Below are 57477 nucleotides of genomic sequence, written 5' to 3'. Positions count from 1 at the left end.
TTGGCGCGCATAGCTTTGGTGGTCGAGCAGGTACGCACCGCGGGCGGCACCGACACGCTGGCCACCGCACTGGTCGACTGGCAGCGCCGCCTCAACGCGCGAGGCCTCGCGATGCTGGCCGCCTCCGCGCAGCTCGACGGCTACCTGAGCAAGCTCCGCCCCGGGGTCCACGACGTGGGACGCTTAGGCTGATCTCATGCGCACAGCTCTGGTCGGCTACGGACTAGGTGGGGCCGCCTTCCACGCCCCGTTCATCGAGGCGACCCCCGGCCTCGAACTCTCCGCCGTGGTCACCGCCAACCCGGCCCGCCAGGCCGAGGTCGCCCAGCGCTACCCCGCAGCCCGCCTGCTGTCCTCTCTGGACGAAGTCTGGTCCGGAGGGTTCGACCTCGTGGTGATCACCACCCCGAACCGCTTCCACGCGACCCACGCCCGCCAGGTCCTCGAACACGGCCTGAACGTGGTGGTGGACAAGCCCTTCGCGGGCTCAGCGGCGGAAGCGCGCGCCCTGGCCTCGATCGCCGCGGCCAGAGACCTGATGCTGGTGCCGTTCCACAACCGCCGCTGGGACGGCGACTTCCTGACCGTCCAAAAGCTCCTGTCCACCAACGCCCTGGGCCCGGTCCACCGCTTCGAGTCCCGTTTCGAGCGCTACCGCCCGGAAATCAAGTCCTCCTGGAAGGAATCCGGCGACCCCGCCGATCTGGGCAGCATCCTCTTCGACCTGGGCACGCACCTCGTCGACCAGTCCGTGGCCCTCTTCGGCCGCCCGCTGTCCGTCCACGCCGAAATCGCCACCGTCCGCCCTGGCGCCCGAGCCGACGACGACGTGTTCCTCTCCCTGACCCACGAGGGCGGCGTCCGCTCCCACCTGTGGATGAGCGCGCTGGCCGCCGACCTGGGCCCGCGCTTCCGCGTGCTCGGCCACGACGCCGCCTACGTGAAGTACGGCATGGACCCGCAGGAGGAACGCCTCAAGGCTGGTGAGACGCCGGCCGGTCCCGGATGGGGCGAGGAGCCCGAGTCGAACTGGGGCATGGTCCGCGGCAAGCCCCACCGCACCGAGCCCGGCGCCTACCAGGACTTCTACGCCTCCGTCGCCGCCGGTGTGGCGCCGGTGTCGCCGCAGGACGCCGTCACGGGCCTGGAAGTGATCGAGGCAGCCAAGCAGTCGGCGGTCACGGGAGACTCGGTCCGCCTCTGATCACCGGCCCGGCAGTCTGAAGTAGAGCACGCCACCTTCGTTCTCGACGCGGACCCCGAGGCCGGCCAGGAACTCCTCGGCGGCGGGGGCCTGCCCCGGCACGGGTACCACGTACGCTCTACCGCCCTCGTCCTCGCAACACGACCTGGTGGCGCAGACCGCCCACAAGCCCGTCACGATCTCGGCAAGCCCTTGGTCGACACAGGCCTCCTTGCCATGGGCCCGCACATGGATCTGACGGTGCCGCACGGCCACGAGGCCGCCACTGAACTGCTTGCACGTGTCACACAACGGATAGGGGCCGAGGACCACGTCGTCGGGCGCGGCCTGTTCCTCCACCTGCCGCGTCCAAGCGGCCAGGCCCAGCTCGCGGTTGTGCCGGGAATCCGCGAGGGCGGTCTCGTGCTGACCGGGTGCGTCCTCGACCAGCCGCTCGCGGATCCGGATGGCCTCCTCGGTGACGTGCAGTCCCTCCTCGAACCGCTCCGCCTTCATCAGGAAAGAACCGAGGTTGTGCAGCCAGCGGGCGAGATCGGGGAGACGTTCGTCGGGTGAGTCGACAGCCAGGCGCCGCTCGATCCGCACGGCGTGCTCGACCACCGGTACCGCCTCCTCGAGGCGGTCGCAGTCGGACAGGCAGAAGCCGAGCTGACCGAGCGCATTGGCGTACAACGGCTCGAACCAGCCGGGGTTGCGAGGCAGGAGCCGCTGGTAGAGCGCGACCGCTTGTTCCGCGGCCAACAGCGCGTGCTCCCGCTGTTCCACCTCCGCGTGCAACAACGACTGCCGGTGCAGCACTTCGGCGAGGTTGGGTCCGAACCGGGCGGGCTCCGCCGCGGCACGGCGACGGCAGATCTCCGCGGCCTCGGCGAGAGTGGCCAGCGCGTCGTGTCGTCGGTCCGCCTCGGCCTGCCGCACCGCAAGCCGGATCAGGACCGTCGTGAGGTCGCGCTCGAATCGCGGGGACCGCGCAGCCATTCGGCGCACATGGGCCGCCACCTCCTCGGCACCGGCCAGATCCCGCATCGCCCAGCGGGTGAGCTTGTCCATCCATCGACGAGCCACGGTGCCCTCCCCCGCCCGAGCCAGGTGCTCAGGATACGGAAGTGGCCGGGTGCGCCTCAGCCGCGAACGAGCGGCGGATGCAACGCGGTCGCGGGGCCGCGCCGGAACAAGGCCGCCGGCCGTCCGCCGTCGCGAGTGGTCGTCTCGCCGGTCGCCTCCAACAACCCGTCCACTCCGGTCACCTTCCGGTGGAAGTTCCGCGGGTCCAGCGAAACCCCCCAGACGATCTCGTAGACCCGCCGCAACTCGGCGACCGTGAACTCGGCACCGCAGAACTCGGTCCCGAGCGGCGTGTACTCCAGCTTGGCCCGAGCCCTCTCGACCCCGTCGCTCAAGATCCGCGCGTGATCGAACGCCAACGTCGACACCTCCGACACGGGCACCCAGGAGGCAGCCGCGGCATCCGTCCCTGCCACCGGCACCGGCAGGTCCGGCGCCAGCGCCAGGTAGGCCACCGACACCACCCTCATCCGCGGATCCCGCCGGGGTTCCCCGTAGGTGGCCAGCTGCTCCAGGTGCAGCCCGGAAACCCCGGTCTCCTCGACGAGCTCCCGCGCAGCCGCGGCGTCAACCGACTCGGACACCCGCACGAACCCACCCGGCAACGCCCACCGCCCCCGGAACGGCGCCTCTCCTCGCCGAACCAACAGCGCACACAGCGCGTCGGACCGCACGGTCAGCACCACCAGGTCGACCGTGACAGCGAAGGGAGGGAAATCACTTGGCGTGTACACACCACCCAGTATAGGGTTATCGTCAGATTGACGACAAGGAGAGCCGACGATGGCCGACATCAGTACCTACCCAGGACTCCGTCACCTCAGAGGAGCCCCGACGGTCCACATCAGACACATCCGCAAGGGCAGGGTCGTCCACGAGGGCACCGGCCTGAGCTTCTGGTTCCGCCCGAGAACCGCGGTGCTGAGCGAGGTCCCGGTGGACGACCGCGAGCTTCCGATGCTGTTCCACGCCCGCACCCAGGACTACCAGGACGTGACGGTCCAGCTGACGATCACGTACCGGTGCACCGACCCGGGGACGGCCACGGCACGCATCGACTTCTCGATCGACCCCGACACCGGCACCTGGCGGCAGGACCCGTTGAGCCAGATCGCCAACACGCTCACCGAGAGCACCCAGCAGCACGCCCTCAAGATCCTCGCCACCCTGGACCTCGAAACCGCCATCAGGACCGGCGTCGAGAAGGTCAAGCAGTCGGTCTCGACCGGCCTGACCGCGGCCCACATCGGCATGGAGATCATCGACGTCAGGGTGGTGGCCATCCGCCCGGACGCCGACATGGAGAAGGCCCTCCAGACCACCATCCGCGAGAGGGTCCAGCAGGACGCCGACAAGGCCACCTACGAGCGCCGTGCCATGGCCGTGGAACGCGAGCGGGCGATCAGCGAGAACGAGCTCCAGAACCAGATCGAGCTGGCCAAGCGCGAGGAGCTCCTGGTCGTGCAACGAGGTGCGAACGCGCTGAAGAAGGCGGAGGACCACGCCAGGGCCAGCAGGATCGCCGACGACGCCAAGGCCGACGGCATCCGCAAGCTCGCCGAAGCCGAGGCCGCCGGCGAGAAGGCGAGACTGGACGCCTACAAGGAGATCCCCCAGAACGTCCTCCTGGCGCTGGCGGCCAAGGAGCTCGCGGGCAACCTGCCGGAGATCGGCAGCATCACCCTCACGCCGGACCTGATCCAGCCGATCCTGCAGAGACTTGCCCGATGAGCCTCGCCCCGAGAATTGTGCTGGTGCACCGGCGCACCGAGCTGACAGAGTTGCTGGCACGGCATGGCACACGCGGCCAGGTCGAGTTCTTCCTGAAGTCCCGCAACAGAACCCTGGACGAGGTGGTGGACCGTGACCAGCAGGCCCGCAAGGCGCTGGGAGTTGTCAGCGCCGCGATCCCGCTCGACTGGCGCCGCGGCGTGGTCGAGAGGGAAGACCTGTCGCGGTTCCTGTTCGCGCCCGAGGACGTAGTCGTCATCGTCGGGCAGGACGGGCTGGTCGCCAACGTCGCCAAGTACCTCGACGGCCAGCCCGTGATCGGCATCAACCCGGAGCGGGGCGTGCTCGCGAAGCACGCCCCGCAGGACGCCGCGGAGCTCCTCCACAACACCGGTGACACCGAGGACCGCACGATGGTCGAGGCGCGGTCGGACGACGGCCAGACCCTGTGCGCGCTCAACGAGATCTACGTCGGCCATCCGAGCCACCAGACCAGCCGGTACCGCATCGGGAACGAACGCCAGGCCTCGTCCGGCATCCTCGTCGGCAGCGGCACCGGTGCGACGGGCTGGTGCTCGAGTGCCCACCGGGAAAGGAAAAGCGCGATCGCCCTCCCGGATCCGACCGAGCGCAGGCTCGTGTGGTTCGTCAGGGAGGCGTGGCCGTCGCCGAGCACCGGCATCGAACACACCGAGGGCGAGCTCACCGACAGGCCGCTCGACATCGACGTGGAGTCCGACGGGCTGGTGGCGTTCGGCGACGGCATCGAAAGCGACGCGCTACGCCTCGGCTGGGGTCAGCGGCTGAGCGTCGGACTCGCCTCCCGCCGGCTCCGCCTCGTGCGCTGAGCCGATCACCAGCAGGCACACACCGGACAGCACCGCGCCGGCGATCAGGTAGAGCGCGACGGCCCAGGTTCCGTAGGCCAGCAACGAGGTCGCGACGAAGGGCGCCAGGCCACCGCCGAGCACAGCGCCGAGCTGGTAGCTCACCGCCACACCGCTGTACCGCACGCGCGTGCGGAACAGTTCGGCGAAGTAGGCGGCCATCGGCCCGAACAACGCGCCTGAGCCGACGAAGCCGAGCACGATCGCCGCGGTGAACCACCGCACGTCCATCAACCAGAACATCGGAAACGCGAACGCCGCCTGGAACACCGCTCCGCCGAACATCACGGGCAGCCGCCCGATCCGGTCCGACAGCCAGGCGAACACGGGCACGGCGACCACCTGTGCGAGCCCGCCGAGCACCTGCGCCACCAGGAGATCGTCCGGAGACATCCGCAGCGCCGTGCGGCCGTAGTTGATGGTGAACACCGACAACACGAAGATGAAGATCTGGAAGCCGAGGTTCACGCCCGCGCCGAGCAGCAGCACCTGCCACCGGGTGCGCACGACCTCCACGAGCGGCATCCGGGACTTCTCGGCGCGGGCGAAGCGCGGGCTCTCGGACACCCGCAGCCTGATGTAGAGACCGATACCGACCAGCACGATCGAGAACAGGAACGGCAAACGCCAGCCCCACGACAGGAAGTCGGGGCCCGTCGCCCGCGACGACAGGTACATCGCGAGGTTCGCCAGCACGAGACCGACCGGCGAGCCGATGAACACCCAGCTGCCGTACCAACCCCAACGGCCCGGTGGCGCGTGTTCGACGGCCATCAGCGACGCGCCGCCCTGTTCGCCGCCCATGAAGAAGCCCTGCACGATCCGCAGCAGCACCAGCAGTACCGGTGCCGCGATGCCGATCGAGGCGTAGGACGGCAGCAGGCCGATCAACGCCGTGGCGAGCCCCGTCGCCGACAGCGTGATCACGAGCATCGCGCGGCGCCCGAACCGGTCGCCGAGATGGCCGATCACCGCGCCGCCGAGCGGACGGGCCACGAAACCCGCTCCGAACGTGGCGAACGCCAGCAGCACGCCGACGCGACTGTCGAACTGCGGAAAGAAGATCTTGTTGAACACGAGCGCCGAGGCCGTGCCGTAGAGCAGGAAGTCGTACAGCTCGATCGTGTTACCGACCGCGGATGCCACAGCTACTTTGCGTACCCCCGTCATCGTTCCAGCCTGGTCGAGGGATTGACACTGCGCAATGGTCCGGTCACCCTTCGTCCTACGTTCCTACTCTTCAGTAACGAGGTAGCAATGACGCGCCGAGTGACTGTTGTATCCCTGCTCACGGCCCTGATAGCAGCGATTGTGGTCCCGACCGCCAGCGCGGCTCCGCAGTACCGGAACTACGTCTCACTCGGGGATTCGTTCGTCTCCGGACCGTTCATCCCCCTGCAGCGGCTCGACCCGCTGAGTTGCTTCAAGTCGACGCAGAACTACCCGTCCGTCCTCGCCCGCAAGCTCGGCATCACCAACTTCACCGACATCTCCTGCGGTGGCGCCCAGACCAAGGACATGGCCGGCGTGCAGACCGGCTTCCCCGGTCAGTCCGTGCCGCAGCTGTCCGCCCTGAAGCCCGACACGGACCTCGTCACCGTCTCCATCGGAGGCAACGACATCGGGTTCAGCGAGATCATCACGACCTGCGCGAGCCGCGGCCTGACCGACCCGCACGGCGCGCCCTGCAAGGCGTTGTACGGCGACGAACTGGCCCAGCGCATCAACGCCACCGCGCCCAAGGTCGCGGACGTCCTCAAGGGAATCAAGCAGCGTTCGCCGAACGCCAGGGTCGTGGTCGTCGGCTACCTGCGGATCCTGCCGCCGTCGCAGGGCTGCTGGCCTCTCGTGCCCATCGCGAGCGGCGACGTGCCGTACCTCGACGACATGCAGAAGCTGCTCAACGGCATGCTCGCCGCACAGGCCAAGGCCGCGGGTGCGGGCTGGGTCAACCCGTACGACATCAGCCTCGGCCGCGACGTGTGCGCGGCGCCGTGGGACAAGTGGGTCGAGGGCCTCGTCCCGACGAGGCTCGCGTTCCCGGTTCACCCGAATGCCAGCGGCATGGCTGCGGTGGGTAAGCAGGTCGCCGCCGCCCTCGCCGGGACGGAGCTCGCGGGCGTCTAGTTGCACAGAGTTGCAGCGGTCTACACGATCTGGTGTTACCGCTGAGTTGATTGGAGATCCGGGTCCCTGCCGCGCCACTCTGTTGGCATGGCAAGGACCCGACTTCTGTTCGCCTGCCTCGCGCTGGCCGCTCCGATCGTCCCCGCGACGGCCCAGGCGGTACCGCTCCCCGCATCCGGCCTGGTGCTGTCGGTGCGGCCGGAGATGGGCACGCTCAGCACCACGGTGCTCACCTGCGAACCCGCGGGCGGACCGCACAAGAACGCCAAGCAGGCTTGCGCCGACCTCATCCCCGTCGACGGCGACTTCACCAGGATGGAGCCGGCGGCCGACGCCGCGTGCACCATGGAGCTCAACACGACCAAGGCCAAGCTGAGGGGCAAGTGGCGCGGCAAGAAGGTCGTGTTCGAGCAGGTGTACTCCAACCCGTGCGTGATGCGCGTCCATACGGGCAAGGTGTTCGACTTCTAGACCGCGTCCGCCGGTGCCCCGCCGCACCGCCGTCGCGGCGGGGCACCGGCGACGCCCTATCCGGGCAGACCCCACGACGGTGCCGGAGCACCGATCACCGGGCCGACCTTCAGGTCGGGCCTGTCACCGTTGCGGTGGATGACAGCTTCCTCGCCGCGCCGCAGCTCGATGCGCAGATCTCCGTTGGGCAGCACCGAAAAGCGCTTCGGCCGGCCCCGGTGGTCACGCACGACCGGATCCTTGATGTCCGTCCGGACGACACAGGGCGCGCCGGCCTCACTGCGCAGCTTGATCCACCGCGTGGCTCCCTTCTGCCGTGACGCGCTGAGCAGGAACGCGCCCTGCGTCCGGAAGTTGTCGAGCGAGATCTCCGGCCACGGCACTGCGGGGAAGACGCGGATCACGCCACCCCAGCTCTGGCACAGCATGTCGTACATCGACTGCACCGCGCTCAAAGGCGTTTCGATCACCGGCCCGGACTCCTGGTACATCGTGTTCGGCTTGATGTACCGGCGCATCAGCTCGCCGAGGTAGAAGTCCGCCTTGTCCCCGCGCAGCATCTGCGCGCTGATCGACGCGGCACCCGTGAACGTGTAGCCCTGCAGCGCGCCTTCGAAGCTGATCCAGTGGTTCAGCGAGGTCTCGATCAGCCGGCGTTTCGAGACGTCCTCCCACGTCACCTCGTACAGCGGATAGATCTGCAGCAGGTGCGAATAGTGCCGGTGCGACTTCGCGAACGGCACCCCGGCGCCGATCATGTACCCGTTGGCGTCCACCGGGTACGGCGTGAGGTTCGCGAGCGTGTCCTGCCACTTCGGGATCAGCGGATCGTTGACGCGCAACGACTTCGCGGACTCCAGCAGGGTCTGGCAGCCCCACCGGATCAGCGCGAGGTCGTAGTTGCAGTCCGGTGCGTTGACGCCGTACTCCGGCGAGAAGGTGAACGGCAGGTGCCACTTCCCGTCCGAGCCCTTGGTGAGGAAGTGGAAGTAGTAGTTGATGGCCCTGCGCAGCAACGGGAACAGCACGTTGCGCAGGACCCGGTCGTCCATGGTGTGCCGGTAGGTGAGCCAGACGTTGTGCAGCGTCCAGGTCAGGTTGCCGACTTCGGGCGTGGGCACTTCCTTGCCGGGAATCCCCACGCCGTAACCGGAGTTGCCGATGCCGGCACCGTTGTTGAGCACGGTGTCGGTGGTGCGCGGGATGCCCGCGCTGTCGTGCCGGTACTCGGCGGGTACCTGCTCGACGAGCACGTCGCGGTACCTGTCGACCGAGTACGTGACGGCGTCGAAGTCGACGTGGTTGGAGCCGTGGATCAGCCAGTACTCAAGCTGCACGTTGAGGTTCCACCACGTGTTCGGCCATGGCGTGTTCTCGAGCCACGGGCCGCAGGTCGCGATCGCGGGGGCCTCCTTGCGGGCCGCGGACGCGAACTTGTAGAGCTGGATCCAGTAGAACGCCTGCAGCCGCTTGTCCGGAATGGACAGGAAGCTCCTGCGGTAGAAGTCGTGCCACCACAACCGGTGGTCGACGGCGAGGCCCTCGATCGAACCGCACCGGACGTTGCCGATCGCCCTGCGCACAGCGGTCTTCCGCGGGTGCGACCACGCGACGCTGGTGAAGAGCGTCCGCCGGGTGCCGCGGGTGACCTCGCGCCACGCCGTCACGTGCTCGCCGCCCGCGTTCAGCGGCTGCACCGCGAGCTGCACGTCACCGCTGCCGGTGAGCTGCACGGGCGGGTTGTCGGTGAAGCCGGCGGGCGCGGGGCGGTTCCACTTCGGGTCGGTGCGCGGGCTGATCGCCTTGAGCGGGTGGAAGACCCACTTGAACGCGCGCTCGCCCTCGCTGGCCTGGACGTCGATGGCGTAGAGGTCGCGGTTGGTGTGGATGAACGCGCGCAGCCGCAGACTTCCCGCGGCCGTGGTGATCGTGCCGGTCAGCTCGGCGTTCCAGAGGTCGAGCCGCCAGTCGACGCCGGTGATCGCGCCGACGGGTTCGAGCGTGAAGTAGCCGATGGGCAGCCGGGCGAGGCCGAAGAGGGCCCCGAACTCCGGCCGGTGGTCCTGCACCTGGGAGTGCTGGACGTTGAATCTGATGGCGTTGGCGTTCGGTTCGGCGTAGATGCCGGAGCCCAGGAACCCGTTGCCGAGGTACGGCCCCTCGAACCAGGTCGCGGGCATCTTCTTCCAGATGAGATCCGATGACCCGATGAAGTCTCTCCAGTTGAAGCCATCACCCGCTGACGCGCCGGAAGGCAGCAGCGCACTGCCCGCTACCCCGGCCAACGCGCCTCCGATCAGCGTGCGCCGGTTGAGTTCGACCACGTTCTGGCACCTCACTTCGATGTGCGGTCAGGTCCACGCGGGCGGCGATTCATCGGATCTTTCGTGAGGAGTCAGCCGGAGTCAAGACCCGTGTCTAGGCTTCGATCATGGGGGACTTCCTCGTCTACACGATCGGCTTCCCGATCACGTTCCTGCTGCTGGTCATGGGCATGGCACTCGCGGCCCGGCGCATCCTGGGCCTGCGCATCGGCCTGATCCGCACCGCGCTGGCCTGCCTGCTCGCCATGTCGGTCGCGTCGAGCGCTTTCGGGGAGACCACGGTCGAGCCGACCGCCGGGCTGGTGACCCTCCAGCTCGGGCTGTCGATCCTCACGGTGATCGGGCTGCTGGCGTTCGCGGAGATCATCGTGCCGACCGGCTCGATCCCGCCGCCGACGGAGTGGTGGGGCATGCTGCGGCGCCGCATCGCCCGCACGCGCAGGTACTCGCGGATCACCGCGATCGCGTTCCGGCACGGCCTCGGGCCCTACCTGCGCGGCCGCGAACGGTCGTCCGCCGGGCTGGCGAGGTCGTTGCGACTCGCGTTGCAGGACGCCGGAGTGACGTTCGTGAAGCTCGGGCAGGTGTTGTCGACGCGTGCCGACCTCCTGTCCGAGGAGTTCGTCGAGGAGCTCAGCCTGTTGCAGGACAAGGTTCCACCGGCGAAGTGGGCGGACGTCCGCGCGGTGCTCGACGCCGAGGTCGGGCTGGACGCGTTCGCGTCGGTCGACGAGACGCCGCTGGCCGCCGCCTCGATCGCGCAGGTGCACAGGGCCGTGCTGAAGTCGGGCGCGGAGGTCGTGGTGAAGGTGCAGCGACCTGGCGTGCGAGCGGTGGCCGAGGGCGACCTGGACATCGTCTCCCGGCTGGCTGAGACGTTGCAGCGCACGCGGTGGGGCTCGGCGCTGGGCGTGCGGGACCTGGCGGCGGGGTTCGCTGCGGCGTTGCGGGAGGAGCTGGACTTCAAGGTCGAGGCACGCAACATCGCGGCGGTGGCAGCTGTTTCGGACACCTCCGTCGGGCTGCCGCACGTCCACCTGTCGACTTCTCGCGTTCTCGTCATGGACCGGCTCGACGGCGTGCCCCTGCGCGGTACCGCTGAGGACGAGGGCCTGGCGCGGACGTTGCTGCGCTTCGTGCTGCGACAGGTGATGCTCGACGGCGTCTTCCACGCGGACCCGCATCCGGGCAACGTGCTGTTGCTGAACGACGGACGGCTCGGACTGCTCGACTTCGGCTCGGTCGGGCGGATCGACTCGAGCCTGCGGGCGGCGCTGCAACGACTCCTGCTCGCGATCGACCGCGGTGATCCCGCCGGGCTGACGGACGCGTTGCTGGAACTCACCTCCCGGCCCGAGGACATCGACGAGCAACGGCTGGAGCGCGCGCTCGGGCAGTTCATGGCACGGCACCTCGGCGCGGGCATGCGGCCGGACGTGGAGATGTTCGGCGACCTGTTCCTGATCGTGTCCCGGTTCGGGCTGAGCGTCCCGCCGGAGATCGCGGCGGTGTTCCGGGCGCTGGCGACGCTGGAGGGCACGCTGGGTGTGCTCTCGCCGGGCTTCAACATCGTGGTGGAGTCACGGGCGTTCGCCACCGAGCAGATCTCCGAGCGGCTGACGCCGGAGTCCGTGCAGCGCACGATGGCCGAGGAGCTCCAGGCCGTGCTGCCGATGCTGCGCCGCCTGCCCAGGCGGATCGACCGGATCACCGGCGCGATGGAGCAGGGCCGGCTCAGCATGTCGATGCGGCTCTTCGCCGACGAACGCGACCGGTCGTTCGTGACCGGCCTGCTGCACCAGGTGATGCTGACCGTCCTGGGTGCGACCGCCGGCGTGATGGCGGTGCTGCTGCTCGGGTCCTCCGGTGGGCCGCAGGTCGTGCCGGAGATCGGCCTCTACCAGGTGTTCGGCTACAACCTGCTGATCATCAGCGTGCTGCTGGGCCTGCGCGTCGTCGTGACGGTGTTCCGTCCCCGGCCTTGACCGATTTAGGTTTGCAATGCAAACCTGATTGCAGTCGAGCACAGTTGGGGGAACTGTCATGACTGAGGATCCGAAGGGCCTGCTCGTCGAGCTCGGGGCGATGCGCAAGCGTGCCCGCGCCGACCGGCACGGCTACTGGCTGCCGTTCCTGCTGTTCGGCTTGATCACACTGGCGGCGACGCCGTTCTACGCGCCGAGGTTCTGCGTGCCGAGCGGGCAGAACCCGGAGCTCGTGGAGCCTCAGCCGTGCTCGTGGAACTCGGCGGAGATGCCGTGGCTCTACCACTGGCTGCACCCCGCGGGCCAGGTGATGAACAGCCCGGTGTTCAGCCACTTCCAGCCGAACATCGCCGCGGACGTCTACTGGATCGTCGCGTTGCTGTGCGGTTATCTCGCGGTCGTCTGGTGGTACCGGTGGCGCGCGGCGCAGGTCGGCGTCGAGACGCCCACCAGGCTCTACGCCCAGGTCACGATCTTCATGCTGGTGCTGCCACTGGTCGGCGTGCCGGTGCTGAGCGAGCTGTTCTTCGGCCGGGCGGGCTGGCAGATCGCACTGCCGATCACCGTGGCGGTGATCGTGGCGGCGACGTGGCGCGTGCGCAGTGTCGGCTTCACGCTCGCGGTGCTCGTGCTGTTCGCTCTCGCGCACTTCCTCACGGTCTACCAGTACGGCCCGCTGTTCGTGCTCGCCGCGGGCCTGGCCGGACTCGCCCACCTGGAGCGCAACGTGGTGTGCACGGTCACCGTGGCGATCTTCACCGCTACCGTGCTGTTCGTGAACGAGGCAGGACGGTTCGGCTTCTACTGGCCGCGGGGAGTGGAGCACTTCGCGAGCACGGCGGTGCCCGCGTTCGTCCTGCTGGTGGGCGGGATCATCGGGTCCGTGCGGCGGGAGATGACCCGGTGAGCGAGAACCCCACAGCCGGCCTGGACGACACCGTCCACCAGCGACATCGGCTGGGCGTGCTGACCATCGCCGCCGAGACGAAACGGGTGGAGTTCTCGTACCTGAAGTCGGCGCTGGAGCTGACCGCCGGCAACCTGTCGCGGCACATCACCGTGCTGGAACAGGCGGGGCTGGTCGAGGTGGAGAAGGGCTACGAGGGCAAGCGGCCCAAGACCTGGCTGCACATCACCGAAGCCGGCCGCTCCGCTCTCGCCGCGGAGATGGCGGCCTTGCGAGCACTGCTGAACCGGCACGACAACCTCTAGAACTGGCGCCGGTAGACCGAAACGTCGTCACGCCAGACGCCGAACTGGTCCGGCGCCGACTGGACGATCGTCATCTCGTTGAGGTTGCCGAGAATCCGCCACGCGCGCGCAACCGCTTGCGAGCCCGCGAAGGCGATCGTGCAGAACTTCCTCGGCTCGACGACCGTGCGCACGCGATCGACCTTGCCCACGTTCATCGGCGTGTCCTGCCACAGGTCCAATGTGTACCCGGTGCGGATGGGATCACCGGATCCCAGCACGCCTTCGATGATGACGACGAGCCGCTCGCCCTCCAGGCGGAGGTCGTAGTGACCGCTTCGGGGAGGGGTGCCGCCGGTGTACGCGGAACGCGCCGGATCGAGCACCCAGTGCCCGAGGAACGGCACGAGGTCGTCACTCATGTGTGTCTCCTTCGCGGAACCTGTGCCACTGGCGGATTGTCCGGCGCATCGAGGTGGGCGACCATCACCCGATGAGTTATGAGACGGGCGTTCGGTGGAAGTGGATACCGTTCGTCGTGCTCGCGTTCGTGCTGTTGAGCTGGCTCGTGTTCGAGGCACTCGACCTCATCGACTTCGAGGGAGTCGTGACGTGGGTGCGCGGCATCGACCCGGTGTGGGCGGCGGTGGCGATCTTCGCCCTGCTCGTCGTGGACGTGCTGCTGCCCGTGCCGTCCACCCCGCTCATCGTGCTGGCGGGGACGGCACTCGGCCTGCCGCTGGGGCTGGCACTCGCGGTCATCGGATCCCTGGGTTCCTCTGCCGCAGGGTACGCCCTCGGCAGGTTTGCGCGCCCGTGGTTGGTGCGCAAGGTCGTGACCATTGACGAGCTGACCGAAATGCGCCGCTGGGGCCGTCAGTTCGGCCCCTGGTTCTTCGGCGTGGCACGCGGCATTCCGATGATGGCCGAGACCGTGTCCGTGTCCGCCGGGGTGTCACGGGTGTCGTTCCGGACTTTCATGTTGTTCACCCTCACCGGAACCGTGCCGATTTGTGCCGCCTACGTGTTCGCCGGGTCGCAGGCGGAGACGGTTGAGGAGATCGTGATGATCTGCGCGGCAGGATTGCTGCTGACGGTCGGATTGTTCTACCTGCTGCGCCGGTTCGTGAAGGCGGCACCTTAGAAAAATCGCTGGGGCCGTGTGGCTGTAAGGATGTGCGCCCGGTGCGCAGCGGAGGATTACTTCTGGTGATCACTCGGGTTCGATTCCTGAGACCGGCTTCGGCCGGTCTTCGCCCACTCCGGTGAGCAGCCACCTTCCGCGACTTGATCTCGGGCGTCCACAGCTCCACATCGACCAGAGGTGATAAATCGCTGGCGCGATGTGGTTGCACAGCAATCGCACCCCGATGCGAAGCCAACGGTTACTTCGTCTTCAAAACGCAAATGCACCGTTGGCGAACTTGATCTCGGGAGCGCACAACTTCACCGTGTCCGGTGCGAAGCAGAGGGTTACTTCCACTTCTAATGGGCGGGTCGCGGGTTCGAATCCCACCAGCCACTGCGGCTGCAGCTCAGTCTGGCAGAGCAGCATGTACCTTCCGCGACCCTGATCTCGGGCACGCGTGTCGTTCGTGAGCTCCCCTTTCTTTTGCTTTGAGGGGGCAGAGCCGATGGCGAAGTTCAACACCGTCCGCCGCACTTACTCTCGGCGGCGCACGGGGATGGTGCAGGACCCACCACGAGAGGCACCGGCAGAACCGCCCTCGTAGAGGTCGCCCCGTCAGCACAGGCCACATGCGACGAGATGGCTACCGCTTTCGATACGTGGGCAAAGGACGCTGAGTGGGCGAGCATCGCCTCGTAATGGAGGCGGTGCTCGGCCGCCTGCTCAGCCCCCGCGAAACCGTGCACCACAAGAACGGCATCCGCGACGACAACCGGCCCGAGAACCTGGAGATGCGGGTTCGCAACCACCCGTCCGGCCAACGCGTCCGCGATCTCGTCGCTTTCGCGCACGAGATCCTCGGCAGCTACCAGTCAACCCCAGCCGATGCGCCGAATCCGACATCGGCAGCCGACCATGCACTAACCAGCACGCTGCGCCATCTGACGGTTAGCGCTGTGACCAGGTATGCTAACGACGTGGAGTTCAACGTGTTCGCCAAGGCGTGCCCGTCACGCCCGACGCTGGAGCACGTCACCGGCAGGTGGGGCAGCCTGACGATGGGCGCGCTCGTGGACGGTCCGCTGCGGTTCAACGAGCTGCGCCGGCGGGTCGACGGGGTCAGCGAGAAGATGCTGTCCCAGACGTTGCACGCGCTGGAGCGCGACGGGCTCGTGCACCGCGACGCGCAGCCCACGAACCCACCGCGCGTCGACTACAGCCTCACGCCGCTCGGGCGCGAGACGGCCGAGCGGCTGCTCTCGTTGATCCATCTCCTGGAGGAGCGGATGCCCGAGGTGCTGGAGGCGCAGCGCGCGTACGACGCGCGCTGAGTCAGCACTCGATCACGTTGACGGCGAGGCCGCCGCGTGCGGTCTCCTTGTACTTCACCGACATGTCCTTGCCGGTGTCGCGCATGGTCTTGATGACCTTGTCGAGCGACACGAAGTGCGAGCCGTCGCCGCGCAACGCCATGCGTGCCGCGGTGATCGCCTTGATCGACGCGAGCGCGTTGCGTTCGATGCACGGGATCTGCACCAGGCCGCCGATCGGGTCGCACGTCAGACCGAGGTTGTGCTCCATGGCGATCTCGGCGGCGTTCTCGACCTGTTCCGGGGTGCCGCCGAGGACCTCTGCGAGACCACCGGCGGCCATCGAACACGCCGAGCCGACCTCGCCCTGGCACCCGACCTCGGCGCCGGAGATCGAGGCGTTCTCCTTGAACAGCACGCCGATCGCGCCCGCGGTGAGCAGAAACCTGACGACGCCGTCGTCGCTGGCTCCCGGCACGAACCTCGTGTAGTAGTGCAGGACCGCGGGCACGATGCCGGCCGCGCCGTTGGTCGGCGCGGTGACGACACGGCCGCCCGCCGCGTTCTCCTCGTTGACGGCCAACGCGAAGAGCGTCACCCAGTCCATGACCCGCAGCGGGTCGGTGGCGAAGTGCTCGCCCTCCAGCCGCTTGCGCATCTCGGCGGCGCGGCGGCGGACCTTGAGGCCGCCTGGCAGGACGCCGTGCTCGTTGCAGCCGCGTTCCACACACTCCTGCATCACCTGCCAGATGTGCAGAAGTCCTTGGCGCACTTCCTCTTCCGACCGCCACGACAGCTCGTTGGCCATCATGATCTCGCTGATCGACAGGCCGGTCTCACGGGTGCGCGCGAGCAGCTGGTCGCCGGTCAGGAAGGGATGCGGCAGCGGGGTGGTGTCCGGCTTGATCCGGTCGGTGCCGCTCGCGTTCTCGTCGACGACGAACCCGCCGCCGATCGAGTAGTAGACGGCCTGCTCGACCGACTCCTCGCCCTTGTAGGCCTCGAAGCTCATCCCGTTGGGGTGCAACGGAAGCGACTTGCGGCGGTGCATGACGAGGTCGCGGTCGTGCACGAAGCCGATCTCGTGCGTGCCACCGAGCTTCAGGCGTCCACTCGCGACGATCTCCTCGACGCGGACGGCCGCGATCGCCGGGTCGACTTCTTCCGGCAGATTCCCTTCAAGGCCGAGGAAGACGGCCTTCGGGCTGCCGTGACCGTGCCCGGTCGCGCCGAGCGAGCCGAACAGCTCGACGTGCACGCGGTCCACTTCGGACACCCGTGCCCCGAGCTTCTCGACGAACATCGCCGCCGCGCGCATCGGGCCGACCGTGTGGGAGCTGGACGGCCCGATGCCGACGGAGAAAAGGTCGAAAACGCTGATCGCCACTGATCAGTCCTTCGCGGTGGTGGTCTGCAGTCAGTCTTTGGTGAGCTCGGCGTACTTGGCAGCCGTGAGCAGGTTCTCCGCCGACTCGACGCGCACCTTGAACAACCAGCCGGCGCCGTACGGCTCGTTGTTGATGATCGCCGGGTCGTCCACGACCGCGCTGTTGACCTCGATCACCTCACCGGTGACGGGCGAGAACAGGTCGCTGACCGACTTGGTGGACTCGAGCTCACCGCACACCTCGTTCGAGACGACCTTCGCGCCGACCTCGGGGAGCTGAACGAAGACGATGTCACCGAGGGCGTCCGCGGCGTACTCGGTGATTCCGCAGGTCAACGGGTCCTGGGTACCCGGCGTCCAGTCGACCCACTCGTGCTCGACGGTGTAGAGCAGGTTCTCGGGGAACTCCACGGCGACTCCTCTGGCTTCACGGCTCGGTCAGGAAACTTGCGCCCCCTCCGCCGTGCAGAGTTGCCTACCCCGAGCGGTCTTGCTGCCTGAGAGTGTGCGGGAGCTTGCCCCTTCGGCGCCCCGACTCGCTCGTCGAGGTCTCTCCCACTCGGGTTCTGGTGCCTCACGGGCACCGCGGCCGGTCTTCAGTTCTCGGCGCGAACGCTATGTGCGTCCGCCGCCAAGTGTCAACGCGAGATGGTTGACAGCCGGGAGAGCGCTACCACTGATTGAAACCCAGACATCGGAGGTTTCATGAGGGCAGCGCTCACCGTCGCTCTGCTCGCCTCGCTTCTGACCGCCTCGGTCTCCACCGCGAGCGCAGCGGACGTCCCTCAACCCATCCCTGTTCCGATCGACTCCCACCTCAACAACGACGGCATCGACACAGCCGCGGACCGGACCGGGAACTTCGACGGCTCCGGTTACGCCTTCCCTGCGGAAGCACTCCCGTCCGGGCAGGTCACAGCCGATGGCGTGCCCTATCTGTTCCCAGGCAGCACACAGTCGAAGAACAACAACGCGGTCTCACCCGGCCAGCGGATCGACCTGCCCAGCGGCCGCTACCTGACCGCGCACTTCCTCGTGGCGTCGTCCTACGGCGCTGCGGGAGGCACCGCGACCGTGCACTACGCGGACGGTTCGACCAGCACCGCCGCGCTCACCGGACCTGACCGGTACTCGGGCAGTGGTCCGATCTCCGCGCCCTACCGGTACTCCCCAGGCGGGACCGACCAGCACCCGGAGTCGATCGGCACCGGTCAGGTGTGGACAGATCCGTCGAAGGACGCCGTCGGCCTCACGCTGCCCGTGACGAACCCGGCGGCCGAGGGCAAGTCGTCGTTGCACGTGTTCGCCCTGTCGCTGCAGCCGGCGGGCAAGGGCGAGGTGCTCGCGGTCCGGTCCGCGCGCAGCACGAACAAGCCGCCGCGGCTGGGTGGCCAGACGATCGAGGCCACCGTCGTGAATCTCGGCGACCAGTGGATGTCGAACATCTACACGACGCCGGAGTACGCGACGTACCCGAACACCGTGGTGAAGAAGTGGGAGGCCTCGCGCGGCCTCGATCCGTGTTCGTACGGGTGGAACCGGGCGACGCGGACTCGATGTACATGACCGCGGATGAGGTGATCGACACGCTGGTCGGCACGACGTCGAAGAACGGCAACTTCCTGCTGGACATCGGACCGCGGGCGGACGGTTCGATCCCGGAGATCATGCAGCAGCGCCTCCGCGAGACGGGCGCGTGGCTGAAGACCAACGGCGAGTCGATCTACGGCACGACGTACTGGTCGCGCATGGCCCAGCAGGGTTCGCTGCGGTTCACGGTGAAGCCGAACGAGGCGTTCTACATCACCTCGTTGGCCCAGCCTGGCTCACAGCTCGTGGTCGACGCTCCAGTACCGATCAAGGACGGCGACAGGGTGACGTTGCTGGGGCACGACAGGCCCCTGAAATGGACCCGATCGGGCGGGAAACTCGTGGTGGACGTGCCTGCGGGCGTTGGCCGGCACGCATGGGTGTTGAAGGTGGCTTTGTCCTAGCAGAACAACCCGACAGTGACCGGATAGTGCGATCCGCACGATGACATGACCTTCGGGCTGCCTCACATTGTGAGACAGAGGCCAGCCGAACGGAGGAGTCATCGTGCGGATCGCAGTTCCCCGCGAGATCAAGAACCACGAGTACCGCGTCGCCCTCACGCCGGCGGGTGCTCACGAGCTGACCAGCCGCGGCCACGACGTGTTCGTCGAGCGGGGCGCCGGTCTGGGTTCCGCGATCACCGACGAGGAGTACCTCGCCGCGGGCGCCAAGATCCTCGCTTCCGCCGACGACGTGTGGGCGGAAGGCGACATGGTCCTCAAGGTCAAGGAGCCGATCGCCGAGGAGTACCCCCGCCTCCGCGCCGGCCAGACCCTCTTCACGTACCTGCACCTCGCCGCCGACAAGCCGCTGACCGAGGCTCTGCTGGCCTCCGGCACCACGGCCATCGCCTACGAGACCGTGCAGCTGCCGAACCGCGCGCTGCCGCTGCTCGCCCCGATGTCCGAGGTCGCGGGCCGCCTGGCCCCGCAGGTCGGCGCGTTCTCCCTGATGAAGCCGTCCGGTGGCCGCGGCGTGCTGCCCGGTGGCGTCCCCGGCGTCGCCCCTGCCCGCGTGGTCGTGATCGGCGGCGGCGTGGCGGGCGTCAACGCCGCCACCATCGCCGTCGGCATGGGCGCGGACGTGCAGATCCTCGACACCAACGTCGACCGCCTGCGCCAGATCGACGCCCAGTTCCAGGGCCGCCTGCGCACGCTGGCGTCCAACGCGTTCTCCGTGGAACAGGCCGTCCGCGAGGCCGACCTGGTCATCGGCGCCGTGCTCGTGCCGGGTGCCGCCGCCCCGAAGCTGGTCTCGAACGCACTGGTCGCCGACATGAAGCCGGGCTCTGTGCTCGTCGACATCGCGATCGACCAGGGCGGCTGCTTCGAGGACTCACGTCCGACCACGCACGCCGAGCCGACCTACGAGGTCCACAACTCGGTCTTCTACTGCGTGGCGAACATGCCGGGCGCCGTGCCGCGCACCTCGACCTACGCCCTGACCAACGTGACGCTGCCCTACGCGGTCGCGCTGGCCGACAAGGGTTGGGAGAAGGCGTTGAAGAACGACCGTTCGCTCGCCCTGGGCCTCAACGTCCACGCCGGGCAGCTGACCAACGGCCCGGTGGCCGAGGCGACCGGCCTCACGCACACGCCGCTGGAGACCGTGGTCTGAAAGCCAACTGAATGAGAGAAGCCCCCGCACGCGATCATGCTGCGGGGGTTTCGTCCATCCGGCCAGCGTGACGGTCCTCGGCCGGCCGTTGAGGTGCTCGAACTGGCGCAGGTACCGCTCGCACCGGTCCAGGAACCCGAGATCGCCCGGAGCGAGTCGGGTCTTCGCGATCACCTCGCGCGGGTCGTAGATCAACGGCCGCACGATGCCGCGGTTCTCGTCGAAGAAGGCGCCACCACCGAGGTCGGCGGCCGCCGGCGCGATCGCGTGTTGCTCGACAGTTCCGGGACCTCGTCGGTCGCCAGCAACTCCCGCAGCACCTCCCGTGTGTGCTGCAGGAGTGCGGAAACCTCGATCGGGCGCCGGATCGGGCCGTCGATGCTGCAGCTCACGACCGGAGCACCGCGACCCTCGCCCTGATGCCGTCGATCACGCAGTCCAGCCCGAACTCGAACTGCCCCTCCAGCGACCACAGCTCCTGCTCGCCCAGCATCGCGACGTAACGGGGATGCCTGTCCCGGTACAGGTCGGCGATCTTCGCCAGGTCCGGCGGCGCGGCATCCATCCCGCCGCGGCCGATGAAGTTCACCTCGGCCGTCGCGTATCCGACGACGTAGCTCGACACCGCCGACACCGACCGCGCCGCCGCGAACGTCGACAGGCCGGCCGACAGCATGGCTTCGAGCATCGTGTCCGCCATCGCCACCGCGTTCGGCCCGACGGAGTTGAACTCACCGATGCCTCGGATCCACCACGGGTGCCTGTGCGCGACCTGACGAAACGCGTGCATCATCTGCCGCAGCGCCGTCTCCCAGTCGGTGTCCGGTTCCGGTCGCCCGAGCTCCCCGTAGACCTCGTCGAGGCAGAGCTCGATCAACGCGTCCTTCGTCGGCACGTGCCAGTAGAGCGACATCGGTGCGGCACCGAGTGCGGCCGCGAGCTTGCGCATGGACAGCTTCTGCATGCCGTGCTCGTCCAGCATCTCCACCGCCTTGCAGACGATCGCCTCCCGGCTCAGGCCGAGAGGCTGACCGCTGCTGGGCCTGGGCTTGCTGAACCACACGCTGTCCACAGCAGCGATCCTAAGCACGCCGCAGCAACACGCTGGCCACAACACCTCCCAGGAACACCGCGATCGCGCCGATCACGAGGCTCACGCTCATGCCGGACGAGAACGCGTCGCGCACGACCGTGATGTCCGCTCCGCTGTGCAGTGCGTCGCTCAACGACCGCGACGGGATTCCGTCCGGCAGTGAGGCCGCGAACCGCGCGGACAGCAGCGCGCCCAGCACGGCGATGCCGAACGAGGAGCCCAGCTCCGTCAGCGTGCTCGACAGACCCGACGCGATACCGGCGCGCTCCGGCGGGATGGCACCCATCAGCGCGTTGACCGCAACCGGTTGCGCCACACCGACACCCACGCCGATGAGGATCAGACCGGCCAGCGTCGGCGGGTAGGTGTTGCCGATCGACAGCAGCACCACGCCGCCCGCGACGATCGTCATGCCGAGCAGCATCGCCTTGCTGGCACCCAGTTTCAGCACGAGCTGGCCCAGCGTGTTGCTGGTGACGAGCAACGCGATCGCCATCGGTGCCACGCGAAGACCGGCCTCCAACGGGCTGTAGCCGAGCACGCCCTGAAGGTGTTGCGTCAACAGGAAGAGCGAGCCCGCCATGCCGAACGACGCCAGCACTCCCGACGCCACCGCACCGGTGAACCGCCGGTCCGCGAAGAAGCCGAGGTCCAGCATCGGCTCCGCGGTGTGCCGTTCCCACAACGCGAACGCCGTCATGGTGACCAGCCCGATCGCCACGGGCACGCCGAACTGCGCAGAGCCGAACCCGTGCTCCGGCACCTCGATGACCGCGTACACCAGCGCAACCATGCCGATGATCGACAGGATCGAGCCGATGACGTCCGGCCTGCGCACGGTCGGGTCCTTGGACTCCGGCACCAGCGCCGCGACGGCCGCGATCGCGAGGATCGCCACCGGCACGTTGATGAGGAACACCGAACCCCACCAGAAGTGCTTGATGAGCGCGCCGCCGATCACCGGACCGGCCGCGAAGCCGAGGCTCGTGACCGCGGCCCAGATGCCGATGGCCTTCGGGCGTTCCTTCTCGTCGAACAACTGCATCAGCACGGCCAGCGTGCCCGGCATCAGCATCGCGGCACCGACGCCCATGAAGCCGCGTGCCGCGATCAGCGCCTCGGACGAGCCCGCGTAGGCCGCCACGGCACTGCCCGCACCGAAGAGCGCGAGACCGGCCAGCAACGCCTTCCTGCGGCCGAACCTGTCGCTCAGCGAACCGGTCGTGAGCAGCAGACCCGCCAGCGCCAGCGAGTACGCGTTGATCATCCACTGGATGTCGGCGGTGCTCGCCCCGAGGCCGGTGGAGATCGACGGGATCGCCACGTTCAGCACGGTGTTGTCGAGCACCACGACCATCACGGACAGGCAGAGCACGCCGAGCACGGCCCAGCGCTGGGGGTGCGGGTGCACCCCGACCTTCTCGGTCGTCGAAGTCATGTCCTCCCCCTTACGGTGTACGAGCAACTTACAGCGTACGAGACACCGGGGCGCAACGGGTTTCACGGAGGGAGACGTGGATCGCGAAGGCGCTCAGCGCCTGAGCCTGCGGGGCTTCGGGGGTCGTCCCCGAAAAAGAACTGCGGGCTCTGGCGAAATCGACCGAAGGCCGATGAGCGCCAGAGCCCGCCACGTAAAGGGCGGCCGCGCTCAACCAGCCTGGGGGTCACTGGGAGCGGGGCCGCCGAGGACAAATATAGCGGGCCTTGGGCGGGCGCGCCCAGCACCCCCACCGAAACGCGACCCAAAAGTTTCCCCAACTGGACCACTGCCCGTGTTCGGCCCGTCCAGCAAACGAGTGAATTCACCGGTCCGCGGTGCGGCGAGCAGGGCCGACGGCCGATGAACACGGAGTCGGGCGTCCCTCGAAGGGAGATTCCATGGCTGAACCACAGGGATGGATCCACTGCCACGACCCGTTCGGTCGGGACAGATCGATGACCGTCCTGGTCGAAAACGACCGAGTCCTCCTGGTCACGCCACCGGGCGAGACCGCTGTGATGTCCGCCACGCAGACACGCCGGCTGGGATCCTTGCTCGATCAGGCCACGGCGAAGATGTGATGGACGAGGCGCTGCGAGACGCGGTGCTGCAACGGCTGGCACTGCTGGACAAGGTCGCCGAGCACGGCGAAGCCGACGCGCTGGTCCCGCTGGCCCGCGCGGAGATCCACCGCCTGGCGGACGGCTGGCGACTGCTGCTGACGGTGCACCAGCCGGACGAGGACGGCAGGTGCAAGGCGTGTCCCGGCTGGCTGCGGCGACGGCGGTGGCCGTGCCAGGTCTGGAACATGGCGCATCAGCACCTGATCGGCGAGGGTCTGCCGCATCGGGAGCGCCGCAGGCCGTTGCGCAACCCTTTCACCCGATCGGGCACGATCGAGATCCCTGAGGAAACACCGGTCGAGCTGACCACCGAGCTGCCGCCGATCTTGAGCGACCTCCCGCCGGTGGTGCACCGCGCGCCGGTCGTGTCGCGCCCGAAGCACGCCTTGCCGGACTGAGCTTCAGGCAGGATGGGCCGCATGCATGACGGCAGCGGCCTCATCGCGGTGCAGAACCTGACCAAGCAGTTCGGTCCAGTCACCGCGGTGCAGAACCTGAGCTTCACCGTGTCCCCCGGCAGTGTCACGGGCTTCCTCGGCCCGAACGGCGCGGGGAAGACGACGACCCTGCGGATGTTGCTCGGGCTCGTGAAGCCGACCAGCGGCACGGCGACGATCAACGGAAGACCGTTCCACCAGCTCGGTCAGCCCGGCCGCGTGGTGGGCGCGGTGCTGGAGGCACAGGGGTTCCACCCCGCCCGCTCCGCCCGCGACCACCTGCGCGTGTACGCGGCGGCCATCGGCGTGCCGGACGCGCAGGCCGACCAGGTCCTCGGCCTGGTCGGCCTGGGCTCCGCGGCCGATCGCAAGGTGGGCGGGTTCTCACTCGGCATGAAGCAGCGGCTGGCGCTCGCCACCGCGCTGCTCGGCGACCCGCAGGTGCTCGTGCTGGACGAACCCGCGAACGGCCTCGACCCCGAGGGCATCGCGTGGCTGCGCACGTTCCTGCAGTCGTACGCGCGGATGGGACGCACGGTGCTGATCTCCAGCCACCTGCTGGCCGAGGTCGAGCAGACCGTCGACCAGGTCGTGATCATCTCGCGCGGGCAGACGATGTTCTACGGGCCGTTGGAGCAGTTGCGGCAGTCGCAGCAGCGGCGCGTTCTCGTCCAGCCGTCGGACATCAACGCGCTCGCGACGGCGTTGCGTGCTGAGGGTGTGCAGGCGATCGAGCAGCTGCCCGACGGCAGGCTCGCGGTGTCCGGAGTGGACTCCAGGCAGGTGGCCGACAGCGCGTTGAAGGCAGGCGTGTCGATCTACGGCATCCAGGAGGAGCAGGTCGACCTCGAGCGGCTGTTCTTCCAGCTCACCAGCGGCCAGTACGCCGGGTACGCGCCGGCTCAGACTCCGTACAAGCAGCAGGGTGGTTGGGCCTGATGGGCAACCTCGTACAGGCGGAGCTCCGCAAGACGACGACGACCGGGCTGTGGTGGGGTCTGCTGATCCCGACCGCGGTGCTGGCGCTCGGCTGGGGGCTCGCCACCGGTCTGCTCGGTCAGTTCTTCGTGGACTTCGCGTCGACCAGCGACGTCGACGAGGTGTCGGACTTTCTCGGGGTCACGCCGGACCAGTGGAAGGTGTCGCTGTTCGGCATGGCGCGGGCGATCAACATCTCGACGATCTTCCCGATGGTCTTCGGTGCGCTGGCGATCTCCGGTGAGATCAACCGGCGGACGATCACGACGACGTTCCTGACCGCGCCGTCGCGCATGCACGCGTTGCTGGCGAAGATGCTGGTCTACGTGTTGTGGGGCGCGATCTACGGCCTCGCGATCATGCTGTTCCTCGGCATCGGCGTGGTGATCACCAGCGATTCCGGGCAGCTGCCGGACGCCGGTGGCTGGGCGATGCTGACGCTAGCCTGCGTGCTGTCGTCGGTCCTGATGACGATGTTCGGCGTCGGCATCGGCGCGCTGATCCCGAACGTGGCGGGCACGGTCGTGTTGCTGCTGCTGTACTTCCTGGTGATCGAGAACGTGCTGCACCTCGTGCTCGCGTACCTGGAGGTGCCCTCGATCATCGGGTTCCTTCCGAACGGGTCGATCAACGGGCTCACCGGGTCGGTCGCGGTCGACCTCTTCCTGTCGACGGCGGGTGTGGTGCCGCCGGAGGTCGAGGACGTGCTGCGGGCGATCGCCGGTGCGGGCGGGGCGCTCGACTGGTGGTGGTCGGGGCTCGTGTTCCTCGGCTGGTCCGGGATCGTGTTCGCGGGCGGCTGGGCGGTCACCCAGTCCAAGGACATCACCTGACCTGCGGCTTCCCAAGATCCACTTAGCTGTCAGACCCCGTCCGTAGTCTTGGCTGCGTGACGAAGGGCTGGATCCGCCGACTGACCGCCGCCTGCTGGCAGCACCCCCGACTGGTGGTGCTGTCGGTGCTGGCGGCGGTCGTCGGCGTTGGTCTGCAGGCGGCGGGCCCGTTGCTGCTCAAGACCGCGGTCGACGACTCGACGGAGGGCCGCACCGACCGGCTGTGGGCGCTCATGGTGGCGTTGATCGCGCTGGAGCTGCTCACGTTCGGGTCGGCGTTCCTGCGGCGATATCTGGGCGGCCGGCTGGCGCTGGGCGTGCAGCACGACCTGCGGCTCGGCGTGTTCTCGGCGGTGCAGCGGCTCGACGGCGCGAAGCAGGACGAGCTGCGGACCGGGCAGATCGTGTCGCGGTCGATCACCGACCTGCAGCTGGTGCAGTCGCTGCTGATGATGGCGCCGCTGGCGGTCGGCACCGTGGTGTTCGCGGTGGCCGCCCTGGCTGCGATGCTCTACCTGTCGGTGCCGCTGACGATCATCGCGATCATCGTGCTGCCGCTGGTGGCGTGGCTCGCGGGCCGGACGCGGCTGACGTTGTTCCCCGCCACCTGGTCCGCGCAGCAGCGGGCCGCCGATCTCGCGCAGCACGTCGAGGAGACCGTCACCGGTGTCCGCGTGGTGAAGGGCTTCGGCCAGGAGGCGCGCGAGGTGGCACGGCTGGAGAAGCACGCTCGGGCGCTGTTCGCGGAACGGATGCGCGCTGCCCGGCTGACGTCGCGGCCGCTCGCGACCGTCACCGCGCTGCCGTTGCTCGGCCAGGTCGGCGTACTGGCGCTGGGCGGCTGGCTGGCGTTGCACGGTGAGGTCACGCTGGGCACGTTCCTGGCGTTCACGACGTACGTGGCGAACCTCGTAGGCCCGACCAGGATCCTGTCCGGCCTGGTGGTGTCCGCGCAGCTGGCGCGCGCCGGGGTGGAGCGGGTCTACGAGCTGATCGACTCGCAGCCGGACGTGCGGGACGGCCCCGACGAGGTGCCGGACGGCCCGCTCGGCATCTCGTTCTCGGACGTGACGTTCGGCTACACCCGCAGCGAGCCGGTGCTGCAGGACTTCTCGATCTCCGTGGAGCCGGGCGAGACGCTGGCGCTGGTCGGTACCGCGGGTTCCGGCAAGTCCACGGTTTCGTTGCTGCTGCCCCGTTTCTACGACGTGCACTCCGGTGCCGTCCGGGTGGGTGGCGCCGACGTCCGCACGCTGCGCCTGGAGTCGTTGCGCGGTGCGGTGGGTGTCGTCTTCGAGGAGGCTTTCCTCTTTTCCGACACGGTGTTCGCGAACATCGCGTACGGCCGCCCCACCGCGTCCCGTGAGGAAGTGGAGCGCGCCGCGAAGGCAGCGGAGGCGCACGACTTCATCGAGGCCCTGCCGCTCGGCTACGACACGGTGGTGGGCGAACGCGGCCTGACCCTCTCCGGCGGTCAACGCCAGCGCGTGGCCCTCGCTCGCGCTCTCCTCTCGGACCCGCGGGTGCTGTTGCTGGACGACGCCACGTCCGCCGTGGACAACGCGACGGAAGCCGCGATCCACGCGACGCTGGCCTCGGTGACGGCGAACCGCACGACCCTGCTGGTGGCCCACAGACGCTCGACGCTGTCCCTGGCCGACCGGATCGCGGTCCTCGACGCGGGCCGCGTGGTCGACGTCGGCACCCACGAGGAGCTGACCGCTCGCTGCCCCCTCTACCGCGACCTGCTGGCGGGCCCGGACGAGGCGATCGAGTCCACCCCACCCGTGGCGACAGGCGAACTGTGGCCCACGTTGTCCCAGGAGACGCTGGACCAGCGCCTGATCGACGAAGCCAGGACCACTGCTCCCGCCGCGTCCGGCCGCCGGGGAGGCGGTGGCGGCGGCATGTCGGCACTGGCGGGCGGCCCGCCCACCCCGGAACTGCTGGCCAAGGTGCGCGCGCTGCCGCCCGCCACCGAGGCTCCGGTCCTGCACGGCGAAGACCCGCAGGCACCCGATCCGAGCTTCCGCCTGGCGAGCCTGCTGCGCCCGGTCCGCTGGGCCTTGGCCGCCGTGGCCGCCCTGGTCGTGCTGGACGCGCTGGTGGGCATGGGCCTGCCGGCGCTGGTCCGCCTTGGCGTCGACGGCGGCGTGGTGACAGGCACCACCTCCACCCTGTGGCAGGCGGTCGCCATGGGCGTGGGCCTGGTGGTGATCGGCTGGCTGACCACGACGGGCAGCACCGTGTTCGCCGCCCGCCTGGGCGAACGCCTGCTCTACCTGCTCCGCGTCCGCAGCTACGCCCACCTGCAACGCCTGGGCCTCGACTACTACGAGCGCGAGATGGCCGGCCGCATCATGACGAGGATGACGACGGACGTCGACGCCCTCTCGACGTTCCTGCAGACCGGCCTCGTCACCGCGGTGATCAGCCTCATCACGGTCGTGGGCATCACCGCGGCCCTGGTGATCACCGACGCGTCCCTGGCCCTGATCGCCCTGTCCGTCCTGCCACTCCTGGCCGTCGCCACGGTGATCTTCCAGCGCCTCGCCTCCACCGCCTACGCCGAAGCCCGCGAGCGGGTGAGCGCCGTCAACGCCGACCTCCAGGAGAACGTCTCGGGTCTGCGCGTCTCCCAGGCCTACACCCGCGAACGCCACTCGGCGGAAGCCTTCGCCGAACGCAGCGACGCCTACCGCCGCACCCGCCTGCGCGCCCAGCGCTACATCGCCACCTACTTCCCCTTCGTGGCAATGCTCTCCGGCGTGGCCCAAGCCGTGGTCCTCGCCGTAGGCGCCCACCGGGTGGCCACCGGCACGCTGACTCCGGGCGTCCTCCTGGCCTTCCTGCTCTACCTGGGCCTGTTCTTCAGCCCGATCCAGCAACTCTCCGGCGTCTTCGACGGCTACCAGCAGGCCCGCGTGGGCCTGCGCCGAATCGGCGACCTCCTGCGCACCCCGAGCACGGTCGAACCCCCGGCGACCCCAATCCCGGTCCCGCCCCGCCTGCGCGGCGAGGTGGAACTGCGCAACGTCTCCTTCACCTACCAGGGCGCCGACCACCCGGCCCTGGACAACGTGTCCCTCCACGTCAACCCCGGCGAAACCGTCGCCCTCGTGGGCGAAACCGGCGCCGGCAAGTCCACCCTGGTGAAGCTGATCGCCCGCTTCTACGACGCCACCACCGGCTCCGTCCAGGTCGACGGCGTGGACATCCGCACCTACGACCTCTCGTCCTACCGCCAACGCCTGGGCGTGGTCCCCCAGGAGGCCCACCTCTTCGGCGGCGACGTGGCCGAGAACGTCGCCTACGGCCGCCCCACCGCCACAAGAGAAGAAATCCAGCAAGCCGTAGCAGCCGTAGGCGCCCTCCCGATGGTCGCCACCCTCCCCAACGGCTTCCACCAACCGGTGGGCGAACGCGGCAACCACCTCTCCGCGGGCCAACGCCAACTCCTGGCCCTGGCCCGCGCCGAACTGGTGAACCCGGACCTCCTCCTGCTGGACGAGGCCACCGCCGCCCTGGACCCGGCCACCGAGTCCGCCGTCCTGGCCGCCAGCGACCACCTGACGGGCACCCGCACCACCTTCGTGGTGGCCCACCGCCTGGCCACAGCGGCAAAAGCCGACCGCATAGTCGTCCTGGCCAACGGCCGCATAGTCGAACAGGGCACCCACGCCGACCTCTTGGCATCCAACGGCGCCTACGCCCGCCTTTGGCGCCACGGCACCCCAGAAGCCGCCGCCTGACCAACCGCGCGCCCAGGCGGCGATGCCGAGCCGCGCAGCCCCACCCCCAACTCGCGGCGCAGGCGAAGCCTGGCTGCCCGACCGCGAAGGCGAAGCCGAGCCGGACAGGGCATTGCACCGCCGCGCACGCGGTAGTCCGGCAACCCGGCCGCCCCGACGTGCCCACGCACGCAGGCGAACCGGCGCCAGCCCGCCCAAGCCGACCCGCGCGGTTGCCAACGGGCGCCCGCCACCACAAGCCGACCCCGGACAGGTGGCCAACCGAAACCCGCCACCACAAGCCGAACCCGACCAACGCACCCACACTCGCAACGCGACCTGAGCCACCTGGCGCACCCCACCACAAGCCGACCCCGCGCGGTCGCCAACCGTGGCCCCCGCCACGAACCCTCGTCACCGCCCCACCCCATGACGTAGAAACCAACTCCCCGGACCAGCCAGGTCAAGGAGCCCACGTCATGCCGTCCCGCCCCACCGTCCTCTACGTCTCGGACCTGACCTACCCGGCCAAGGGCAGGCGCTACTGCGACGAGGACATCTACCTGACCTCAGAGCTCCGCAAGACCTTCGACCTGGCCATCTGCCACCCGACAGACGCCGCGCAACTCATGGCCGGCTTCGACACCGCCGTAATCCGCAACAGCGGCCCGGTGATCGACTACCCGGAGGCCTACCGCCACTTCCGGGAGCAGGCCAGGACCACCGGCCAACGCGTCTACAACCCGCTGACCGGCAATGCCGACATGGCAGGCAAGCAGTACCTGGTCGACCTGACCGTCGAGGGCTACCCGGTCATCCCCACGATCGACTCCCCGCAACACCTGGACCGCCTCCCACGGACAGACGAGTACGTCGTGAAGCCCAAAACCGGCGCCGACTCCCACGGCCTGGAGTTCGTGTCCCGCGACGCCCTGCCGGCGAGGCTCGCGGACAAAGCGATCGACAACGCCGACGTCCTCATCCAGCCCAAGATCGATTTCCGGTACGAGGTGTCGTTCTACTTCGTCGACCACGACTTCCAGTACGCCCTGCACGCACCGGACCCGGCCCACCGCTGGGAGCTCACCTGGTACACCCCCACCACCGCGGATCTGGAGTTCGCGCAGACGTTCATCGACTGGAACAGCCTCGACCACGGCATCCAGCGCGTGGACGCGTGCCGCACGCAGTCGGGAGACCTGCTGCTGGTCGAGCTGGAGGACCTGAACCCGTACCTGTCGCTGGACCGGACACCGGAACGGACCAGGGAGGAGTTCGTGACAGCCATGACCGCGTCGATCGAGCGTTCACTGGCCTGACCGGGAGCCGGGCAAGATCGGCCGGCCTGGTCGGCAGGATCAATCGGCGGGATGCGGTTGTTGTACCTATCGTGAACTGATCACTGCACTCGGTGCGTATGCCCGTCCAACGGCTCCGTGGGCATTGCCCGAAAGAGAGGGGGACGTAGTGAGACGCACATCAAGAATTGCTCAACTACGGGTGACGACGGGCCCGTCCTGATCGATCCTGTGACAGAGCACTCCTTGCCAGATGCCTCCAGCGTGTGAAGGCCCGGGCCAGGGGGACTAGCCTGACTACCGCATGAGTCAACACCAAGAGCGAGATGGATAGAGGCGAGCGCCAGCCGTGTCCAGCAGCAGTCCTGCGTCACAATTCGGGCCGAACGAGTGGCTCGTCGAGGAGATGTACGAGCAGTTCCTCGCGGACCCGTCATCCGTAGACCCGGCATGGCATGACTTCTTTGCCGACTACAAGCGTGCGGGCGGCAACGGAACCGCCACGGCCAGCGCGGGTGGCTCCACGGCCACCGCCACCGTGACGCCGCCTGCCGCCGACAACGGCAAGGCAGCGCCCGCCGCGTCCAAGCCGGCCGCACAGCCCAAGCCCGCGGCCACGCTGCCGCAGACCGGCAAGCCCGCGCCCCAGCAGGCCGCGAAGGCCAAGCCGGTCACGCAGAGCGCGCAGCCCGAGCAGAAGCAGCTGCGCGGTGCCGCCGCCGCGATCGCGAAGAACATGGAGCTGTCGCTCACCGTTCCGACCGCGACCAGCGTGCGCGCCGTGCCCGCCAAGCTGTTGGCCGACAACCGCATCGTCATCAACAACCACCTGAAGCGGACGCGCGGCGGGAAGGTCTCCTTCACGCACGTCATCGGCTACGCGGTGGTGCGGGCGCTGCAGGCCTACCCGAACATGAACCGGCACTACGCCGAGGTCGACGGCAAGCCGTTCGTCGTCACGCCGGAGCACGTGAACTTCGGTCTCGCGATCGACCTGCCCGGCAAGGACGGCCAGCGCACGCTGGTGGTCGCGTCGGTCAAGGGCTGCGAGAACATGACGTTCACGCAGTTCTGGCAGGCCTACGAGGACCTGATCCGCAAGGCTCGGGCAGGCTCGCTCACGACCGACGACTTCTCCGGCACCACGATCTCGCTGACCAACCCCGGCACCATCGGCACGAACCACTCGGTGCCGCGGCTGCAGGCCGGTCAGGGCGCGATCATCGGTGTCGGCGCCATGGAGTACCCCGCGCACTTCCAGGGCACCAGCGAGCAGGCGCTCACCGACATGGGCGTCAGCAAGATCATCACGCTGACCAGCACGTACGACCACCGCATCATCCAGGGCGCGGAGTCGGGCGAGTTCCTCAAGCGCGTGCACCAGCTGCTGCTCGGCGAGGACGGCTTCTACGACGACATCTTCGCGTCGCTGCGGCTGCCCTACGAGCCGATCCGCTGGGTCGCCGACATCCCAGAGGGCGCTGTCGACAAGACCGCCCGCGTGATCGAGCTGATCGACGCGTTCCGCACCCGCGGTCACCTGATGGCGGACACGGACCCGCTGAACTACCGCCAGCGCAGCCACGCGGACCTCGACGTCCTGAGCCACGGCCTCACGCTGTGGGACCTGGACCGCGAGTTCCCGGTCGGCGGCTTCGCCGGCAAGGAGCGGATGAAGCTCCGCGACATCCTGGGCGTGCTGCGCAACTCGTACTGCCGCACGGTCGGCGTCGAGTACATGCACATCCTGGAGCCGGAAGAGCGGCAGTGGATCCAGGAGCGCGTCGAGGTTCCGCACGAGAAGCCACCGGCCACCGTGCAGAAGTACATCCTCAGCAAGCTGAACGCGGCTGAGGCGTTCGAGACGTTCCTTCAGACCAAGTACGTCGGCCAGAAGCGCTTCTCGCTGGAGGGCGGCGAGACCGTCATCCCGCTGCTCGACGCGGTGCTCGACAAGGCCGCCGAGCACGAGCTCGACGAGGTCGTCATCGGCATGCCGCACCGCGGCCGCCTGAACGTGCTCGCGAACATCGTCGGCAAGCCGATCTCGCAGATCTTCCGCGAGTTCGAGGGCAACCTCGACCCCGGCCAGGCGCACGGCTCCGGCGACGTGAAGTACCACCTCGGTGCCGAGGGCAAGTACTTCCGCATGTTCGGTGACGGCGAGACCAAGGTGTCGCTGACCGCGAACCCGTCGCACCTCGAGGCCGTCGACCCGGTGCTCGAGGGCATCGTGCGCGCCAAGCAGGACCTGATCGACCGCGGCGGCGACTTCTTCCCCGTCCTGCCGGTCGCCCTGCACGGTGACGCGGCGTTCGCGGGCCAGGGTGTCGTGGCCGAGACGCTGAACCTCGCGCTCGTCCGCGGCTACCGCACCGGTGGCACGGTCCACATCGTCGTCAACAACCAGGTCGGCTTCACCACCGCGCCGGAGCACTCGCGGTCCTCGAAGTACTCGACCGACGTCGCGAAGATGATCGGCTCGCCGGTCTTCCACGTGAACGGTGACGACCCCGAGGCCTGCTACTGGGTCGCGAAGCTGGCCGTCGACTACCGCCAGGCGTTCCACAAGGACGTCGTGATCGACATGGTCTGCTACCGCCGCCGCGGCCACAACGAGGGCGACGACCCCTCGATGACGCAGCCGGCGATGTACGACGTGATCGACCAGAAGCGCTCGGTCCGCAAGACCTACACCGAGGCCCTGATCGGCCGCGGCGACATCACGGTCGAAGAGGCCGAGAAGGCGCTGCAGGACTTCTCCAGCCAGCTGGAGCACGTCTTCAACGAGGTCCGCGAGCTCGAGAAGCACCCGGTGACGGTCAGCCCGTCGGTGGAGGCCGAGCAGCAGGTCCCGGCGAAGCTGCCCACCGGCATCACGCGTGAGGTGCTGGAGCACATCGCCGACGCCCACGTGAACCTGCCGGAGGGCTTCACGCCGCACGCGCGCGTCAAGCCGGTGCTGGAGCGCCGCGCGAAGATGGCGCGCGAGGGCGGCATCGACTGGGCGTTCGCCGAGCTGCTCGCGTTCGGCTCGCTCGCGCTGGAGGGTCGCAAGATCCGCCTGGCCGGCCAGGACTCGCGCCGCGGCACGTTCGTGCAGCGCCACGCGACCCTGATCGACCGCAAGACCGGCGAGGAGTACACGCCGCTGCAGAACCTGTCGCCGGACCAGGGCAAGTTCATGGTCTACGACTCGGTGCTCTCGGAGTTCGCCGCGCTCGGCTTCGAGTACGGCTACTCGGTCGCGAACCCGCAGGCGCTGGTGCTGTGGGAGGCGCAGTTCGGTGACTTCGTCAACGGCGCGCAGCCGATCATCGACGAGTTCATCTCGTCCGGTGAGGCCAAGTGGGGTCAGCGTTCCGACGTCGTGATCCTGCTGCCGCACGGCCACGAGGGCCAGGGCCCCGACCACACGTCGGGCCGCATCGAGCGCTGGCTGCAGCTGTGCGCCGAGGGCTCCATGACCGTCGCGGTGCCGTCGACCCCGGCGAACTACTTCCACCTGCTGCGCCGCCACGCCCTCGACGGCGTCGACCGCCCGCTCGTGGTGTTCACGCCGAAGTCGATGCTGCGTCTCAAGGCCGCGGTCAGCGGGACGGACGAGTTCATCAACGACCGCTTCCAGTCCGTGATCGACGACCCGACGATCAAGGACCCGAACGCGGTCACGAAGGTCCTGCTGTGCAGCGGCAAGATCTCCTACGAGCTGCACGCCGAGCGCGAGAAGCGCGGCGGCGGCGACGTGGCGATCGTGCGTGTCGAGCAGCTCTACCCGGTCCCGGCCCGCAAGCTGACCGAGACCCTGGAGCGCTACCCGAACGCGAAGGACGTCCGCTGGGTGCAGGAGGAGCCGGCGAACCAGGGCGCCTGGCCGTTCTACGGCCTGGCCCTGCCGGAGCTGCTGCCCGAGCACCTGGGCACCGTCCGCCGCGTGTCGCGCCGTCCGATGGCCGCCCCGTCGGCCGGCTCGAGCAAGGTCCACGAGGTCGAGCAGCGCGAGATCATCACCCGCGCCTTCGAGTGATCACCGTTTGACCGAGACGAGCCGCCGGGCCCTGAACAGGGTCCGGCGGCTCGTTTTCTCAGCCCACACAGGAGTTTCTGCCATGTACCACACCGATCGCGGCATCGAAGAGCTCGAGAAGCGGCGCGGCGAGGAGGAGGTCACCCTCGCGTGGCTCGCCGACAAGCTCCGCTCGTTCGTCGATGCCAACCCGGACTTCGAGACGGCCGTCGAACGGCTCGCCACCTACCTGGCGCGCGACGACGAGGACGACTTCGAGGACTGATGAAGCCTCGCTAGCGAGTGGTGACCAGATCACGTGGCGCGGGTGCGGGCCCGGTGGTGCTCGCGAGCTCATCGGGCCGCCTGCGGCGCTTCATCCGGTACGCCAGACCGTGCAGCAGACCCAGCAGCACTGCACCCGCGAGCAACGGGATCCCGTAGGAGAACCCGGGAGGCGAGAACCCGAGTCGCAGCGTCGCGCCGTCGCTGGACTTCGGCAGGTCGACGGTGATGATGCCCATCGGACCGCGCCGCACCGGCACGTCCTTCCCGTCGACAGAGGCGGTCACGCCCGGCCAGGCGAGCGCGGCCAGGGTTACCGTGCCCTCGCCCCGGTAGTGGATCTCCTCGTCCGGGCGTCTCGGTTGCCGGCGGTCGTCGAGAACTTCGAGGCCGGGCGAGGTCCACGACACCCGGCCCTGCGGCCACGGCAGCGGCGCGGCACGGCGGAACACGGTCGCGTGCTCGTCGCGTGAGAGCACCTGCCAGCCGGCGGGCGGCTCGTCGGCTTCCCCGTTGGGCACGAAACCGTTGCGCACCACCACGTTCTGCACTCGCAGCAGGTCGGCGACCGGTACCCCGGTCTCGGGGTCGACCGCGAACAGGCGGTGGAACGCCTCGGGACAGGTAGCGCCGGACGGGTGCATGCACAGGCCGTTGTTGAGGGGCGCGTAACCCATGCCGGTGTAGGAGTTCAGGCTCGTCACCCCGGCGACCTCGTACATGCTGCCGACAAGCATGTCGCGCCACAGACCGTCAGGATGCGTGTGCGGGTCACCCGGCGACACGTGGGACACGGTGAACGTGTTGCCCTCGTACCCCGCGAACCGGTCGCGCAGTTGCTGGACGTTGTGCGGCAACCGATAGGCGGTGAACGACGCGTTGATCGGGTACCAGGTCAGCTGTGCGAAGAGCACCACGGCGGTGCCCAGCGTCAGCACGACGGGCAGCAGTCGTTCCCGGTGCAGGGCGACGAACACCGCGGACGCCGACAGGCCGGCGAGGATCACCGCGGCAGCGGCATGGCGCCCGGCCTGCTCCGGCGTCGCGGAGAAGGCGAGCACGGCCTGGATGCCGATCAGGACCGCGGTACCGAACGCACGACGGCGCACCCGGTCGGCGCGCAGGCCCGCCGAGAGCGCGAGCGCCACGAACACGCACACCGGCAGGTACACGTAGTCCACGACCCGCATGGGCCAGCGGAAGAGCCACACCTGACCGGGACCGGTGGCGAAAAGCGCGTAGCCGACGCAGAACGCGAACAGCGCCAACCTCGCCCGCAGGTTCGCGCGGACCGCGGACCACCGCAGCCACGGCAGCAGTGGCAGGACGAACCAGCCGAGGAACGCGTAGGGGACCATCAGGCGCAGGCCGTTGATCGACGCCTCGTTCGGTGTGTACGTCGGCGAGCTCAGGTTCAGCAGGTCGCCGAGCGCGGCCACCATGAAGCCGGTGTTGGTGATCGACCGGTCGCCGCGGAACGAGACCTCGCCCGCGAGCACGAGCGGGACGTAGACGACCACGGCGGACATCGCGATCGCCACGCCGATCAGCAGCAGTCGCACGCACGACGACCAGCTGCGCTGCACCGCCCGTTCGAAGAGCACGGAGGCCACCACCGCGGCGGCGCCCAACGCGCCGTACGGGCTACCGCAGGTCATCGCCATGATTCCGAAGAACACCGGGACCACCGGGTTCAGCCTGCCGTCCGCGCACTTGCGGGCCGCCCACCACAGGTGCGGGATCCAGGCGAAGGAGATCATGCTGATCGCCCACGCGGAAGCGTCGAAGTACAGCGTGAAGCCCGCGAACGGCAGCAGCACCGCGACCGTCGCCGACGGCCACTGGCGTGCGCCGTACTCGCGGCACAGCAGGTAGACGCCGAGTGCCATCAGCACCATGAACTCGATCTTGACCACTGTGGCGGCCACCGCCACGTCGGGCATCAGCGCGACCAGCACGTGGTTGGCCAGCATGATCGGGTTCCACAGGCTGAGCTGGGCCTCGGCCGCGATGTTGCCGCCGGGCCACATGTCCGGTGAAAGCGCGGGAAACCGCCCGGCCAGCAGCTCGGTGCCGATGTGGTACCAGCCGGGCACGAACACCGCGGCACTGTCATCCCAGAAGTAGAACGTCTGGATGTGGATCAACGGAAACAACGCGAGCACCGTGGTCACCACGCACACCGCGAACGGTGCGCGCACGGTACGAAAACCGCGCGAGAACACAACAGCCCCCAAGTCGAGTCCGAACATTCGATGCGCTCTCGCCCATTCGATGCGCTCTCGCTTATCGGACGTCGATCAAGCTACATGGCTTGACGCGAACGGCGGATCGTCAGTTGAACGGCTCCTTGCCGTCACCGAGCGCCGGAATGACACACGCCAAGGGAGGGCTCAAAACATCGGGCAGCTTTGCAACAATTCCCCGTCACGTGGACACATCAGAATTGCGCTTGTCCGAATTCCACTGCTACGCGGGAAAGGGGCGAGATCGCGTTCGACCAGGGACTGCAACGGTGTGCCGGTGAGCACCACCAGGTGCTCACCGGCAGAGCCTCACCAGGCGTAGGCCTCCGGGGCCGGCTTGGAACCGTTGGGACCGGGCGCCGGGAACAGCTCGTCCAGCTTGCCCAGCACCTCCGCGTCCAGCTTCAACTCCGCGGCGCGCAACGAGCTGTCCAGCTGCTCCGCGGTCCGCGGCCCGATGATCGGCGCCGTCACACCGTCCTGGTGCAACAACCACGCGAGACCGACGTTCGCCGGGTCCTCGCCCAACTCCGCGCAGAGCTTCTCGTAGGCATCGATCGTGTCGCGGTGCTTCTCCAACGCGTCCGCCGCACGACCGGAGGAGCTGCGGGAGCCGCCACCCTCACGCTGCTTGCGCAGAACGCCGCCCAGCAGACCACCGTGCAGCGGTGACCACGGGATCACACCCAGGCCGTAGTGCTTCGCCGCTGGCAGCACCTCCAGCTCCGCCCAGCGGGTCATCAGGTTGTAGATCGACTGCTCGGACACCAGGCCCAGGAACCCGCGGGTCCGGGCGGCCTCCGCGGCCTGGGCGATGTGCCAGCCCGCGAAGTTCGACGAGCCGAAGTAGATGACCTTGCCCTGCTGGCGCAGCACGGAGAAGGCTTCCCAGATCTCGTCCCACGGCGTGTCCCGGTCGACGTGGTGCATCTGGTAGAGGTCGATGTAGTCGGTTTGCAGGCGCTTCAACGAGGCGTCGGCGGCGCGGCGGATGTTCAGCGCCGAGAGCTTGTTGGCGTTGGGCCAGTCCCCCATGCTGCCGTAGAGCTTGGTCGCGATGACCGTCTTTTCGCGACGGTTGCCGCCCTGGGCGAACCAGCGGCCGATGATCTGCTCGGTGACGCCCTCGCCCTGCTTCCAGCCGTAGACGTTGGCCGTGTCGAAGAAGTTCAGGCCGTGTTCGTGGGCGCGGTCCATGATCGCGTGGCTGTCGGCCTCGGACGTCTCGGGACCGAAGTTCATCGTGCCGAGGCACAGGCGGGAGACGGACAGGCCGCTGCGGCCGAGGTGGGTGTACTCCATACCTTCCACCCTGCCTCGCGGGGCGGCATTGTGCCACGTGGAGCTGCTCCAGCTCGCCACAGATTCGACAGTGGTTGACGGCCAGATTTTCTCCCCTGCCGGCGGGAACTCGATGAGAGTCAACACCGGCACGGCGAGCGCACAAACCGAGGCTCGCCACAGTTTTGACAGTATTGAGAACTGAAGTTTCGAACCTGTTATCCGGCCCACATCCCACGTTAGTTTCGTCGTGTTCCCCAGTTCATTCCCTGCCAGGAGGAACCCATGGCACGACTACGGCGTCATGTCGCCATCGCGGCGGCATTCGGCATCGCTTCCACGGCGATGTGGGCGCCTGCCGCGATGGCCGAGGAGGCTGTGCTGCCCGGTGCGGGCGCGCAGGCGGTCGAGGGCAGCTACATCGTGGTGCTCAAGGACGGCGCGCGCACCCCTGCCAGTGCGTTGGCGTCCCACTACCAGGGCTCGGTCAGGCACACCTTCAGCGCAGCGCTGAACGGTTTCTCCGTCACCGGGATGTCCGAGCGCCAGGCCAGGCGGCTCGCGGCCGACCCGGACGTCGAGTTCGTCGAACGCAACACCGTCGCGACGATCCAGGACACCCAGTCGAACCCGACGTGGGGCCTCGACCGGATCGACCAGGCGAATCTTCCGCTGGACCAGAAGTTCACCTACCCGAACACGGCCTCCAACGTGACGGCGTACGTTCTCGACACCGGAATCAGGAAAACGCATTCCGAATTCGAAACCCGCGCGTCAGACGGTTACGACTTCATCGACAACGACGCCGTCGCGCAGGACTGCCAGGGCCACGGCACGCACGTCGCCGGCACGGTCGCGGGCAAGACGTACGGCGTCGCGAAGAAGGCCAAGGTCGTCGGTGTCCGCGTGCTCGGCTGCGACGGCAGCGGCGCTTGGGACGGCATCATCCGCGGCATCGACTGGGTGACGGCGAACGGCAAGAAGCCCGCCGTAGTCAACATGAGCCTCGGTGGCGGCGGTTCCAACAGCTCGCTGGAGAACGCCGTGCGGCGCTCGATCACCGCGGGCTTCACGTACGTGCTCGCGGGCGGTAACAGCGGTCAGGACGCGTGCAACTTCACCCCGGCCCGCACGCCCGAGGCGATCACGGTCGGCGCGTCGGACCGCAACGACAAGCGGTCGATCTACACGTCGGGCTCGTCGAACTGGGGCAGCTGCCTGGACATCTGGGCGCCCGGCAGCGAGATCGTCTCGGCCTCGCACAGCAACGACACCGGCACCCGCTCGATGGGTGGCACGTCGATGGCCTCCCCGCACGTCGCGGGCGCGGCGGCGCTCTACCTGAACGCCAACCCGAACGCGACGCCCGCCCAGGTGCGCGACGCGCTCGTCCGCGCGGCCACGCCGAACAAGCTGACCGACATCAAAACGGGTTCACCGAACCTGCTGCTGAAGGTCTAGCAAGCACGCCGGAACCGGCCTCCCTGCACCGGTGACGGCCATCCTGCGCCCTTGACGCTCCGCCGAATGCGGCTCGGCCGGAACGTCGATCGACTGGGGGCGCGCGCGGTGGGAGTGGGAGCTAGTCCCACTCCCACCGCACTCCATAGATTCCGGGCTTCGAGTTCCGCACGTGGATGTGCGTCGACGCGGTGGTTCCGATCCACAGGTCGTTGAGCGCGGTTTCCGGCTCCTGCAACGACGGCCGGGTGAACGCGTAACACCGCGCGGGCACGGCGTCCGGGTGGAAGTCGATCTGCAGCACGTACTCGCCGACCGGCCGCAGGAACCGTCTGTCGCAGACCTCGCTGTCCGCACCGGGCCGCATCCGCACGCGGTAGTCGACGAGCGCCGTCTCCCCCGCTCTGAGCATCCGGTCGAACAGGATCTCCGCGACGAGGAACCCCGTGGCGTCCTCGCCGCGCACCCGCCCCAGCCGGCACGGCGCACCCGTCTCGATCGACGGCACGCCGAGGTCCGCGGGGTCGGCGAGCTGGATGGCCAGGAACCTGTCGACGCCGTCGTCCAGCGCCTGCACGATGCCGGTGCAGTGCATCTCGACCTCACGCCGGTCCGGCCCGATCACCTGCCGGTCGCGCACGCTGAGGTAGGTCGACGCCGCCGGTGCCCTGTCGATCCGCGCCATGACCTCGCCGAGGTCGGTGGCCCGCGAGTCCCACATGTCCTCCAGGGACATCGCCTGCCCGACCCACCGGCCCCGCGGCCGCTTGTCGCCGAGCCGGTCGGTGAGGAAGCCCTCGCCGAGGTCGAGGAGCTCCTCCAGCGCGGTGACGACCTTCAACGACTCGGGGCGCTCCGGACGGCTGCGGCCGCGGCGCCAGTAGCTGAGCGTCGAGAGGCTCACCTGCATGCCGCGGGCGGCCAGGTGGTGCTGGATGCGTTCGAGGCTGAGACCGCTGTTGTCGACGGCTTTGGTCAGCGCCTCCGCGAAGTCCACCACGCCAGCACCGTACGGCGGCGACACCCTCCGCCAGTAGGCCCACACGGAGGGTCAGAAGCCGCCGGTCTCAAATGGCTCGTTCACCCCGCTGCCACACCGAGTGCGTCAACGGAACGCCCGGCCGGTACGCCAGATGCGTGATCGAAGGCGCGTCCAGAACGTGGAGGTCAGCGCGCGCACCAGGCCTGATGACGCCGACATCGTCGCGACGCAACGCTCGTGCGCCACCCGCAGTTGCCGCCCACACCGCTTCCTCGACGCTCATCCGCATCTGCAGGACCGCTGTCGTCACGCAGAACGCCATCGACGAGGTGTAGGACGAACCGGGGTTGCAGTTGCTGGCGAGCGCGACCGTGGCGCCCGCATCCAGGAGCGCCCGGGCCGGCGGCAGCGACTGGCGGGTCGAGAGGTCGCACGCCGGGAGCAGCGTGGCGACCGTGCCGGACGACGCCAGCGCGTCGATGTCCTGCTGCGACAGGTAGGTGCAGTGGTCGACGGACGCGGCACCGAGCTCCACGGCAAGCCGCACGCCGGGGCCCTCGCCGAGCTGGTTGCCGTGGACGCGCAGGCCGAGGCCCTTGTCCTTGGCGGCGACGAGCACCGCCTTCGACTGGTCGTAGTCGAAGGCGCCCTTCTCGCAGAAGACGTCCGCCCAGCGCACGAGAGGCGCGACGGCGTCGAGCATCTCGCCGCGGACCAGGTCGACGTAGGTGTCCGCGTCCTCGCCGGGCGGGACGAGGTGCGCGCCGAGGAACGTGACCTCGTCGACGTGCTCGGCGGCGATGCGGGCCGAGCGCACCTCGTCGGCGACGTTCAGGCCGTAGCCGGTCTTGGTCTCCACGAACGTGGTGCCCTGCTTCAACGCCTCGGCGACGTGCTTGCGGACGACCTCCGCCAGTTCGGCGTCGGTGGCCTGCCTGGTCGCGTTGACGGTGACGGCGATACCGCCCGCGGTGTAGGGCTTTCCGGCCATGCGGGCGGCGAACTCGGCGGTGCGGTCACCCGCGAAGACCAGGTGGGTGTGGCTGTCGACCCAGCCGGGCAGCACCGCGCGGCCTTCGACGTCGATCCGTTCGTCAGCGGGCGGAGCGCTGGACGCCTGTCCCACCCAGGCGATCTGCTCACCGTCGACGATCAGCGCGTCGCCGGCCGCCTCGCTGTTCGTCGTCAGCTCACCGATGCCGGTGATCAGCACGCTCATGCCCACAGCTCCTCGATCGCGTCCGCCAGCAGCCTGCCGACGTCTCCCAGAGTCTCGTGCACTCCTCCGGAGGCGACCACCCGGCCGCCGACCACCACGGTGTCCACATCGGACGCCGTCGCCGACAGGAACACCTGCTGCGGCAACGAACCCGCGGTGCGCGGTGTCGAGCAGCTGATCGCCACGAGGTCGCACGGCGCGCCCGGCTCGATGCGTCCCGCCTCCGGCCGGCCCAGTGCGGAGTGCCGGGTGGCGGTTTCGAGCAGTTCCTGCGGCGAGAACCGGCCGCGTTGGCCCGTGCGGAGGCGCTCGTTGTGTTCCAGCGCACGGGTTTCCAGCAACGGGTCGATGACCGCGTGCTGGTCGCTGCCCAGCGAGATGGGGCTCCCCGCGTCCGCGAGCTCGCGGGCCGGGCCGATGCCGTCGGCCAGGTCGGCCTCGGTGGTCGGGCAGAAGCACGCACCAGTGCCGGACTCGCCGAGCAGCGCGATGTCCTCCGGCGTCAGGTGAGTGGCGTGCACCGCCGTGGTGCGCGGCGACAGGGCTCCGGCCTCGTTCAGCAGCCCGGCCGGAGTGAGGCCGTAGGCGGCGAGGCACGCCTCGTTCTCCGCGGGCTGCTCGGAGAGGTGGACGTGCAGCGGCGCGTCCGGAAACGCCTGTGCCACCACGCGCAGTTCGTCGCGTGGGACCGCGCGAACGGAGTGGATCGCGGCGCCGACCCGCATCACGTCGTCGGACTTGAGCTCACCCACCCGGCTCGCCCACGCTTCGGCCGTGCCGTCGGAGAAGCGTTGCTGCACCTCGTTGAGCGGCTGGTCGATGCCGCCCGCGAGGTAGCAGGTGTCGAGCAGGGTGAGGCGAATGCCCGCGTCCTTCGCCGCCTCGCGCAGCGCGTGGCCGAACTCGTTCGACCTGTCGTGCACGTAGTGGAACTCGCCGACGGCTGACACGCCGGCGAGCGCCATCTCACCGTAGACCGCACGGGCCAGGCGGTAGTACGACTGCGGGGTCAGCTTCGACGCGAGCGCGTACATGCCCTCGCGCCACGTCCAGAACGTGCCGCCACCGTCGTGCGTGCGACCTCTGAGCGCGCGGTGGAACGCGTGCGAGTGGGCGTTGGCGAAGCCCGGCACGACGACGCCGTACAGCCGCCGCACGCCCAGCGGAATGGTGTCCACTGTGGACACGCTCGCGATCCTGCCGTCCTCGACCCTGATCAGCACGCGTTCGGCGAGCCCGCCGGGCAGCCAGGCCCGCTCGCACCAGAAGTTCATGAGCCGAGGTGTTCGAGCGTCGCGGCCAGCGCCTTGACGCCCTCGTCGACGTCGGCCTGCTCGGCGAACTCCTCCGGCGCGTGGCTCACGCCGGTGGGGTTGCGCACGAACAGCATCGCGGTCGGCACGTGCGCGGCGAGGATGCCCGCGTCGTGCCCCGCACCGGTCGGCAACGCCGGAACACCGCCGAGCGCTCCCGCGATGTCGTCGCGCAGCCGGCTGTCGAAGTACACCGTGTCGCCGTACGACTCCTCGGTGATGACCACTTCGCACCCTTCTTCCTCAGCAGCCTTGTGGGCTGCCTCGGAGATCTCCGCGACCATGGCACGGGTACGCGCGTCATCGGTGTCGCGCGCATCCAGCCAGACGTCCACAGTGGACGCGATGACGTTGGTGCCACCGGGGTTGGGGACGAGCCTCCCCACGGTGGCACGCCCGCCGTCCCTGGCAGCCTTGCGGGCTGCCAGGACGAGTTGTGACGCCGGGAGCATCGGGTCCCTGCGGTCCTCGATCAGGGTGGCGCCGGCGTGGTTGCCCTCGCCGCTGAACGTGAAGCGCCACCGGCCGTGCGCCAGGATGCTGGACGCTACGCCGACCGGGACCGTCAGGCCGCGACCCTGCTCGACGTGGAGCTCGACGAACTGGCCGATGCGGCCCAGGGTCCTCGCGTCCTCGCCGACCAGGTCCGGGTCGTAGCCGGCGGCCTTCATGGCCTCGGCGAGCGTGATGCCGTCCGGGTCCCTGAGGTTGAGCGCCTTGCCGGCCTCGATCGCACCGGTGAGGAGGCGGGAGCCCAGGCACGCGACACCGAACCGGCCGCCCTCCTCCTCGGCGAAGACCGCGATGGCGAACGGCCTGCCGGGCGTGAACCCCTTGGCCTGCAGCAGATCGACGGCTTCCAGGGCGCTCGTGACGCCGAGCGGGCCGTCGAAGGCGCCACCGCCGGGAACGGAGTCCAGGTGGCTTCCGGTGACGAGCGCGTTGTCGCCGCGCTCGCCCCACCAGGCCCAGAGGTTGCCGTTCTGATCGGTCTCGACGTTCAGGCCGCGTTTGACGGCCTGCTCGACGAACCAGTGCCGGAGCTCCAGTTCGGGCTTGGCGTAGGCGTGGCGGGAGTAGCCACCGCGCTTGAGGTCTCGCCCCACGTCCGCGATCTGGTCGAGCATCAGCCCTCCATCGGGATGCGCACGCCCTTGGCGGAAGCCACGGTCCTGGCCTCGTCGTACCCGGCGTCGACGTGCCGGATGACACCCATCCCGGGGTCGTTGGTCAGCACGCGCTCGATCTTCTGCGCGGCCAGCTCGGTGCCGTCCGCGACCGTGACCTGACCGGCGTGGATCGAACGCCCGATGCCCACACCACCACCGTGGTGAATCGACACCCACGTCGCACCCGAGGCCGTGTTGACCAGGGCGTTGAGCAGCGGCCAGTCGGCGATCGCGTCGGACCCGTCGGCCATCGCCTCGGTCTCGCGGTACGGCGAGGCCACGGAGCCGCAGTCGAGGTGGTCGCGACCGATCACGATCGGCGCGGACAGCTCGCCGGAGGCGACCATCTCGTTGAACTTCAGGCCGGCCAGATGCCGCTCGCCGTAGCCGAGCCAGCAGATGCGCGCGGGCAGGCCCTGGAACTCGACGCGCTCGCCCGCCATCTTGATCCAGCGGGCGAGCTGCTCGTTCTCCGGGAAGAGCTCGAGGATCGCGCGGTCCGTGGCAGCGATGTCGGCCGGGTCGCCGGACAGCGCCGCCCAGCGGAACGGGCCCTTGCCCTCGCAGAACAGCGGCCGGATGTACGCGGGCACGAAGCCGGGGAACGCGAACGCGCGGTCGTAGCCGCCGAGCTGGGCCTCGCCGCGGATCGAGTTGCCGTAGTCGAACACCTCGGCGCCGCGATCCATGAACCCGACCATCGCCTCGACGTGCGTGGCCATCGACGCCCGCGCCCGCTCGGTGAACTCCTCCGGCTTGGAGGCGGCGTAGTCCTGCCAGTCCTCCAGGGCGACACCGATCGGCAGGTACGCCAACGGGTCGTGCGCGGAGGTCTGGTCCGTCACGATGTCGACCGCGACCTCGCGACGCAGCAGCTCGGGCAGGATCTCCGCCGCGTTGCCCACTACACCGACGGAAACGGCCTCACCGGCAGCCTTCGCGGCGAGCACGCGCTCAACAGCGGAGTCGAGATCCGCAGCCACCTCGTCCAGGTAGCGGGTCTCCAGGCGACGCTGGGCGCGGTGCGGGTCGACCTCGATGCACAGCGCGACACCCTCGTTCATCGTCACGGCGAGCGGCTGCGCGCCACCCATGCCGCCGAGTCCCGCGGTGACCGTCAACGTGCCCTTCAGCGTGCCGTTGAAGCGCTTGTTCGCGACCGCGGCGAACGTCTCGTAGGTGCCCTGCAGGATGCCCTGGGTCCCGATGTAGATCCACGAACCGGCGGTCATCTGCCCGTACATCGTGAGGCCCTCGGCCTCCAGGCGGCGGAACTCGGGCCAGTTCGCCCAGTCCGGCACCAGGTTCGAGTTCGCGATCAGCACGCGCGGCGCCCATTCGTGCGTGCGCATGACGCCGACCGGACGGCCGGACTGCACGAGCAGCGTCTCGTCGGCCTCCAGCGCGGCGAGCTCGCGGGAAATCGCCTCGAACGACGGCCAGTCGCGGGCGGCCTTGCCGGTGCCGCCGTAGACGACGAGGTCCTCGGGGCGCTCGGCGACGTCGGGGTCGAGGTTGTTGTGGAACATCCGCAGCGCGGCCTCGGTCGACCACTGCTTCGCGGTCAGCGACGTACCTCGATCAGCGCGAACAACCATTACAGGGCTCCACTTCGAATCAGGGCCTCGGCGGCGGCGATCTCCGGTGCGAGGTGGCGGTCCGGGCCGGGGCCCTGGACCGTCTCGCGGAGCTTCGCCACGGCGGCGGCCGTCGCGGGGGCGGGCTTGAGGGGCGCGCGCAGGTCGAGAGCACGCGCGGCGGTGAGCAGTTCGATGGCCAGCACGGTGGTCAGGCCGTCCACGGCCTTGCGCAGCTTGCGGGCTGCGGACCAGCCCATCGACACGTGGTCCTCCTGCATCGCGGAGGACGGGATCGAGTCGACGGACGCCGGCACGGCCAGGCGCTTGAGCTCGGAGACGATCGCCGCCTGGGTGTACTGGGCGATCATGTGGCCGGAGTCGACGCCGGGGTCGTCGGCGAGGAACGGCGGCAGGCCGTGCGAACGCGAGACGTCGAGCATGCGGTCCGTGCGGCGTTCGGCGATGGAGGCCACGTCCGCGAGCGGGATGGCGAGGAAGTCCAGCGCGTAGGCGACCGGGGCACCGTGGAAGTTGCCGTTCGACTCGACCCGGCCGTCCGCCAGCACGACGGGGTTGTCGATCACCGACGACAGCTCGCGGTCGGCCACCGTCGCCGCGTACGCGACCGTGTCGCGGGCCGCGCCGTGCACCTGCGGGGAGCAGCGCAGCGAGTACGCGTCCTGCACGCGAGTGCAGTCGGGACCGCGGTGCGAGGCGACGATCTCGGAGTCGCGCAGGAACGCGAGCATCCGCGCGGCGGAGACGGCCTGGCCGGGGTGCGGGCGCAGCGCGTGCAGCTCCGGTTCGAAGACCCGATCCGTGCCGAGCAGTGCCTCGACGCTCATCGCGGCGGTGAGGTCGGCGATGTCGAGCAGCCTGGTGAGGTCCGCGATCGCCAGCGACAGCATGCCGAGCATGCCGTCGGTGCCGTTGATCAGCGCGAGGCCTTCCTTCTCCGCCAGCTGCACCGGTTCGATGCCGGCTTCGGCGAGTGCCTCGGCTGCGGGGACGAGCTCGTCGCGGGCGTTGCGGACCATGCCCTCGCCCATCAACGCGAGCGCGCTGGCCGACAGCGGGGCCAGGTCGCCGGAGCAGCCCAGCGAGCCGAACTCGTGCACCACCGGGGTGATGCCGGCGTTCAGCATGCCCGCCATGGCGTCCACAGTGGACAGCCGGACGCCGGTGTGGCCGGTCGCGAGGGTGCGCAGCCGCAGCAGCATCAGCGCCCGGACGACCTCGCGCTCGACCTCGGGACCGGAACCGGCGGCGTGCGAGCGGATCAGCGACCGCTGCAGCTGGGCACGGCGGTCCGGCGGGATGTGCCGGACGGCTAGCGCGCCGAACCCGGTCGAGACGCCGTAGGTGGGGCGTTCGGCCGTGGCGAGCTGTTCGATGTGGCCGCGGGCGGTGGTGACCGCCTCACGGGCCGCCTCGGTGATCACCACCGGGGCTCCGTCGCGGGCGACGGCGTGCACGTCCTCGAGGGTCAGTGGCTTGGGACCCAGCTCCACCGGTTGTCGCATGCAGACATCACAGCGCTCCAGGGCCGACTCAGCGACCCCGGAGCGCTCGATCGTGTCTGGGATGCCAGACGTCCTACTTCTTGCGGATCCAGCCGGTGTCGAGGTCCGGTGCGATCTCGACGTCGTTGACCGTCGCCACCAGGTCGTCGACCGTCTTGCCCTGCTCGGTGCTCATCGCGGCGATCCAGAGACCGCCCTCCTGGACCAGCACCTCGCGGCCCTCGAGAAGGACGCCCTGCTTGCCGCGGACCGTCACCGGGGCGGTCTGCTTGCCGCTGAGGTCAGGCGCGCGGGAGAACACCGTCACGTCGACGGGAGCGGGCGAAAGCTGCGCGGTCCAGTCGTCGGGACTGGTGCCGTGGAATGCGTTGGCGTGCTTGTCCTTCACCTTGAACGGTGCCTGGTAGACCGCGTTCGAGTCCGCACGGACGGAGTCGGCGACGCGCAGAGCGGTCTCCCTCAGACCGTCCAGGCCGCTCACCCGGACGACCAGCGTGACCTGCGCCTTCCACTCGACGACCGCTTGGCCGGCGAACTCCTTGACGCGGGCCTTCAGCCCTCGGACCGTGGCGTCCTGCCATCCGTCCGGGCCGTCCGCGTGGTTCGTACCGCTGCTGAGCTGCACCCGCGGCCCATCACCGCTCAGGGGGTTCGCGGTGGCGTCCGACAGCATCCAGACGCGCGTGGTGCCGTCGTTGTCCGCGGCGCGAAAGGTCTCGACGAACCCGTCCGGCAGCCAGTGCGGCACGTACTTGAGCGCGACGTTCTGGCCGTTGCCCGACATGAGCACGGCGGCCGCGTCGTTACCGCGCGGCGGCGTGTACTTGTCGCTGGCGATGACGCCCGCGAAGATCAGGACTGCGACGGCGGCCATTCCGGCGGTCGCGATGAGGAAGACGTTGCGGTGGTGCCTTTTGCGCTTGCGCCGCAGGGCGTTGAGCGTCGGCCCCGGGTGCGGAGTGCGTTCGGCGACCTTGCCGAGCGCCTCCTTGATGAGCTGTTCGGTGTCGTTCACGACAGGCCCTCCCCGAGCCGCAACCCGACACCTGCGGGCTCCGGCGTGTGGTCCAGGCGGAGTGTGGCCAGCGCACGCGAGATGTGGCTGCGCACGGTTCCCTCGGCACAACCGAGCATCTGTGCGATCTCCGAGTCCTCGTAGTTCTCGTAGTAGCGGAGCACGATCGCGGCCCGCTGTTTGCGGGGCAGCTTGGCGATCCGCTGCAACATGGCTTCGCGCTCGTCGAAGTGGTGCGTCGTGTCTCCGACGGGCGGTGTGACGGACTCCAGCGTCGTCATGCAGAGAGCGACGTCCTTGGCGGCCCTGCGTCTGCGCCACGAGAGGTACTCGTTGGTCACCATGCGCTTGACGTAGGCGTGAGGGAGGTCGACTGAACCGATGCGATCCCACTTCTGCTGCGCGCGCAGCAGCACTTCCTGGACCACGTCCTGGGCCAGGTGCGGGTCACACGTGAGCACGGTGGCGTAGCGCAGCAACGGGGTCACCTGTTCTGCCACGAAGTCATCGAAACTCGGTGTCAATCCCGACCCCCTTCAAAACCGTCACACCACTCCAACGCACGTGCGGCCTGTTCTGTTGAGTGTGCACTGATGGACGAACGGCGTGGGCTGGATCACGTGGGAAAATCACTGTTGTGGGCAGCAGCAGTGACGTTCCCGCGCTGCGGCGAGGGCTCGCGGTCCTTCGGCTGCTGGCGGGCAGACCAGGTCCAGTCTCCGCGGCGTCGGTGGCGCGCGAGCTGAATCTGCCCAGGTCAACGACCTATCACCTGCTGTCGGAGCTGACCGAGGCCGGCTTCGCGACGCACTTCCCGGAGGAGAAGCGGTACGGCCTGGGCGTCGCGTCGTTCGAGCTCGGGTCCGCCTACCTGCGCCACGATCCGCTGGAACGGCTGGCCCGCCCACTGCTGCGCAAGCTCGCCGATCGGATGGAGAAGGTCGCTCATCTGGGTGTGCTGCACGGCGCAGAAGCGCTGTACCTGGTGCGCGAGCAGCCGCGGCAGCCGCAGACGATCGTGTCCGACGTCGGCGTGCGCCTGCCGGCGCATCTGACCGCTTCCGGCCGCGCGATGCTGGCGCACGTGCCCCCGGCACAGGTCAGGGCGCTGTTCCCGTCGGTCGCGTCGTTCGTCGACCGGACCGGGCGCGGACCGCACAACCTGCCGGCGCTGCGCCGGCTGCTGACCGCGGAGCGCCGGCAGGGCTGGGCGGTCGAGGACGGGTTCGTGACGGTTGGGTTCGCGTCCGTGGCCGCGCCGGTGTTCGACCACGGCGAGCGGCCGATCGCGGCCATCACGCTGACGTTCCGGCACGTCTGCGACACACCGTGCGGGCAGGCGTGGCCAGAGCTCGCCAAGGAGGTCCGCAAGGCCGCCGAGGAGCTCACGGCACGCATCGGCGGTCACGCCGCCACTTAGTAGCCATGTACATAGTAGTCATGTACTGTATCTGTCATGAGCAGTGCAGAACCGACGCCTGGGCACCTCGTGTGGCGGTTGGCGATGAAGTGGCGGACGGCCGTTGACCGCGCGTTGGATCCCCTCGGGCTGACGCACGCGCAGTACGTCGTGCTGGCGTCGTTGCTGGCCCTGGACCGGCCGTCGCAACGCGAACTGGCCGACCACACCGGCCTTGAACCTCTGTACGTCTCGAAGCTGGCGCGCGCGCTCGAAGCATCGGAGTTGATCTCGCGCACCCGCGACACCGTGGACACCCGGACCGTGCGGCTGGAGCTGACCGAGCGCGGACGCTCGACGGTCGAGCCCGCCGTGGCCCTGGTCAGTTCGTTGCTGGACCGCCTGCTCGCGCCCCTCGGTGAGCGCACCGGCGCCTTCTCCCGCGAGCTGACCGAGCTGCTCGCCGTCCCTCTCGACTAAGGACTTCCTGTCATGCCCGTGGTCCCTGTTCTCGACTCGACCATGCACTACGAGCAGTCCGGCTCAGCGCCGTTCGTGTTCCTGCACGGCAACCCCGGCTCGTCGTTCAGCTGGCGCAACGTGCTGCCGGAGCTGGGCGGCCTGGCTCCCGACCTGATCGGCATGGGCCGCTCCGGCAAGCCGGACATCTCGTACTCGTTCGCCGATCACGCCCGCTATCTCGACGCGTGGTTCGACGCCCTCGGCCTGGACCGCGTGGTGCTCGTCGGCCACGACTGGGGTGGTGCGCTGGCGTTCGACTGGGCGGCCCGGAATCCGTCGCGTGTCGCGGGCATCGCGTTCTTCGAGACGATCGTGAAGCCCATGAACGGCTCGGAACTGCCTCTGCCCGCACAGGAACGGGTGCGCAAGTTCCGCACGCCGGGGCTGGGTGAGTCGCTGGTTCTGGAGGGTGACGGGTTCGTGCGGCAGGCGTACACCGGTGGTGTGCTGACACCGGTGGCGGAGCCGGACCTGGCGGCTCACCTGGCACCGTTCCCCGACGCGGCGAGCAGGCGGCCCGTGCTCGCGTGGGCGCGGCAGATGCCGTTCGACGGCGCGCCGGCCGAGCTGATCGGGCGCATCGAGGCCTACGACGCGTGGCTTGCTGTTTCCGAGGTGCCGAAGCTTCTGCTGACCTTCGAAAACGCGCCGACGTTGCTCATCGGGCCGCAGTTGCGCACGTGGTGCGAAGCGAACATCGCAGCGCTCGAGGTCGTCGCCGCTGGTGAGGCCGGGCATCACGCGCAGGAGGACCGGCCGGAGGAGATCGTGGCGGGGATCGCGGCTTGGGCGGAGCGCCACGGCCTGGTTGCATAGCGTGCATGGGGGTAACAGTCGAGAGGTTCGATCCAGCACACGCGTCCGAGGCCGGACTCCTTGCGTTCCACGAGGTCGTGTCCGGCAGTCCGCGCAAGGCCTTCCAACGGGACACCTCCGTGGTGCCGGCGCGGGTCGACCACTCGATCGGCTACGAGACGGTCAGCGTCATGATCGCCGTGAGCGCGCCGACCGCGGAGGTGCGGGCGTGATCGAGGAACTGGACTTCGCGTCCGCATCCCCGGAAGACCGGCACGGGCTCTACGAGGTCGCGTCGGCATGGGCGGCGGAGGACGAACCGAACCGCGACCCGGCGCCCGTCGAGGCCTACATCGCCATGTGGGAGTCCCGCAACGACCTCGGTTTCGAGCCCGCGCGGTTCGTCGTCGCACGGGAGAACGGGAAGATCGTCGGCTACGCGCAGGCCGAGATCTCCAAGGCCGAGGCGAACGCGCACCTCGCGCTCGTCACCGTCGTGGTGCTGCCGCGGTACCGCCGCCGTGGCATCGGCACCGCACTGCTCCACGCCGCACAGTCGTTGCTGAACGGGCAGACCGTCATCGAGTCGTGGAGCGTCGGCGAGGGCGATCCGGGCGAGCACTTCGCCGCCGCTCGGGGGTTCCGGACGGTCACGTCCATGACGAGACAGCGGCTGCGGCTCACCGAACTGCCGGAGGTGGGCGAACTACCGGACGGGTACGAGCTGGTGACGTGGAAGGGCGCGGCGCCGGAGGAGTTCGTCGGGGCGTACGTCGAAGGGCTCAACTCGCTCGCCGACGCACCGTTCGGCGAGACGGCGCTCGACCACGCGCACAACACGGTCGAAAGCATCCGGGAAGAAGAGGCCGAGGCGCTCTCGGACCGCTGGGTCGTGCTCCTGCTGCACAAGGGCGAACTCGCCGGAGTCACCGTGGTGGAACGGAACTCCGTCAAGCCCGACATCGCCGAGCAACAGCACACGGTCGTGCTGCCGGCCCACCGCGGCAAAGGACTCGGCCGGCTGATCAAGTCGCACATGCTGCACGAACTGGACGGCGTCGAAACCATCTACACGCGCACCAGCAGCGAGAACGAACACATGCTCCGCGTGAACCACTCGCTCGGCTACACCGACCTCTACACGTACATGGCCGTGCAGAAGAAGATCGCTGACCTGCAGCCCTGAGACGGCCGCAGGTCAGCGATCAGCACGTGGTCAGATGCCCGACGAGGCGAGCCATTCCTTGGCGACCTTGTCGGGCTCCGGCTTCTCCGGCGCCGCGAGCTTCTGGTTCAGCTCCAGCAAGGTCTTCGTGTCGAGCTTCTTCGAGATGGCGTTGAGGGTGTCGCGAACCTGCTGCGACGCCTTCTTCTCGTTGATGAGCGGCAGCACGTTCTGCGCGGCGAACACGTTCTTCGGGTCTTCCAGCACCACGAACTCGTTGGCCTTGATGGCGTAGTCCGTCGTGAAGAGGTCGGCTGCCTGGACGGTGTTGTCCTTCAGACCCGCGACGGTCAGCGGGCCGCCGACGTCGAGCGCCTTGAACTCCTTGAACTCGCAGTTGTACTTGGCCTTCAGACCGGGCAGGCCGTCGGGGCGGTTCTGGAACTCCGGCGGGCCGCCGAAGACGAGCTCCTTGCAGTACGGCACGAGGTCGTCGATCGTCTTGAGGCTGTACTGGGCGGCCACCTGCTTGGTGACGACGACCGCGTCCTTGTCCTCGGCCGAGGACTTCTCGAGCACGATGAGGCCCTGCGGCAGCGCCTTCTTGAGCGCCGCGTAGACCTCGTCGGAGCCGACCTCGGGTGCTTCCTTGTTGACGTGCTTGAGAAGCACGCCCGAGTACTCGGGGATCAGGTCGATCGAGCCGTCCTGCACGCCCTTGAAGTACAGCTCGCGGTTGCCGATGTTCATCTTCTTGGAGACCTTGATCCCCTTGCCCGCCAACGCTTCCGCGTAGATCTCGGCGAGCAGGCGCGACTCCGGGAAGTTCGCGGAGCCCACGACGATGGTGTCCGTCGGGGCCGGGTTGTTGCCGCCGCCGTTCGACAGCGGGTCACCACCGCACGCCGACAAAACCATGACCGCGGCAACGGCCGTGGCGATGCGCTTCATCTCTTTCCTCCGGTTCCCACTGGACGCAGCCCTGGCGAGACCGTCAGCCGTTGCAGGCCGGCGAACCCCAGGTCGACGAGAACGGCTAGCAGTGCCACGAGCACCGCGCCGGCGAGCATCTGTCCGAACTCCTGCAGGGCGAGGCCGTCGAAGACGAGCCTGCCGAGACCACCGGCGCCGGTGTAGGCGGCGATGGTGGCGGTCGCGACCACCTGCAGCGCGGCGCCGCGGAAACCGCCGTAGATCAACGGAAGCGCGTTCGGGATCTCCACCCTCAGCAGCACACCCGACTCGCGCATGCCGACACCCCGTGCCGCGTCTACCGTCACCGGGTCGACCGCGCGGATGCCGGCGTAGGTGCCCGCCATGATCGGCGGGATCGCCAGCAGAACCAGGGCGACGTACACCGGGAAGTCGCCGAGGCCCGCCCACAGCACCACGAGGATCAGCACCGCCGTGGTCGGCAGGGCCCTCAGGGCGTTGGAGAGTCCGACGACGACGAACCCGCCCCTGCCGGTGTGGCCGACGAACGCGCCGAGCGGGATCGCGATCGCCGCGGCGATCAGCAGGGTGACGAACGTGTAGAGCAGGTGTTCCAGCAACCGCACCGGAATCCCGGTCGTGCCGGACCAGTGCGCGGGGTCGAAGAGCCAGCCCATCAGGTCACCTCCCCGCCCGTGCCCACGGCGTGAGCACCCGTCCGAGCAGCAACAGCAGACCGTCCGCGAGCACCGCCAGCACGACAGTGCCGATCAGACCCGCGAGGACCTTCTCGGTGTGGTCGGTCTGGTAGCCCTCGGTGAAGAGCTGGCCGTAGCCGCCGAGGCCGACGAGCGCGCCGACGCTCACCATGCTGATGTTCGACACCGTCGCGACGCGCAGGCCCGCGATCGTGACCGGCAGCGCCAGCGGGAAGTCGACGGTGAGGAACCGGCGCAGCGGCCGGAACCCCATCGCGTTCGCGGCGGCGGTGACGTGACCGGGCACGGACGAGAGCGCGTCCGCGACCGAGCGCACCATCAGCGCGATCGTGTAGATCACCAGCGGCACGATGACGTTGATCTCGTCGAGGATCTTCACGCCGAGCAGCACCGGAGTGATCACGATCAGCGCGATGGACGGGATCGTGAACAGGATGTTGGCCAGCGGGAAGAGGATCGCGCGGGCCGTCTGCGACCGGCTCGCGAGCCACCCCAGCGGGATGGACAGCACGAACCCGATCAGCACCGGCACGAACGAGAGCCGGAGGTGCACCTCGGTGACTTCCCAGAACCTTTCCCAGTTCTCGAAAATCCAGGTCACTTCGGGACCTCACCCGCCGCGCGGGCCTTCGCGAGCGCCCTGATGACGTCGTCGGCCCGCACCACACCCATCACGGCACCGCTGTCGTCGACCATCACGCCGAGCGCCGACGGCGAGCTGAGCGCCGCGTCGAGCGCACCGCGCAACGTGCTGCCGTCGTACAGCGAGCCGCCGGAGATCAGGTTCTTCTCGCTGACCTCGATCTCACCGTCCACACCGGACAGCCAGCCCTTGGGCCGGTTCTCGTCGTCGACGACGAGGGTCCAGTCCGCGACGTTGATGCGCTGCCCGAGCTTGGCCGTGTCGATCGGGTGCACGGGCACGTCGGCGTGCAGGAACGTGAGCGTGCGGTAGCCGCGGTCCCTGCCGACGAACGAGGCCACGAAGTCGTTGGCGGGCGCGGCCAGCAGCTCCGTCGGCCGCGCGTACTGCGCCAGGTGCCCGCCCGTCTGGAACACGGCGACGCGCTCGCCGAGCTTGAGCGCCTCGTCGATGTCGTGGGTGACGAACACGATCGTCTTGTCGAGTTCCGCTTGCAGGCGAAGGAGTTCGTTCTGCAGGTCCTCGCGCACGACCGGGTCGACCGCGCTGAACGGCTCGTCCATCAACAGCACCGGAGGGTCCGCCGCGAGCGCACGGGCGACGCCGACCCGCTGCTGCTGCCCGCCAGAGAGCTGGGCGGGGTAGCGCTTGCCGAAGTTGGCGTCGAGCCCGACGATCTCGAGCAGCTCCGCCGCACGGGTGCGGGCCTTTCGTCTGTCCCAACCGGACAGAAGCGGCACCGTCGCGACGTTGTCCAGCACGGTCCGGTGCGGGAAGAGCCCCGCCTGCTGGATCACGTACCCGATGCCACGCCGCAGTGTCGGCGGGTCGACGGTCAGCACGTCCTTGCCGTCCACCAGGATCGTGCCCGAGGTGGGGTCGATCATGCGGTTGACCATGCGCAACGAGGTCGTCTTGCCGCAGCCGGAAGAACCGACGAACACCGTGATGGTGCCCGCCTCGACCGTGAGGTCGAGCTCGTCGACAGCGATGGTCCCGTCCTCGAACCGCTTGGTGACGGCCCGGAACTCGATCACCCTTCGGATCCCTCCGGTCGTGACGGTCTCCCCGATTCGGACCGCCCTGGATGCAGATCAGTGTGACCTTAACTCGTTCGGCGTACCCCGGCACAGCGTTCCATGATGTGACAGCCCGTATGGTTTACCGCTTGTGACGATCGACCAGGTTCGCCAGTTGGTGACGGAGCGCGGCATCCACGCCCGCAAGCTCCGCGAGGTGTTGTCCCTGCTCAGCGAGGACTGGCACCCGCTGGCCGAACTCGTGCGCCTGCCCGCGGTCCCCCGCCGCACGGTCCAGGACCTGCTCAAGGCACTCGGCGACGACGCGGAATCTTCAGAGGATCGTTACCGCATCGCGCCCGGTGTCGTCGCTTCCTACCGCGCGGAGTTCGGCGTTCCCGGTGTCCGCGATCACACGGACGTGTTGCGCCAGATCCTGGTCGACATCGCCGACGTCCCTCCGCCGCTGTCCTCGTTGGACCACGTGCAGGCCACCGCCGAGACCGCGCTGAACCGCGCGGTCTGGCTGGACTCCACCTACGACCTCGCGGGCAAGCGTTTGCTGTGCCTCGGCGACCACGACCTGACGTCGCTGGCCGTCGCGGCGGTCAACCCGCACGTGTCGATCACGGTCGTGGACCTGGACGAGCGGCTGCTGGAGTTCATCGACTCTCGCGCGGCCGCACGGAAGCTCGACGTGCGAACGTTGCACTGCGACATGCGTTTCGGGCTGCCGTCGTCGGTGCTGGAGTCCTTCGACCTGGTGTTCAGCGACCCGCCCTACACGCCGGAGGGCATGGGGTTGTTCGCCGGGCGGGCGATCGAGGCGCTGGCCGACATCTCCGCCGGCCGGCTGCTGCTGGCCTACGGGTTCTCCGACCGGACGCCCGCGCTGGGTTTGAAGGTGCAGCAGGAACTGCAGAAGCTCGGCCTCGTGTTCGAGGCGATCCTGCCCGCGTTCCACCGGTTCGACGGTGCGCAGGCGATCGGATCCGCCGCCGACTTGTACGTCTGCCGGCCGACCGGGCGCCGCGCGGTCTCCGGTGGCACGAGAATCTACACGCACGGCGCGCAGTCCGTGGAGTCTTCTGGCCCGTCCAAGGAAGCTCTCGCCGCCTTGTCGGAACTCGCGCCACGGCCGGAGTCCTCGCCGCCGCCGAAGCCGCGCCAGGCCGGGTGGGCCGAGCCGGTCGGCAAGGGTGCGGCCTCGTTGGCCGTTGACCTGTCGGCGGATCCCGGTCCTTGGCTGTTGCGGACGCTGCTGGCTTCCTCGCCGGCGCGCCTGGCCTGCCTGGTGCCGAACAACCATCCGGCGGTGTCCTCGGAGGCCGGGCAGAAGGAGCTGCAGTCGCTGGTGCGGACGCGGTTCTCGCTCAAGTTCCTGCGCAACAACCCGGACAGCAAGACGACGATCGTCGTCGCCGACCAGGTGCTCGCCGGGACGTTGTCGGTCGGCGACCGGGTGGTGCGCGAGATTCTCATGAAGGCGCACGGGAAGTTGCGCAACGTGTGGCGGGAGGCGTTGATCAACGGATCGTCCGGGCTGCTGACCAAGAACCAGGCCAGGGAGATCGTCGACAACGCCGGGGTCACCGAGGAGGACCTGGAGCTGCGGCTGATCGATCTGCCCAAGCACCGGGTCGCGGCGGTGCTGAAGGCGGCGGAGAGCAGTGCGCAGTACCTGGAGCCGCCCGCCTAGCCCGCCCGC

The 57477-nt window shown here is 68.9% G+C and carries 53 protein-coding genes, 1 pseudogene and 1 riboswitch (2 of these 55 only partly in view); of the genes and pseudogenes, 29 read left to right on the top strand and 25 right to left on the bottom strand.

What is annotated here, in order from left to right:
• Positions 1–192, top strand: partial view of a TioE family transcriptional regulator gene (locus tag C8D87_RS14870; protein ID WP_233440001.1) — the final stretch only. 516 nt of this gene lie to the left of the window's left edge; only the last 192 of its 708 coding nucleotides appear in the window; the start codon falls outside the window, past its left edge; it ends in the stop codon at positions 190–192.
• A gap of 4 nt (positions 193–196) precedes the next feature.
• Complete coding sequence (locus tag C8D87_RS14865) at positions 197–1204, top strand: Gfo/Idh/MocA family protein (protein ID WP_109639312.1); 1008 nt, start codon at positions 197–199, stop codon at positions 1202–1204.
• Here C8D87_RS14865 and C8D87_RS14860 read toward each other — a convergent pair whose 3' ends face one another.
• Both C8D87_RS14860 and C8D87_RS14855 read right to left on the bottom strand, forming a co-directional pair.
• Positions 1205–2269, bottom strand: coding sequence for a tetratricopeptide repeat protein (locus tag C8D87_RS14860; protein ID WP_146771710.1), 1065 nt, complete (start codon positions 2267–2269; stop codon positions 1205–1207).
• Positions 2270–2325: 56 nt separating this feature from the next.
• Positions 2326–3003, bottom strand: coding sequence for an NUDIX hydrolase (locus C8D87_RS14855; RefSeq protein WP_233440000.1), 678 nt, complete (start codon positions 3001–3003; stop codon positions 2326–2328).
• Between the two features lie 49 nt (positions 3004–3052).
• Between C8D87_RS14855 and C8D87_RS14850 the strand changes: the two genes are divergently transcribed.
• Positions 3053–4000 (top strand): SPFH domain-containing protein, encoded by a 948-nt coding sequence (locus C8D87_RS14850; protein ID WP_112226987.1) that lies wholly within the window; start codon positions 3053–3055, stop codon positions 3998–4000.
• A complete protein-coding gene (locus C8D87_RS14845; RefSeq protein ID WP_109639309.1) occupies positions 3997–4848 on the top strand; it encodes a hypothetical protein in 852 nt (283 codons plus the stop codon). The genes C8D87_RS14850 and C8D87_RS14845 overlap by 4 nt, the downstream gene beginning before the upstream one ends.
• Here C8D87_RS14845 and C8D87_RS14840 read toward each other — a convergent pair.
• On the bottom strand, positions 4780–6033 hold the full coding sequence (locus tag C8D87_RS14840; RefSeq protein ID WP_233439999.1) for an MFS transporter: 1254 nt from the start codon (positions 6031–6033) through the stop codon (positions 4780–4782). The two genes, C8D87_RS14845 and C8D87_RS14840, sit on opposite strands and share 69 nt — an antisense overlap.
• 111 nt (positions 6034–6144) lie before the next feature.
• Between C8D87_RS14840 and C8D87_RS14835 the strand changes: the two genes are divergently transcribed.
• Entirely contained in the window at positions 6145–7014 is an 870-nt protein-coding gene (locus C8D87_RS14835) for an SGNH/GDSL hydrolase family protein (protein ID WP_112226986.1), read from the top strand.
• 87 nt (positions 7015–7101) lie between these two features.
• Complete coding sequence (locus C8D87_RS14830; RefSeq protein WP_112226985.1) at positions 7102–7485, top strand: SSI family serine proteinase inhibitor; 384 nt, start codon at positions 7102–7104, stop codon at positions 7483–7485.
• A gap of 56 nt (positions 7486–7541) precedes the next feature.
• On the opposite strand, the gene C8D87_RS14825 is transcribed toward C8D87_RS14830, so the two are convergent.
• Positions 7542–9809 (bottom strand): glycosyl hydrolase family 95 catalytic domain-containing protein, encoded by a 2268-nt coding sequence (locus C8D87_RS14825; protein WP_112227096.1) that lies wholly within the window; start codon positions 9807–9809, stop codon positions 7542–7544.
• A 107-nt stretch (positions 9810–9916) separates the two neighbouring features.
• Here C8D87_RS14825 and C8D87_RS14820 point away from each other — a divergent pair, with 107 nt between their 5' ends.
• From C8D87_RS14820 to C8D87_RS14810, 3 genes are read left to right on the top strand one after another with little or no spacing between them, the layout of a single operon-like run.
• On the top strand, positions 9917–11794 hold the full coding sequence (locus tag C8D87_RS14820; protein WP_112226984.1) for an ABC1 kinase family protein: 1878 nt from the start codon (positions 9917–9919) through the stop codon (positions 11792–11794).
• Between the two features lie 58 nt (positions 11795–11852).
• Positions 11853–12701 carry a hypothetical protein gene (locus C8D87_RS14815; protein ID WP_112226983.1) on the top strand — a complete coding sequence of 283 codons (849 nt, stop codon included), beginning with the start codon at positions 11853–11855 and terminating at the stop codon, positions 12699–12701.
• Positions 12698–13006: a winged helix-turn-helix domain-containing protein gene (locus C8D87_RS14810; protein WP_109639303.1), complete on the top strand. Its 309-nt coding sequence runs from the start codon at positions 12698–12700 to the stop codon at positions 13004–13006. Before C8D87_RS14815 ends, C8D87_RS14810 begins: the two co-directional genes overlap by 4 nt.
• Here the strand turns inward: C8D87_RS14810 and C8D87_RS14805 are convergent.
• Positions 13003–13407 carry a hypothetical protein gene (locus C8D87_RS14805; protein ID WP_112226982.1) on the bottom strand — a complete coding sequence of 135 codons (405 nt, stop codon included), beginning with the start codon at positions 13405–13407 and terminating at the stop codon, positions 13003–13005. The two genes, C8D87_RS14810 and C8D87_RS14805, sit on opposite strands and share 4 nt — an antisense overlap.
• A 71-nt stretch (positions 13408–13478) precedes the next feature.
• Here C8D87_RS14805 and C8D87_RS14800 point away from each other — a divergent pair, with 71 nt between their 5' ends.
• From C8D87_RS14800 to C8D87_RS47615, 3 genes and pseudogenes are all read left to right on the top strand, one after another.
• Positions 13479–14129: a TVP38/TMEM64 family protein gene (locus C8D87_RS14800; protein WP_146771709.1), complete on the top strand. Its 651-nt coding sequence runs from the start codon at positions 13479–13481 to the stop codon at positions 14127–14129.
• A 683-nt stretch (positions 14130–14812) separates the two neighbouring features.
• Positions 14813–14896, top strand: a pseudogene (locus C8D87_RS48555) (hypothetical protein); the annotation flags it as partial.
• Positions 14897–15091: 195 nt separating this feature from the next.
• The gene (locus C8D87_RS47615; protein ID WP_411711382.1) at positions 15092–15445 is read left to right on the top strand and encodes a winged helix-turn-helix transcriptional regulator; all 354 of its coding nucleotides are present in this window, start codon (positions 15092–15094) and stop codon (positions 15443–15445) included.
• A gap of 1 nt (position 15446) precedes the next feature.
• Here C8D87_RS47615 and C8D87_RS14790 read toward each other — a convergent pair whose 3' ends face one another.
• Both C8D87_RS14790 and gcvH read right to left on the bottom strand, forming a co-directional pair.
• A complete protein-coding gene (locus C8D87_RS14790; RefSeq protein WP_112226979.1) occupies positions 15447–16811 on the bottom strand; it encodes an L-serine ammonia-lyase in 1365 nt (454 codons plus the stop codon).
• 30 nt (positions 16812–16841) lie between these two features.
• On the bottom strand, positions 16842–17222 hold the full coding sequence (gene gcvH / locus C8D87_RS14785) for a glycine cleavage system protein GcvH (protein WP_112226978.1): 381 nt from the start codon (positions 17220–17222) through the stop codon (positions 16842–16844).
• Positions 17223–17286: 64 nt separating this feature from the next.
• Positions 17287–17379: riboswitch (glycine riboswitch) on the bottom strand.
• Between the two features lie 137 nt (positions 17380–17516).
• Between gcvH and C8D87_RS14780 the strand changes: the two genes are divergently transcribed.
• The 3 genes from C8D87_RS14780 to ald all read left to right on the top strand — a co-directional run bounded on the left by C8D87_RS14780 (position 17517) and on the right by ald (position 20021).
• Positions 17517–18377, top strand: coding sequence for a hypothetical protein (locus tag C8D87_RS14780; protein WP_233442091.1), 861 nt, complete (start codon positions 17517–17519; stop codon positions 18375–18377).
• Positions 18374–18805 (top strand): alpha-L-fucosidase, encoded by a 432-nt coding sequence (locus tag C8D87_RS47610; RefSeq protein WP_233442090.1) that lies wholly within the window; start codon positions 18374–18376, stop codon positions 18803–18805. Before C8D87_RS14780 ends, C8D87_RS47610 begins: the two co-directional genes overlap by 4 nt.
• Positions 18806–18908: 103 nt before the next feature.
• The gene (gene ald, locus C8D87_RS14775) at positions 18909–20021 is read left to right on the top strand and encodes an alanine dehydrogenase (RefSeq protein ID WP_112226977.1); all 1113 of its coding nucleotides are present in this window, start codon (positions 18909–18911) and stop codon (positions 20019–20021) included.
• Between the two features lie 191 nt (positions 20022–20212).
• Here the strand turns inward: ald and C8D87_RS45100 are convergent, their stop codons facing one another.
• From C8D87_RS45100 to C8D87_RS14760, 3 genes are read right to left on the bottom strand one after another with little or no spacing between them, the layout of a single operon-like run.
• Positions 20213–20413 carry a hypothetical protein gene (locus C8D87_RS45100; protein WP_146771707.1) on the bottom strand — a complete coding sequence of 67 codons (201 nt, stop codon included), beginning with the start codon at positions 20411–20413 and terminating at the stop codon, positions 20213–20215.
• Positions 20410–21093, bottom strand: a complete 684-nt coding sequence (locus C8D87_RS14765) for a TetR/AcrR family transcriptional regulator (RefSeq protein WP_112226975.1) — start codon at positions 21091–21093, stop codon at positions 20410–20412. Before C8D87_RS14765 ends, C8D87_RS45100 begins: the two co-directional genes overlap by 4 nt.
• Positions 21094–21103: 10 nt before the next feature.
• Positions 21104–22552: an MFS transporter gene (locus C8D87_RS14760; RefSeq protein WP_109639294.1), complete on the bottom strand. Its 1449-nt coding sequence runs from the start codon at positions 22550–22552 to the stop codon at positions 21104–21106.
• Positions 22553–23174: 622 nt separating this feature from the next.
• Here C8D87_RS14760 and C8D87_RS14750 point away from each other — a divergent pair.
• The 7 genes from C8D87_RS14750 (at position 23175) to C8D87_RS14720 (ending at position 34786) form a co-directional block, all read left to right on the top strand.
• A complete protein-coding gene (locus C8D87_RS14750) occupies positions 23175–23615 on the top strand; it encodes an AraC family transcriptional regulator (protein WP_233439996.1) in 441 nt (146 codons plus the stop codon).
• Positions 23616–23636: 21 nt separating this feature from the next.
• The gene (locus tag C8D87_RS14745; RefSeq protein WP_109639293.1) at positions 23637–24593 is read left to right on the top strand and encodes an ABC transporter ATP-binding protein; all 957 of its coding nucleotides are present in this window, start codon (positions 23637–23639) and stop codon (positions 24591–24593) included.
• Entirely contained in the window at positions 24593–25465 is an 873-nt protein-coding gene (locus tag C8D87_RS14740; protein WP_109639292.1) for an ABC transporter permease subunit, read from the top strand. Before C8D87_RS14745 ends, C8D87_RS14740 begins: the two co-directional genes overlap by 1 nt.
• A 56-nt stretch (positions 25466–25521) precedes the next feature.
• The gene (locus C8D87_RS14735; RefSeq protein WP_233442089.1) at positions 25522–29217 is read left to right on the top strand and encodes an ABC transporter ATP-binding protein; all 3696 of its coding nucleotides are present in this window, start codon (positions 25522–25524) and stop codon (positions 29215–29217) included.
• A 458-nt stretch (positions 29218–29675) separates the two neighbouring features.
• Positions 29676–30515, top strand: coding sequence for a hypothetical protein (locus C8D87_RS14730; protein ID WP_112226973.1), 840 nt, complete (start codon positions 29676–29678; stop codon positions 30513–30515).
• A gap of 328 nt (positions 30516–30843) precedes the next feature.
• Positions 30844–34521 carry a multifunctional oxoglutarate decarboxylase/oxoglutarate dehydrogenase thiamine pyrophosphate-binding subunit/dihydrolipoyllysine-residue succinyltransferase subunit gene (locus C8D87_RS14725; RefSeq protein ID WP_109639289.1) on the top strand — a complete coding sequence of 1226 codons (3678 nt, stop codon included), beginning with the start codon at positions 30844–30846 and terminating at the stop codon, positions 34519–34521.
• 82 nt (positions 34522–34603) lie between these two features.
• Positions 34604–34786: a DUF6104 family protein gene (locus C8D87_RS14720; protein ID WP_109639288.1), complete on the top strand. Its 183-nt coding sequence runs from the start codon at positions 34604–34606 to the stop codon at positions 34784–34786.
• Between the two features lie 10 nt (positions 34787–34796).
• Here C8D87_RS14720 and C8D87_RS14715 read toward each other — a convergent pair whose 3' ends face one another.
• A complete protein-coding gene (locus tag C8D87_RS14715) occupies positions 34797–36986 on the bottom strand; it encodes a hypothetical protein (RefSeq protein ID WP_146771706.1) in 2190 nt (729 codons plus the stop codon).
• A 354-nt stretch (positions 36987–37340) separates the two neighbouring features.
• Positions 37341–38333, bottom strand: a complete 993-nt coding sequence (locus tag C8D87_RS14710) for an aldo/keto reductase (RefSeq protein ID WP_112226971.1) — start codon at positions 38331–38333, stop codon at positions 37341–37343.
• A 264-nt stretch (positions 38334–38597) separates the two neighbouring features.
• On the opposite strand from C8D87_RS14710, the gene C8D87_RS14705 reads away from it, so the two are divergent.
• A complete protein-coding gene (locus tag C8D87_RS14705; protein ID WP_112226970.1) occupies positions 38598–39773 on the top strand; it encodes a S8 family peptidase in 1176 nt (391 codons plus the stop codon).
• 121 nt (positions 39774–39894) lie between these two features.
• On the opposite strand, the gene C8D87_RS14700 is transcribed toward C8D87_RS14705, so the two are convergent.
• The 8 genes from C8D87_RS14700 to C8D87_RS14665 all read right to left on the bottom strand — a co-directional run bounded on the left by C8D87_RS14700 (position 39895) and on the right by C8D87_RS14665 (position 49098).
• On the bottom strand, positions 39895–40773 hold the full coding sequence (locus C8D87_RS14700; RefSeq protein WP_146231714.1) for a hypothetical protein: 879 nt from the start codon (positions 40771–40773) through the stop codon (positions 39895–39897).
• Between the two features lie 67 nt (positions 40774–40840).
• Positions 40841–41974: an imidazolonepropionase gene (gene hutI, locus C8D87_RS14695; protein ID WP_112227095.1), complete on the bottom strand. Its 1134-nt coding sequence runs from the start codon at positions 41972–41974 to the stop codon at positions 40841–40843.
• On the bottom strand, positions 41971–43248 hold the full coding sequence (locus C8D87_RS14690) for a formimidoylglutamate deiminase (protein ID WP_112226969.1): 1278 nt from the start codon (positions 43246–43248) through the stop codon (positions 41971–41973). The genes hutI and C8D87_RS14690 overlap by 4 nt, the downstream gene beginning before the upstream one ends.
• Positions 43245–44414, bottom strand: coding sequence for an allantoate amidohydrolase (locus C8D87_RS14685; protein WP_112226968.1), 1170 nt, complete (start codon positions 44412–44414; stop codon positions 43245–43247). The genes C8D87_RS14690 and C8D87_RS14685 overlap by 4 nt, the downstream gene beginning before the upstream one ends.
• Complete coding sequence (gene hutU, locus C8D87_RS14680) at positions 44414–46054, bottom strand: urocanate hydratase (protein ID WP_112226967.1); 1641 nt, start codon at positions 46052–46054, stop codon at positions 44414–44416. The genes C8D87_RS14685 and hutU overlap by 1 nt, the downstream gene beginning before the upstream one ends.
• Entirely contained in the window at positions 46054–47559 is a 1506-nt protein-coding gene (gene hutH / locus C8D87_RS14675; RefSeq protein WP_112226966.1) for a histidine ammonia-lyase, read from the bottom strand. Before hutH ends, hutU begins: the two co-directional genes overlap by 1 nt.
• Positions 47560–47632: 73 nt before the next feature.
• Positions 47633–48574 (bottom strand): hypothetical protein, encoded by a 942-nt coding sequence (locus C8D87_RS14670; protein ID WP_112226965.1) that lies wholly within the window; start codon positions 48572–48574, stop codon positions 47633–47635.
• A complete protein-coding gene (locus C8D87_RS14665) occupies positions 48571–49098 on the bottom strand; it encodes a SigE family RNA polymerase sigma factor (RefSeq protein WP_109639278.1) in 528 nt (175 codons plus the stop codon). Before C8D87_RS14665 ends, C8D87_RS14670 begins: the two co-directional genes overlap by 4 nt.
• A 113-nt stretch (positions 49099–49211) precedes the next feature.
• Between C8D87_RS14665 and C8D87_RS14660 the strand changes: the two genes are divergently transcribed.
• From C8D87_RS14660 to C8D87_RS14640, 5 genes are read left to right on the top strand one after another with little or no spacing between them, the layout of a single operon-like run.
• A complete protein-coding gene (locus C8D87_RS14660; protein ID WP_109639277.1) occupies positions 49212–49994 on the top strand; it encodes an IclR family transcriptional regulator in 783 nt (260 codons plus the stop codon).
• A gap of 36 nt (positions 49995–50030) precedes the next feature.
• On the top strand, positions 50031–50453 hold the full coding sequence (locus C8D87_RS14655; RefSeq protein WP_112226964.1) for a MarR family winged helix-turn-helix transcriptional regulator: 423 nt from the start codon (positions 50031–50033) through the stop codon (positions 50451–50453).
• A 12-nt stretch (positions 50454–50465) separates the two neighbouring features.
• Complete coding sequence (locus C8D87_RS14650) at positions 50466–51311, top strand: haloalkane dehalogenase (protein WP_112226963.1); 846 nt, start codon at positions 50466–50468, stop codon at positions 51309–51311.
• A gap of 5 nt (positions 51312–51316) precedes the next feature.
• Positions 51317–51523 (top strand): hypothetical protein, encoded by a 207-nt coding sequence (locus C8D87_RS14645; protein WP_109639274.1) that lies wholly within the window; start codon positions 51317–51319, stop codon positions 51521–51523.
• Positions 51520–52476, top strand: coding sequence for a GNAT family N-acetyltransferase (locus tag C8D87_RS14640; protein WP_109639273.1), 957 nt, complete (start codon positions 51520–51522; stop codon positions 52474–52476). Before C8D87_RS14645 ends, C8D87_RS14640 begins: the two co-directional genes overlap by 4 nt.
• Before the next feature lie 30 nt (positions 52477–52506).
• On the opposite strand, the gene C8D87_RS14635 is transcribed toward C8D87_RS14640, so the two are convergent.
• From C8D87_RS14635 to C8D87_RS14620, 4 genes are read right to left on the bottom strand one after another with little or no spacing between them, the layout of a single operon-like run.
• Positions 52507–53406 carry an ABC transporter substrate-binding protein gene (locus C8D87_RS14635; protein WP_112226962.1) on the bottom strand — a complete coding sequence of 300 codons (900 nt, stop codon included), beginning with the start codon at positions 53404–53406 and terminating at the stop codon, positions 52507–52509.
• Entirely contained in the window at positions 53403–54065 is a 663-nt protein-coding gene (locus tag C8D87_RS14630) for an ABC transporter permease (RefSeq protein WP_109639271.1), read from the bottom strand. Before C8D87_RS14630 ends, C8D87_RS14635 begins: the two co-directional genes overlap by 4 nt.
• 4 nt (positions 54066–54069) lie before the next feature.
• Complete coding sequence (locus C8D87_RS14625) at positions 54070–54708, bottom strand: ABC transporter permease (protein ID WP_112226961.1); 639 nt, start codon at positions 54706–54708, stop codon at positions 54070–54072.
• A complete protein-coding gene (locus tag C8D87_RS14620; RefSeq protein WP_112226960.1) occupies positions 54705–55787 on the bottom strand; it encodes an ABC transporter ATP-binding protein in 1083 nt (360 codons plus the stop codon). The genes C8D87_RS14625 and C8D87_RS14620 overlap by 4 nt, the downstream gene beginning before the upstream one ends.
• Before the next feature lie 133 nt (positions 55788–55920).
• Here C8D87_RS14620 and C8D87_RS14615 point away from each other — a divergent pair, with 133 nt between their 5' ends.
• Positions 55921–57468 carry a bis-aminopropyl spermidine synthase family protein gene (locus C8D87_RS14615; protein ID WP_112226959.1) on the top strand — a complete coding sequence of 516 codons (1548 nt, stop codon included), beginning with the start codon at positions 55921–55923 and terminating at the stop codon, positions 57466–57468.
• Here the strand turns inward: C8D87_RS14615 and C8D87_RS14610 are convergent.
• On the bottom strand, positions 57465–57477 hold the end of the coding sequence (locus C8D87_RS14610; RefSeq protein ID WP_109639270.1) for a sensor domain-containing protein. Its footprint extends 3152 nt past the window's final position; only the last 13 of its 3165 coding nucleotides appear in the window; its start codon lies beyond the right edge, outside the window — the gene reads right to left on this strand; it ends in the stop codon at positions 57465–57467. The two genes, C8D87_RS14615 and C8D87_RS14610, sit on opposite strands and share 4 nt — an antisense overlap.

Origin of the sequence: Lentzea atacamensis (assembly GCF_003269295.1) — a bacterium.
Lineage (GTDB): Bacteria > Actinomycetota > Actinomycetes > Mycobacteriales > Pseudonocardiaceae > Lentzea > Lentzea atacamensis.
The sequence above is the reverse complement of the archived record's forward strand: the minus strand, read 5'-3'. Positions and strand labels throughout refer to the sequence as shown.

Excerpts from the sequence above, each read along its gene's own strand:
- C8D87_RS14760 (WP_109639294.1), bottom strand. The coding sequence starts at position 22,552 with ATGACTTCGACGACCGAGAAGGTCGGGGTGCACCCGCACCCCCAGCGC.
- C8D87_RS14820 (WP_112226984.1), top strand. The coding sequence starts at position 9,917 with ATGGGGGACTTCCTCGTCTACACGATCGGCTTCCCGATCACGTTCCTG.
- C8D87_RS14705 (WP_112226970.1), top strand. The coding sequence starts at position 38,598 with ATGGCACGACTACGGCGTCATGTCGCCATCGCGGCGGCATTCGGCATC.
- C8D87_RS14800 (WP_146771709.1), top strand. The coding sequence starts at position 13,479 with ATGAGTTATGAGACGGGCGTTCGGTGGAAGTGGATACCGTTCGTCGTG.
- C8D87_RS14835 (WP_112226986.1), top strand. The coding sequence starts at position 6,145 with ATGACGCGCCGAGTGACTGTTGTATCCCTGCTCACGGCCCTGATAGCA.
- C8D87_RS14685 (WP_112226968.1), bottom strand. The coding sequence starts at position 44,414 with ATGCTCGACCAGATCGCGGACGTGGGGCGAGACCTCAAGCGCGGTGGC.
- C8D87_RS14690 (WP_112226969.1), bottom strand. The coding sequence starts at position 43,248 with ATGAACTTCTGGTGCGAGCGGGCCTGGCTGCCCGGCGGGCTCGCCGAA.
- C8D87_RS14635 (WP_112226962.1), bottom strand. The coding sequence starts at position 53,406 with ATGAAGCGCATCGCCACGGCCGTTGCCGCGGTCATGGTTTTGTCGGCG.
- C8D87_RS14630 (WP_109639271.1), bottom strand. The coding sequence starts at position 54,065 with ATGGGCTGGCTCTTCGACCCCGCGCACTGGTCCGGCACGACCGGGATT.
- hutI (WP_112227095.1), bottom strand. The coding sequence starts at position 41,974 with ATGAGCGTGCTGATCACCGGCATCGGTGAGCTGACGACGAACAGCGAG.
- hutH (WP_112226966.1), bottom strand. The coding sequence starts at position 47,559 with ATGCGACAACCGGTGGAGCTGGGTCCCAAGCCACTGACCCTCGAGGAC.
- C8D87_RS14745 (WP_109639293.1), top strand. The coding sequence starts at position 23,637 with ATGCATGACGGCAGCGGCCTCATCGCGGTGCAGAACCTGACCAAGCAG.
- C8D87_RS14740 (WP_109639292.1), top strand. The coding sequence starts at position 24,593 with ATGGGCAACCTCGTACAGGCGGAGCTCCGCAAGACGACGACGACCGGG.
- C8D87_RS14845 (WP_109639309.1), top strand. The coding sequence starts at position 3,997 with ATGAGCCTCGCCCCGAGAATTGTGCTGGTGCACCGGCGCACCGAGCTG.
- C8D87_RS14720 (WP_109639288.1), top strand. The coding sequence starts at position 34,604 with ATGTACCACACCGATCGCGGCATCGAAGAGCTCGAGAAGCGGCGCGGC.
- C8D87_RS14865 (WP_109639312.1), top strand. The coding sequence starts at position 197 with ATGCGCACAGCTCTGGTCGGCTACGGACTAGGTGGGGCCGCCTTCCAC.
- C8D87_RS14780 (WP_233442091.1), top strand. The coding sequence starts at position 17,517 with ATGAGGGCAGCGCTCACCGTCGCTCTGCTCGCCTCGCTTCTGACCGCC.
- C8D87_RS14655 (WP_112226964.1), top strand. The coding sequence starts at position 50,031 with ATGAGCAGTGCAGAACCGACGCCTGGGCACCTCGTGTGGCGGTTGGCG.
- C8D87_RS14650 (WP_112226963.1), top strand. The coding sequence starts at position 50,466 with ATGCCCGTGGTCCCTGTTCTCGACTCGACCATGCACTACGAGCAGTCC.
- C8D87_RS14710 (WP_112226971.1), bottom strand. The coding sequence starts at position 38,333 with ATGGAGTACACCCACCTCGGCCGCAGCGGCCTGTCCGTCTCCCGCCTG.
- hutU (WP_112226967.1), bottom strand. The coding sequence starts at position 46,054 with ATGGTTGTTCGCGCTGATCGAGGTACGTCGCTGACCGCGAAGCAGTGG.
- C8D87_RS14830 (WP_112226985.1), top strand. The coding sequence starts at position 7,102 with ATGGCAAGGACCCGACTTCTGTTCGCCTGCCTCGCGCTGGCCGCTCCG.
- C8D87_RS14805 (WP_112226982.1), bottom strand. The coding sequence starts at position 13,407 with ATGAGTGACGACCTCGTGCCGTTCCTCGGGCACTGGGTGCTCGATCCG.
- C8D87_RS14730 (WP_112226973.1), top strand. The coding sequence starts at position 29,676 with ATGCCGTCCCGCCCCACCGTCCTCTACGTCTCGGACCTGACCTACCCG.
- C8D87_RS47610 (WP_233442090.1), top strand. The coding sequence starts at position 18,374 with ATGACCGCGGATGAGGTGATCGACACGCTGGTCGGCACGACGTCGAAG.
- C8D87_RS14750 (WP_233439996.1), top strand. The coding sequence starts at position 23,175 with ATGGACGAGGCGCTGCGAGACGCGGTGCTGCAACGGCTGGCACTGCTG.
- C8D87_RS14645 (WP_109639274.1), top strand. The coding sequence starts at position 51,317 with ATGGGGGTAACAGTCGAGAGGTTCGATCCAGCACACGCGTCCGAGGCC.
- C8D87_RS14850 (WP_112226987.1), top strand. The coding sequence starts at position 3,053 with ATGGCCGACATCAGTACCTACCCAGGACTCCGTCACCTCAGAGGAGCC.
- C8D87_RS14815 (WP_112226983.1), top strand. The coding sequence starts at position 11,853 with ATGACTGAGGATCCGAAGGGCCTGCTCGTCGAGCTCGGGGCGATGCGC.